Below are 56983 nucleotides of genomic sequence, written 5' to 3' on the forward strand. Positions count from 1 at the left end.
CGACGAGGTCACGCCCGTCGTGACGCAGAGCACGCAGGGATGCCCCGATGCTCGCGATCTCGGCCTCGTAGGCTCCGAAGCGGATCGTGAACGGGGTGCCGGAGCGGAGCGCGGAGATCATGGCTCCATCTTCGCGCACGGCGCCCGATCTCACAGTCCCTGCGCGAGGCGGTAGTACGCCTGGTTCCAGCGGATCTCGCGCTGGAAGCCGCGCACCGTGGTGTCTTCGTCGATGACGAGCAGTTCGGTCTGCGCCATCTCGGCGAAGTCGCGGAACACCTCGATGCCGACCGCCGTCGTCATGACGGTGTGGTGCGCGGCACCCGCCGTCAGCCAGCACGCCGCGCTCGTCGCGAAGTCGGGCGCCGGCTTCCAGATCGCACGCCCGACGGGCAGGTTCGGCAGATCAGGCGCCGCGACGTTCTCTACGACGTTGGCGACAAGCCGGAACCGGTCGCGCATGCCACTCATCGCGACGACGACGGCGGGGCCGGGGTCGGCCGTGAACACGAGCCGCACCGGGTCATCCTTGCCGCCGATGCCGAGCGGGTGGATCTCGAGTCGCGCGCGCTGCGTCGTGAGCGTCGGGGCGACCTCGAGCATGTGCGCGCCGAGGATCTTCTCTTCGCCCGCGACGAGATCGTAGGTGTAGTCCTCCATGAGGGATGCCCCGCCGGGAAGCCCCGCACCCATGACGTTCGCGACGCGCACGAGGATCGCCGTCTTCCAGTCGCCCTCTGCGCCGAATCCGTAGCCCTCGGCCATGAGGCGCTGCACGGCGAGTCCCGGCAGCTGCTTGAGAGCGCCGAGGTCTTCGAAGCTCGTCGTGAAGGCGCCGAAGCCGCCGCCCTCGAGGAACGACCGCAGCCCGAGCTCGATCGCGGCGCCGTCGCGCAGGCTCTCGTGCCGCGCGCCGCCGGGGCGCAGCTCGTCGGCGACGTCGTACTCGGCGACGTAGACCGCAACGAGGGCGTCGATGTCTGCGTCGGATGCCTGAGCCACGGCATCCGCCAACTCATTCACGCCCCACGTGTTGACCTGCACGCCGAAGCGCAGCTCGGCCTCGGTCTTGTCGCCCTCGGTGACCGCGACGTAGCGCATGTTGTCACCGAAGCGCGCGAGCTTGAGCGTGCGGGCTGCCTGCCAGCCGGCCGCGGCGCGCTGCCAGTCCTCGATCTGCTGAGTCACCGCGGGGTTGGTCACGTGACCGACGACGGTCTTGCGCGGCACGCCGAGGCGCGTCTGGATGTAGCCGAACTCGCGGTCGCCGTGCGCGGCCTGGTTGAGGTTCATGAAGTCGAAGTCGATGTCGGCCCAGGGCAGCTCGAGGTTCGCCTGCGTGTGCAGGTGCAGCAGCGGCTTGCGGAGGGCGTCTAGGCCGGCGATCCACATCTTCGCGGGGCTGAACGTGTGCATCCACGCGATGACGCCGATGACCGAGTCGTCGCTGTTCGCGTCGAGCGCGAGGCGGCGGATCGAGTCGGAGTCCTTCAGGACGGGCTTCCACTCGACCGTGACGGGAAGGCCAGCGAGACCCGCGACGACCTGCTGGGACTGCTCGGCGACCTGGCGCAGCGTCTCCTCCCCGTAGAGGTTCTGGCTGCCCGTGACGAACCAGACGGTGTAGCTGGAGAGCGTAGAGGGGGGGGTCATGAGGGGGTCCTTTCAGGGTGGCCTGTGGCCGTCAGCCGAACCATGTCCCACTTTCGGTTGCTTGCGCGCGGCGAAGGCAACCATTTGTGGGACATGGTCTGCCGAAAGTGGGACATGGTGGGGAGAGTCGGGAGGGGCGGGGTGGGGTCAGAGGGCGGCGACGGCGGCGGCTTCGATGGCGAGGCCCGAGCGGTAGCGGTCGAGGTAGGTGCGGAATCCGGCGGCGTCGGCGGGGGCGGGGGCGGTGACGGATGCCGCGGCATCCGCGAACACGACGTCGTCGAGGTAGTCGCCGAGGGCGTCGGCGGCACCGGCGGCGACCGCGCGGCGGAAGGCGGCGAGAACCGCGATGCCCCACGCACCTCCCTCCGAGGCGGTCTCGCCGACGGCGACGGGTGCATCCAGCGCCGCCGCGAGGAACCGCTGCGCGACGCCCGCCGTGCGGAACATTCCGCCGTGGGCATACATCCGATCGAGGGCGACGTCCTCGCCAGCGAGCACCTGCATGCCGAGCGCGAGCGTGCCGAACACGCCGTACAGCTGAGCGCGCATGACGTTCGCGAGGCTCAGGGTCGAGTCGGGCGTGCGCACGAACAGAGGCCGCCCCGCGGTCAGGCCCGCGATGGGCTCTCCGGCGAGGTGGTTGTAGGCGAGCAGTCCGCCGGCGTCGGGTTCGCCGTCGAGGGCCTCGCGGAAGAGCACGTCGAAGACGGCGTCGTCGTCGAGCGGGGTGCCGGATGCCTCGGCGAACCGGCCGAACAGGCCCGCCCAGGCGGCGAGCTCACTCGCGCCGTTGTTGCAGTGCACCATCGCGACGGGGTCGCCCGCGGGCGTCGTCACGAGGTCGAGCTCGTGGTGGCGGCGGGCGAGCGGCTGCTCGAGCACGACCATCGCGAAGATGCTCGTGCCCGCGCTGACGTTGCCGGTGCGCGGCGCGACGGCGTTGGTCGCCACCATGCCGGTTCCGGCATCTCCCTCGGGCGGACACAGTGGGATACCCGGCTGCAGCGCCCCGCTCGGATCGAGGTAGGCCGCCCCGGCCGCGGTCAGCGCACCAGCATCGGCGCCCGCGGGGAGCGCCTCCGGAAACAGCTCGCGCAACCCTGGCCCCCGAGCTTGTCGAGGGGCCGCGCCCTGCGCCTGTCGAAGGGCGTCGAACCGCTGCACGAGCCGCTCGTCATAGTCGCCATCCACGATCGGGAACATGCCCGACGCATCGCCGACACCGAGCACGCGCCGGCCGGTCAGATGCTCGTGCACATACCCCGCGAGGGTCGTCACGTGCGCGAGCCGCTCGAGGTGCGGCTCGCCGTCGAGCATCGCCTGGCGCAGGTGCGCGACCGACCACCGCAACGGGATGTTGACGTCGAACAGGTCGCTGAGCTCGGCCGCGGCATCCGCCGTGTTCGTGTTGCGCCACGTGCGGAACGGCACGAGCAGCTCGCCCGCGGCATCCTGCGCGATGTAGCCGTGCATCATGGCCGAGACGCCGATCGCGCCGAACGTCGTGGGCGCCACGCCGTGGCGGGCCTCGGCGTCGGCGACGAGCGCCGCGTACGCGGCCTGCAACCCCGTGCGCACCTCGTCGAGGTCGTAGGTCCAGAGCCCGTCGACGAGGGAGTTCTCCCACGCGTGCGATCCGACGGCGAGGACGGATGCCGGGTCGGCGGCATCGACGAGGCACGCCTTGATGCGGGTCGAGCCGAGCTCGATGCCGAGCGCCGTCGCGCCGGCACGGATGACACCCCCTGAGCCCTGTCGAAGGGTCATCGCCGCTCATCCCCGCTCTGGCCGTACACGTTCTGGTACCGGTTGTAGAGGGCGTCGATCGCGTCTTGCGGGATCGGGATGAGCTCCCCCGCCTGGCGCGCGAGATGCACGGTGCGGGCGACGTCTTCGCACATGACGGCTGCCTTGACGGCATCCTTCGCCGTGACGCCGATCGTGAACGGCCCGTGGTTCTGCATCAGCACGGCGCGCGAGCGGTGCCCACGCAGCGTCTCGACGATGCCGCGGCCGATCGAGTCGTCGCCGATGATCGCGAACGGGCCGACCGGGATGGGCCCGCCGAACTCGTCGGCCATCGCCGTGATGACGCACGGGATCTCTTCGCCACGCGCGGCCCACGCGACGGCGTAGTCGGAGTGCGTGTGCACGACGCCGCCGACCTCGGGCATATTCCGGTAGACGTACGCGTGTGCGGCCGTGTCGCTCGAGGGGCTGCGGTCGCTGCCGGGCGTGCCGGGGATCACGTTGCCGTCGAGGTCGCAGAGGATCATGTTCGCCGGGGTCAGGTCATCATACGAGACGCCCGACGGCTTGATGACGAACAGGTCCGTGCCGGGCACGCGACCCGAGACGTTGCCGCCCGTCCAGACGACGAGTCCGTACCGCACGAGTTCGCCGTGTAGCGCCGCGACCTCGGATCGGACGGTGTCGATCGCCTGCTGGGTCATGACCCGTCTCCTCCTTGAGAATTCCGGTTCGAGGGCGAGACTCTCTGTGCGACCCCTCGCCACCACGATAGAAATGTTAGCGCTCACAATTTGGAGTCGCAAGCCGTTCGCCGACACATCGCAGAGCGCTAATCTCGTCTCTATGCGGTCCCTGCGGGTCGCACCGCAAACGAAGGAGTGGCGATGGACGAGCAGCCCCAGGGCCGCGCACGCCGCGGTGCGCCCGGGTCAAAGCCCAGCATCTACGACGTCGCGGTCCTCGCCGGCGTCTCACACCAGACGGTGTCGCGCGTCATCAACGGGCGGCCGAACATCAAGGCATCCACGCGCGAAAAGGTCGAGGCGGCGATGTCGGAGATCGGGTACATCCCGTCATCGATCGCGCGCGCTCTCGCGACGAACCGCTCGCGCCGCATCGGCGTCATCGTCGACAGCCCGATGGAGTTCGGCCCCGGCAGCACGATGCGCGGCATCGAGCAGGCCGCCGTAGCGGCCGGATACTCCGTCGCCGCAGCGACCGTCGACGACGGCATGGAAGCCGCGTACGACCACCTCAAGCTGCAGGGCGTCGAGGCGCTGTGCGTGATCGCGCCGCGGTACTCGATGATCCCGATGCTGCGCGAGTTCGGCCGCGACCTGCCGACGATCCTGCTGAAGGCCGAGCCCGAGGATGACCTGCTGACGGCGGCCGTCGACCAGTACGCCGGCGCCGTGCACGCCGTCGACCACCTGCTGGAGCTCGGCCACCGCCGCATCCTGCACCTCGCCGGCCCGACCGACTGGGCGGATGCCCGGGTGCGCGGCCGCGCGTTCTCCGACCGGCTCGGCGCCGAGGGACTGCCGCTGCTGCCCGAGCTCAGCGGCGACTGGAGCAGCGACTCGGGTTACGAAATCGGCCGCACCGCGCCCGAGTTCGACGACGTGACCGCCGTCTTCGTCGGCAACGACCAGATGGCGCTCGGGCTCATCCATGGGCTGCGCACACGAGGCATCCGGGTGCCGGAAGACATCAGCGTCGTCGGCTTCGACGATCTGCCGGATGCCCGACACTTCCTGCCGCCGCTGACGACCGTGCGGCAGGACTTCGCCGAGCTCGGTCGCGTCGCGATCCGCACCCTGCTCGCGCGCCTGGAGGGTGACCCCGACGTCGCGTCGACCATGCTCGAGCCCGAGCTGATCGTGCGCGAGTCGACCGCGCCGGCGCGGTAGCCCCGCGGCGGGGCTCACGGGGCTTGCGCTCCGCGCCGCAATAACTCAGGACCAACGGCCCCGCACGGCGGCCGGCCGCGCGGACTTCCGCGGAACGACGCGGGCCGCCGGCCCCGCCCACGAGATCTCCTGAGTTATTGCGGGTGCGTTCCGGACGGCGGTTACGGCGGGCCGTCACAATCGACGGTCGCTGCGTGACGCATGCGACACTCATCGCAGCACATATCGATGTCGAGGGGTGATCTGCGTGAGTGACTCGTTTGCGTCGTTCAACCAAGGGCTCTACCTGGGCGAAGCCGAACTTCGAGCACGGCAGGAACGGCTGGCTCAGGAACAATCCGACCGACCGGTACAGGCCGAGCACTCAACGCCTCCCCCTCAGCAGAAGCGGCGCTTGTGGCGCCGTCGTGGAGACGGCAACGACGCAACCAATCCGCTCACCTGAGCTCCAGCGCGCTCCGCGCCGCAACAACTCAGGAACAGCACCCCCGCGCGGCGACGGGGCGCGCGAACTTCCGCGGAACGACGCGGGCCGTCGGCGCCGCACCCACGAGATCTCCTGAGATATTGCGGGGGCACCATTGCGGCGGCGTCGTTGCGGCGGTCGCGCGGTCAGGCCTGCGCGCCGGTCGCCATGGGGCGGTCGGCGTGGTTCGACCACTGGCTCCACGAGCCGGGGTACAGCGCCGCATCGAAGCCGGCGACGCGCAGCGCGAGGATCTCCTGCGCGGCGCTGACGCCCGACCCGCAGTACACGCCGACGGTCGCGGCGCCCACACCGAGCGCGGCGAAGCGCTCGCGCAGCAGCGGTGCGTCGAGCAGGCGGCCGTCGGGCCCGAGGTTGCCTGCCGTCGGAGCGCTCAGCGCGCCGGGGATGTGCCCTGCCCGCGGATCGATCGGCTCGCTCTCGCCGCGATAGCGCTCGCCCGCCCGCGCGTCGAGCAGCACGCCGTCACGCGCGAGCGCGGCCGCCTCGTCGATCGTCAGCTGCGGCAGGCGACCGGGGTCGAGCGAGACAGAACCCGCAGCGGGGACGACGGCGTCAGTGTCGAGCGCGAGCCCGGACTGCCGCCACGCCTGAAGCCCGCCGTCGAGCACCCGGGCATCCACCCCGGCATCCGTCAGCATCCACCACCCCCGCGCGGCGCCGTACCCGAGCCAGTCGTCGTAGACCACGACCACATCGCCGTCATCGATGCCCCACCGCCGAGCGGATGCCTGGAACGCGTCCGCGCTCGGCAGCGGATGCCGCCCGTCGGTCGGCTCGCCGTGAGCCGCAAGCTCATCGTCGAGGTCGACGAACACGGCGCCGGGGATGTGGCCGGCCAGGTACGCCGGCAGGCCGTGCGGCCCGCCGAGCTTCCACCGCACGTCGAGCACGACGGGCGGCTTCGCGCCGTGCAGGAGCGAGTCGAGTTCCACGGCGTCGATCAGGGGCGAGGTCATGATCCGACGGTACTCCGGCAGCCCCGTGGATGCCTCCCACCCAGGTTCGGGGTCGCGTGTGGTCGCTTCCGCCGCCCCGAGGCGACCACACGCGACCCCAAACACCCTGCCCACACCCCCGACGCGACCACAAGCGACCCCAAAGTCTCGCTGCGCTCGCTCAACGACCGGCCTCCGCCCGCGCCGGCCGCCCCCGCTTGGGCTTCTCGGTCGACAGCGCGAGCGCCATCGAATGCTCCGGATGCAGCGCGAGCCGCTGCTCGGTGTGGTCGAGCCAGCGCACTTCGGCCTCGGCCGCGAAGATCATCGAGTCGACGACGAGCGACCAGGCGAGCTCCTCCGGCCCATCCGGGTCGCTGCCCGCGCACTTCGCGCGGTTGAGCTCCTGCAGCTGCGCGAGCGAGGCCGCGCGCTGCGTCTGGATGACCTCCGCGACGTCGACGCCGGGCAGGGTCGCGGCGACCGCGAGCTTGATGGCGAGCTCGTCGCGCGTGCCGCTCGAGCGCTCGACGGGCGAGGCGAGCCACGCGCGGACTTCCGCCGACCCGGCATCCGTGATCGCCCAATACACGTGCCCCTGGTCGTCGGTCTCGCCCTTGATGACGAGCCCGTCGCGCTCGAGCCGATCGAGCGTGTTGTAGATCTGGCCGACGTTCAGCGGCCAGGTCGACCCCGTGCGCCGGTCGAACTCGGCGCGCAGCTGATAGCCGTAGCACGGCCCCTGATCGAGAATCGCCAACAGGCTCTGCCGCACCGACATCCGCATCCCCCCTGCATACCGAGTATGTGTTTTCTCAGTATATGCATACTCGGTATTGCGGGCACAAGAGCGACGGATGCCGTGTCGTCAGTCCTTCCGCAGGCGCACCGCCAGGGCTGCGGCCGTGCCGACGACGGCACCGACGATCGTGTCGAGCACGCGCTCGAGAGCGAGCGTGAAGCTGGTCGCATCGGCGGAGGCGGAGCCGATGATGAGCAGCACCAGCGGAGTGATGAACACCAGGGCGAGCGCGTAGTGCCGCACGATGATGAGCTCGATGAGCATCTGGAACGCGCCGAGCAGCAGCCCCAGCGCCCACACCGGGAACGGGATCAGCGCGAGCGCGAGATAGACACCGGCGCCGACGAGTGTGCCGACCATGCGATGGATGCCTCGGGTCGCGGCCGCGCGCCGTCCGAGCGGCGAGCCGATGACGGCGAGGCCCGCGCAGACGATCCAGTACGAGCGGTCGGGGTCGACGACGGCGGCCGCAGCGACGCCGACGACCGCGACGATCACCGCGCGCGTCGTCATCGCGCGGGCGACCGCGCCCCATCGCGGCGGGAAGATCGCGCCGAGCGGGCGCACGGGTTCACGACGGTAGCGCGGCAGCACGAGCGGCGCGGCGACGAGCAGGCAGGCAAAGGCGAGCGCCCCCGCGACGACGGAGAGGTACAGCGCCGGGTCGGCCGCGCGGACGCCGTCTTCGACGGCCGTCACGTGCGCCGACAGTCCGAAGACGAGGACGGCAAACACCGGCCCGGGCGGGCCGAGTGAGATCCACCCGGTGAGCGCGACGGCCCCGATCGTCAGCACGAAGACCCCGGTGAGGACGAAGCCGACACCGCCCGCCGCGGCGAGCACGCCGAGCGCGGCGCACGCGAACAGGCTCGCCGCGACGAGCGGCGCGAAGCGCGCCCGCTCGGCCGGGCGCAGCCAGCCACCGTAGATGACGGTGAAGGCGCCGGTCGCGGCGAACAGCGCGATATCGGAATGGCCGAGCACCGCGAGCAGCACGACTGGCACCGCCATCGCGAGCCCCGCCTGCAGCGCGAGGGGCCAGCGGCGGCCGGCGGACGGTCCGAAGCTCAGCAGGCTCTCGCCGACGAGTCGGGCCTCGGCGCGCACCCGGTCTCGGAAGGAGGGATGCGCGTCGGTCACCCCTCCATTGTCCCCGACCGCAGCCGCCGCCCGCGGGTTCGCGGCATCCATCTGACGCTCACAGCATCCGTGTAGCCGTCCTCACTATGGTCGAGGGCATGGATACCCCTGCGTCATCCCTTGCCGTGCCGACATCCGAGGGGATCGCGACCTTCTCGCCCGGGGAACTGCGGGCGATGCGCGACGAGTTCCAGCGGTTCCTGCTCGAGTACGAGTTCGGGCTGCGCGAGGTGGAGACCAAGCTCGGCATCCTGCGTGATGAGTTTCAGCAGATGCACGACTACAACCCGATCGAGCATGTATCCAGCCGCGTCAAGACCGCCGACAGTCTCGTCGAGAAGGTCACGCGCAAGGGCATCGACCCGAGCTTCGACTCGATCCGCGTCGGGATCACCGACGTCGCGGGCATCCGTGTCACGACGAGCTTCACGAAGGATGCCTATCGCCTCTTCGACCTGCTGACGCAGCAGGACGACATCGTCGTGCGCGAGGTGAAGGACTACATCCTGCGACCCAAGGCGAACGGGTACAAGAGCCTGCACGTCATCGTCGAAGTGCCCGTGTTCCTGTCGACGGGCCGCGTGGACGTCGCCGTCGAGGTGCAGTTCCGCACGATCGCGATGGACTTCTGGGCGAGTCTCGAGCACAAGATCTACTACAAGTACGACGGTGTCGTCCCCGACGGACTGCTGGCAGAGCTGAAGGATGCCGCGGACTCCGCCGCCCTGCTCGACGCCCGCATGGAGCGCCTGCACAGCGAGTTGCACGGCCCGCGGACGGCGACGGTTCGCGCCGTCTAGGTGTACGCGCCGCAGTTTGGGGTCGCGTGGTGTCGCCTCCGCAGTGCTGAGGCGACCACGGGCGACCCCAAACTGCGCTGACGGCGTTCGAGGAGCGCCGGCGCGGGCTCAGCGCGGCGTACGCAGGAGCGCGGCCAGCTTCTCGAGCTGGGTCTCGTCTTCGAGCGCCGAGCCGACGGCGACGACGCGCACGCCCGCGGCGAGAAAGTCGGCGGCGTTCGAGGCATCCATGCCACCGGTCGCGATGAACTGCACCTGCGGGAACGGCCCGCGGATGTGCCGGAACCAGTCGGTGCCGAGCCACTGCGCGGGGAACGCCTTCAGCCACGTGAGCCCGAGGGCGACGGCCCGCTGCACCTCGGACGGCGTCGCGACACCAGCCAGAATCGGGATGCCCGCCGCCTGCGCGGCACGCACGACGTCGGCGTCCAGCCCGGGCGAGACGAGATAGCCGGCACCGGCGTCGATCGCGACCTGCACCTGGTCGGGCGACACGATCGTGCCCGCACCGACGACGGCGCCGCGCTCGCGCCCGAGCCGGGCGACCTCGCGCAGGGCGTCGACGTCGGCATCCGACTGGATCGTCACCTCGACCGAGTCGAGGCCGAGTTCCCACGCCGTGCGTGCGACGCGCACGGCGCGCTCGACGCCCGCCGACCGCAGGATCGCCATCAGCGGTGCGCCCGCGAAGGTCTGCTCGAAGAAGGGGGCGGTGTCGAGGGTCATGCGCGTTCGCTTTCGCTGGAGCTGGGAGGGGAATCGGGGTAGTCGGCGGTCGTTGTGAGCGTCAGCGCCGCGCGGTCGTGGCCACGCTGCAGTCGGGCGGCGAGGTCTGCGCCCGCGAGGCGCGCGGCGAGATAGCCGCCGGCGAAGGCATCCCCCGCCCCGACCGCTTCGACGAGATCGACCCGGTGCGCGGGCACGAACGCCGACGCGGTGCCGGCGAAGGCCGTCGCGCCGACGTCGCCGTCCTTGACGACGAGCTCGGCGACGCCGGGCAGCAGCTCGCGGATCGCCGCCGGCGTGGCGGCGCCCCACAGCGTCTCGGCCTCGTCGCGGCCGACGAAGACGAGGTCGGCGCGGCGCGCGAGGTCGAGTAGCACGGAGGCCGCATCCGCCGCTGACCACAGCGCGGCGCGGTGGTTCACGTCGAAGCTCACCGGCACACCGGCCTCGTGCGCCCGCGCGATGAGGCGCTCAAGGAACTCCGGCGCGGTTCCGCCGAGCGCCGCCGAGATCCCGGAGACATGGACGATGCCGACGCCCCGGAGATCCACGGCATCCGCGTCGGTGGCCGCCAGGTGCGACGCGGCCGAGTCGTCGCGGTAGTAGTGCACGCCGCGGCCGGGGTCTTTGACGTAGAGGCCCGTGCGGTGCCCGCCATCGACGATCACGGCCGACACGTCGACGCCGCGCGCGCCGATGCGCGCGAGCACACGGCGCCCGAGCGGGTCAGCGCCGACGCGCGAGAACCAGCGCGCCGGCACACCGAGCGCGGCGGCGTGGGCCGCGACGTTCGACTCGGCGCCGCCGGCGTCGATGCGGAACAGCTCCGCGTCGTCGACCGGCTCGGCGGCGACCGGCGCGACCATCGCCATGGTCTCGCCGGCCGTCAGCAGGATCGTCACTTCAGGTCGACGACCGGAGCTGCGTCCATGTCGTCGAAGGCCTGGTTCTCGCCCGCCATCGCCCATACGAACGAGTATGCGGCCGTTCCGACGCCCGAGTGCAGCGACCACGACGGCGAGATGACGGCCTGCCGGTCGCCGATCACGAGGTGGCGCGTCTCTTCGCGCTCGCCCATGAGGTGGATGACACGGGCATCCTCGGGCAGGTCGAAGTAGAGGTAGCACTCGGTGCGGCGGTCGTGCGTGTGGGCCGGCATCGTGTTCCACATCGAGCCGGGGTGCAGCTGGGTGACGCCCATCACGATCTGGCACGAGCGGATGCCGTTCTCGTGGATGTACTGGTTGAGCGTGCGGCGGTTGCTGGTGAGCTGGTCGCCGAGCTCGCGCACGGTGCCTTCACCCGGACGCACGAGCTGGGTCGGGTAAGTCGTGTGCGCGGGCGCGGAGAACAGGTAGAACTGCGCACCGGTCGACTCCTGGGCACTTGCGCTGAGCGACGAAGGAGTCGAGGCATCCGCGAACAAGACCTGCTCGATGCCGCGGCCGAGGTACAGGCACGCACCCTTGACGAGTTCGTACGTCTCGCCGTCGGCGGTCACCACACCCGTGTCGCCGACGTTGATGACACCGAGCTCGCGGTGCTCGAGGAAGTACTCGCTGCGGATCTCGGGGTATCCGCCCAGTGCGAGGATCTCACCGGCGGGCACGGCGCCGCCGAGCACGATGCGGTCGTGGTGCGTGTACGTGAGGCGGATCTCGCCCGGCACGAACACGTCGTCGATCAGGTACGTGTCGCGCAGCTGCGCCGTCGTCATGCCGGGGATCTGCGCCGGGTTGGTCGCGTAGCGCTGCGGGATGTGGTTCTCGGTCATCGGATTCTCCTTCTTGAGGGGTCTGCGGATGCGCGCGGTCAGCGGACGAGCCAGCCGCCGTCGACGGGGATGATCGCGCCGGTGACGTAGGCGGCGGCGTCGGATGCCAGGAACACGAACGCGCCCTGCAGGTCGCCGGGGGTACCCCAGCGCCCCGCCGGGATGCGCGTGAGGATCGACGCCGAGCGGTCTTCGTCGGCGCGCAGCGGTGCCGTGTTGTCGGTGGCCATGTAGCCCGGGGCGATCGCGTTGACGGTGACGCCGGAGGCGGCCCACTCGTTCGCGAGCGCCTTCGTGAGCCCGGCGACGGCGTGCTTGGACGCCGTGTAGCCGGGAACGAGGATGCCACCCTGGAACGACAGCATCGAGGCGACGTTGACGATGCGGCCGTGTCCGCGCGCGATCATGCCGCGCCCGACCGTCTGCGACAGGTGGAACACCGAGTCGAGGTTGACGGCGAGCACGTCGTCCCAGTCGCTCGTGGGGTGCTCGGCCGCGGGTGCGCGGCGGATCGTGCCGGCGTTGTTGACGAGGATGTCGACGGGCGCGAGGGCACTCTCGATCTCGGCGACGGCCGCCGCGTAGTCGTCAGCGGAAGCGCTCGCGAAGTCGAGCGTCACGCGGTGGGTGCGCCGACCGAGGGCCTCGATGCGGGCGGCGGGCTCGCTCGCGTCGCCGCGGTCGAGCAGCGCGACGTCGGCCCCGGCTTCGGCGAGCGCGATGGCGGCGCCCTGCCCGAGGCCGCGGCTGGAGCCGGTGACGAGCGCGACGCGCCCGTCGAGGCGGAAGGTGTCGAGGATCATGCGTTCTCCTGTTCTAGCTTGTCGTGGTCCCCGAGCTTGTCGAGGGGCGTTTCGTCTCGCCGCTGCGCGGCTCGCTCAACGACCGGTGGGGGCGTTTCGTCTCGCCGCTACGCGGCTCGCTCAACGACCGGGTGGGGCCGGGGCGACAAACCGGGTGGTGAGCTCACCGATGCCCGAGATGCGGACGGTGACCGCATCGCCGGGGGCGAGAGGGCGATGGGATGCCTGTGCCTCGGGCAGCTTCTGCGGCGTGCCGGTGGAGATGACGTCCCCCGGCTCGAGGGTCATCACCTGGCTGAGGTGGTGCACGACGAAGGCCACCGAGAAGATCGTCGTCGACGTCGACTGCGAGACCGTGACGACACCGTCGCGCACGACCTCGACGAGCACGTCCTGCGGGTCGGGCGCCTCGTCGGTCGTGACGATCCACGGCCCGAGCGGCGCGAACCCGTCGGAGCACTTGCCGAGCGCCCACTGGCTCTGCCGCCGCTGCCACGCGCGGTCGGAGACGTCGTTGAGGATCGTGTAGCCGCCGACGTGGTCGAGCGCGTCGTCGAGCGACACCTCGTGCGCGCGCCGCGCGATGACGATCGCGAGTTCGCCCTCGTAGTCGGCATCCACGGCCCCGGCCGGAATCACGACGTCGTCGCTCGCGCCGGCAAGCGTGTTCGGCGTCTTGACGAACACGTCGGGGAACTCCGGGTCGTCGGCGGTCGGGTCGACGCCGTCGGGCACATGACCGCGGTAGTTGTAGCCGAGGCAGAGGATCTTGCTCGGCGTCACGGGAGCAGCCAGCGTCAGCTCGGCGAGCGCCGGAGAAGAGGCGTCGGCGGATGCCGCGGCTTCCTCCGCGCGCTGCCGCGCCGCGCCGCCGCCGGCAGCGCCCAGAACCTCCCGCACGCTGTCTTCGAGAAGAGCGACCCGGTCGGTGCCTTCGACCTCGACGACGACGCCGGCACGCGCGCCCGCGTCGGTGCGGACCGTGACGAGCCTCACCAGTACGTCACCCACTCCGGGCGCACGAGCCGCGTCAGCGCCTCGAGGTAGAAGTAGTCGCCCCACAGCGTGCCCTCGTCGACGCCGTTGTCCTTCGGCAGGTCGTAGACGCTGTGCAGCAGGAGCCCGTCGGCATCGCCGGGCTGCGCGGGCGTGTAGCCGGCGATCAGGTCGGCGACGAGTGTCTCGGCGAGCGCGTGGGCACGGGCGGCGCGCTCGGCGTCGGGGTCGACGCGGGCCAGCTCGAGGAATCCGCACGCCGCGATCGCGGCCGCCGAACTATCGCGCGGTGCCGGGTTCTCGTCGGTGTAGACGAGGTCCCAGTAGGGCACGCCGTCGGCGGGCAGGTGCGACAGGAAGTACTCGGCGCACCGCCAGGCGGATTCGAGCAGGCGCTCGTCTCCGGTCGCGCGGTAGTTGATCGCGAAGCCGTAGACGCCCCACGCCTGACCGCGCGCCCAGCACGAGTCGTCGAAGGCGCCCTGTTCGGTCGCGCCGCGCAACGGCTCGCCCGTGACGGTGTCCCAGTAGAAGGTGTGGAACGTCGAGTTGTCGGGGCGCAGGATGTGCTCGCGCAGCTGGGCGGTGTGGCGACGCACGGCATCCGCGAATCGCTCGTCACCGGTCTGCTCGTGCGCCCACGTCAGCAGCGGCATGTTCATGAGGCTGTCGATGATGGTGCGGCCGGACTGCTGCGGGTCGGAGAGATCTCCCCAGGCCTGGATGATGCCGGCCGGCTCGAGGAACCGGCGCATGAGGTGCTCGGCGGCATCGAGGCCCGCGTCACGGGCATCCGCACGCTCTGCCTCGGACTCTGCCAGCCGCGCGGCGGTGAGCGACCCGAGGCTGTAGAGGAAGCCGAGGTCGTGCGTGTCGAGGTCGTGCTCGGCGCGCACGCGCTGCGCGAAGTCGACGGCGTGGCGCTGCGCGGCGGCGCGGTACTGCTCGTCGCCGGTCAGCTCCCAGGCGAGCCACTGCTGGCCGACCCAGAAGCTTGTCGTCCAGCCGCGGTTCGCGCCGACGGGGAACCCGGGGATCGCGGGGCGGATCTGGTAGCGGTCGCCGCGCGTCGTGTCGTCGGGGTAGGCGTCGCCGTGCAGCGTGATGTTGCGCTGCACGGTCTGCAGCGCCGCGTCGAGGGCGGCCGAGACAGTGGCCGCATCGAGCGCACGCGCGCCGTCGGTACGGGGGGTGGAAGCCATGGGGAGATCTTTCTGGAGTCAGGCGCGCACGTCGGCGGACACGGGCTCGGGGTGCAGCGTGTGGCGGCTGTTCGTCCATGCGAGGTAGAACACGGGCGAGGCGAGCGCCGACAGCGCGAGCAGGGGGACATTGACGAACACGACCGCGAACACGACGAGCGCGACGAGGCTGAACAGCGTCAGGTACCAGCGGTGCACGCCGAACCAGGCGGCACGGCGCACGGCATCACGCACACGGATGCCCGGTTCGTCGGCGATCGCGACGAGGGCGAGGAGGCCTGTGCCGGCGACGAGGGCGCCCGTCACCGCCAGCACGACCATCGCGGCCTGCGCGTACGGGCCGTCGGCGAAGAAGCGGACGTCGACCAGCAGCACGACCGCGATCGCGACGACGGCGAGCGCCAGCAGGCTCGCGCGGCGCCACGTGGCGCGGTAGCCGCGGCCGAACGCGCGGAAGGTGTTCTCGTCGGCGTGGGCGAACGCCGTGAAGGCGGCGGTCAGACCGGGCGCCGCGATGACGGCGGCGAGCGCGACCAGCGGCCACGTCGCGAACGCGTCGGTGAACATCAGCAGCACGATCAGCGGCGCGGCCGTGAGGGCGAGCATGACGTTGACGGCGACGGCAGTGCCCAGGGCATCCATCGCCCCCTGGATCTTCTCGAAGCGCATGATCAGCCCTTCAGTCCCGAGGTCGCGATGCCTTCGACGAAGAACCGCTGGCCGAGCAGGAAGATGATCGCGATCGGGATGACCGAGACGGTCAGACCGGTGAAGAGCATCGCGTAGTCGGCGTCGAGGTTGTTCGCGACGAAGTTCTTCAGCCCCAGCTGGACCGTCCAGTTCTCCTTGCTGCGCAGGTACAGCAGCGGACCGAGGTAGTCGTTCCACGTGTTGACGAAGGTCAGCAGCGCGAGGGAGGCGAGCGCTGGTGCCGACAGGGGCAGCATGATGCGCGCCCAGATCGAATACTCGTTGAGGCCGTCGATGCGAGCCGCTTCGCTGAGCTCTTCGGGGATCGACTCGAAGTACTGCTTCATGAGGAACACGCCGAAGGCGCCGAACGCCTGCAGGACGATGATCGCGAGCAGCGTGTTCGTCAGGTGCGCCTGGGCCAGCATGATGTACTGCGGGATCATGTACGACTGCCACGGCACGGCGATCGTGGCGAGGTAGACGAGGAACAGCACGTCGCGCCCGGGGAAACGGACCTTCGCGAAGCCGTAGGCGGCGAACGATCCGGTCAGCACCTGCAGGAAGGTGACGACTGTCGACAGCACGATCGTGTTGCGCAGCCAGGTCGCCATGTCGGTCTTGGTCCACAGATCGACGTAGTGCTCCCAGTGCCAGGTGTCGGGCAGCCAGCGCACCGGCACCGAGAAGACCTCGTTCGAGTCCTTGAACGAGCTGAGCACCATCCACGCGAACGGGATGAGCAGGGCCAGGGCGAACGCGACGAGCAGGATGCTGCCGACGACGCGCACGATCGTGCTGCGGACGGCGCCCTTCTCGCGCTGGGGCTCGGGGAAAGTCGCCGGCGCCGACACCGGCGGCGCTTCGGTCAGTTCGGGGGCGGACATCAGGCACTCCGCTTCTTGTTGATGAAGAACTGGATGACCGTCGCACCCAGGCAGATCGCGAACAGGACGACAGCGGCGGCCGACGCGTAGCCGAACTTCGACTCGATGAAGCCCTTCTGGTAGATGAACTGCGACAGCACGACGGTCGCCTGGTTCGGGGCGGAGGTGCCGCCCGGCGAGAGCACGATGATGAGGTCGAAGATCTTGAACGAGGCGATCGTCAGCAGCACGGTGACGAGGAACATCGTCGGGCGGATGCCCGGGAGAGTCACGTTCCAGAACCGCTGCAGGGCGTTCGTGCCGTCCATGCGGGCGGCTTCGTAGAGCTCGCGGGGCACGGTCTGCAGGCCTGCGAGGAACAGGATCATGTAGTAGCCCATGTCACGCCACGTGCTGATGATGACGATGGCGGGCATCGCCCATTCCTGCGAGGTCAGCCACCCGGGAGGGTTGGCGATGCCGATGAAGCGCAGGAACTCGTTGATCGGACCGTAGTCGGGGCTGAACAGCAGGTTCCACACGAGCGCGATCGCGACGATCGAGGTGATGTAGGGGAAGAACGCCGCAGTGCGGAAGAAGGCGACACCACGCAGCTTCGTGTTCAGCAGCAGCGCGAGGCCGAGCGAGACCGCGATCGTCAGCGGCACGTGCATGACGGCGTAGTAGAAGGTGTTGACGACCGAGCGGCCGAACAGCGGGTCGGAGACGAGCTTCTCGAAGTTGCCGAAGCCGATGAAGTCACCCTTGCCGAAGATGTTGTAGTCCGTCAGCGACACGTAGAACAGCGTGATGACGGGGATCAGGGTGATGATCGCGAAGCCGATGAAGTTCGGCAGGATGAAGCTCCAGCCGATCATGGTGTTGCGCAGCGTCAGCTTGGAACGGCGGTTCTTCAGTGGGGTGGGCGGTGAGCCGATCGCATCGGCGGTGGCGCTCGTCATGGCGACTTCCCGGTGTTTCCTACGTGATGAAAAGTGGGTGGGGGCCGGTGCCGGGCGCTGGGCGCCCGGCACCGGATGCGCTACGCGGGTAGCGCGCCTCAGAGAGCCTTGAACGCCGCTTCGGCGTCGGCGATGGCCTGGTCGATGGACTTGGCCTTCGTCAGGATCTCGGTGTGCAGCGTGCCGAGGATCGTCTGGACCGCGGCGGTGTCGTTCGACGTCGGGTTCTCGGGACGGGTGTCGTGCGTCGACCAGGCGAACTTCGACACGTCGTCGGTGGGAACGCCGTCGACGGCGAAGTAGGCATCCACGACCGCGTCGGACGTGTTGGCCGGCGTGATGCCGATCGCGGCGAGCTTGGCGGCCGCCTCATCGCTGAACGCGTACTCGAGGAACTGCTTGGCCACGTCGACCTTCTCGGGCGCGATCGCGGCGTTGATGCCGAAACCGGTCGGGTCACCGAAGGTCACCGGGTTGTCGATGGTCGACGAGTCGACCTGCGGGATCGGCGCGAAGCCCCAGTTGAACGTGTCGGCTTCACCGGATGCCTGCTGCGAGAGCAGCGTCGCAACGTACCACGTGCCCATGGGCAGCATCGCGGCGTGCTGCTTGCCGAACTCACCCTGGTAGGTGGGGCTGTTCGCGCTCGAGGTCGCGAAGTCGATCTGGTAGCCGGCGTCTTCGCGGGCGAGGCGCCGCTCGTACAGGTCGGTCATGTACGAGTAGTCACCCGAGAAGATGTCGCCGTCGAACTGCGCGTTCGCGAAGCCCTGCGTCGTGGACTGCCAGCGGTGCTCGTACGTGCCGTAGTGGTCGGCCGTGGTCAGCGCCGCGGCGGCCGCGTCGTAGTCATCCCACGTCCACGAGCCGTCGGGGTAGTCCACGCCTGCCGCGTCGAAGATGTCCTTGTTGTAGAACAGGACCCACGAGTCCTGGCGGTACGGCGTGCCGTACTGCACACCGTCGACCGAGTACGAGTCGGCACCGCTGACCGAAGCCGGGATGTCGATGTCGGAGACGTCGAGCAGCTGGCCACCGTCGACGAGCGTCGGGACGTACTTGACCTCCTTCTGCGTGATGATGTCGGGTGCCGCGCCGGCGCCGAGGTCGGCGGTCAGCAGCGTGTTGTACTCGGCGGGGTCATACTCGACGACCTCGACTTTGTTGCCGGTTGCCTCTTCGAACCCGTCAGCGAGGAGCTGGAACTCGGGCGTCGTGTCGATGCTCCAGCCCGACAGGGTCAGGGTGACCGGGCCGTCGGCCGTGGTCTCCGTGTCGGAGGTGGTGCCGCTGCATGCGGCGAGCGACAGCGCCGTGACGACGGCCAGGCCGCCGGCGATTGCGAACTTGCGGTTCATGTGTCTTGCTGCTCCTTTGCGATTGCTGTGGTCCCTGCTCTGGGCCCTCGGGTCACCGTTCCGCCACAGCGGATCGGGGGTCTGTGATGGCGTGGACGGTGCGGGCACCGTCCGGCCACAGGATGGATGCCTCGTCGCCGGACAGGCTCACGACGGGAGCATCCGAGTCGGTTCCGGCGAGTGCGATCGCCGTGACGGTCCACTCCCCCGGCACGGCCGGGTACTCGATGACCGGAACGGTCGCGAACGCGCCCAGGGGGCTCGCGGTGCGACGCTGCTCGAGACGCGCCGTGCCGCCGGCGCTGCCGACGACCGTGCTGACGAGTGCGCCGCGGCGGGCGGATGCCGTGGTATCCATCGCCTCTGCCGTCACGGCAGCGGCGTCGTCGGCGGCGAGCGCCCAGCCGCCGACGCGCAGGCGCACGGCGGTGCCGTCGATGCCGGGCTCGAGGTCGTCGATGCGAGCGCAGCGCACTTCCCACGCGCCGCGGACGAGCGAGACGGTCGTCAGGTGACCGGCGAAGGTGACCTCGCCCGTGATGCCCGAGCCGTGCCGGATCTGCACAGCGGCCGGGTCGATCCAGTGCGCGTGGGTCGTGGATGCCGCGACGCCCACGCCGCCCGCCGAGTCGTCGCCACCCGTGCCGCCGTCGATGCGCAGCGCCGCCAGCTCCATCGCGGCGCGGTGCGTCGCGCGACCGCGGTCGTCGACGAGGGCGACCGACTGCTCGAGCGGCTCGGCCCACGCGTCGCCGTTCAGCAGCGGCGACGTCGCGGTGGAATACCCGATGCGCGCGTACAGCGGCGAGTCGCCGACGACGTCGCCGGGGTGCGCGTGGTCGGTGCCGTGGTTGATGGCGCGCACGATGCCGTCTGCCGCGGTCGCCGAGACGATCCATCCGGCGGGGGCGACGAGGCGCAACTGGTCTGCCTCCTGCGCGGGCAGTTCCTCGGCCGGCGCTGACCACACCGGGTGGTCGGCCGGCAGCGCGATGCCGAGCATGCCCTTGGTCGCCCAGTACGGCGACGCCGGGCCGGAGTAGTTCTGCGCGAGGCGACGCCACGGCCCGTGCCAACCCATCGTGAGCAGGTCGCCGTCATCCGGCGCGCCGTGCTCGGCGAAGTGCGCGACGATCGAGGATGCCGCGACCCGCAACCGACCGAGCGACACCGAGGGCACTTCGGCGAAGGCGCCGACCCAGAAGGGGGCGGCCGCCGCGAACCGGTAGATGAGGCTGCGGCCCTGGAGGAGGGGGGATCCGTCGCCGCCGACGAGGGTCACGGCATCTTGCAGGAACCGGTCAAGCGCGGCGATGTCGCCAGCGGTGCGCCCGCCCGTGAGTTCGCCGGCACCCTGCATGCGCGACCACAGCACGGGGTAGAGGTGCAGCGCCCAGCCGACGTAGTGGTCGTACGAGCGCTCGTCGCCATCAGAGAGCCAGCCGTCGCCGCGCACGAACGAGTCGTGCCGGGCGAGGTCGGCGGCGATGTCCTGCGCCGACCACGGGCCACCGACCGAGCGCAGGAAGGTCTCGACGACGATGCGGAACCACACCCAGTTGGTCTGCGGGTAGGTCTCGTCGCCGACGACGGGCGCGAGATAGGCGATGACGCGCTGCTGCGTGAGCGCGTCGAGGCCGTCCCAGATCCACGCGCGGGTCATGTCGAGGATGAGCGCGATCGAGGCCGCCTCGACCTTGGCCTGCGCGTGCTCGTCCATCCGCACCCAGCGGTTGGGGTTCTCGGGGTCGACACCGGCGGCGATGCCGCGCGAGTAGTCGGCGATGAGCTGGTCCACTCCTTCGCCGCGCGCGCCCGCGATGCGGAAGCCCGCGAGCAGGAACGTGCGCGCGAAGCCTTCGAGCCCATCGACGGCTCGGCCGTAGCCGCCCTCGTCGCCCGGCGGCGTGATGCGGGCGAAGTCGTCGGATGCCCAGGCGCGGGCACCGGCGAGAAGCCGATCGGCGTGGGCGAGCCACTGCTCGCGAGACCAGTCGCGCACGAGCGGTGCGCTCGGCGCCGCTGCGGTGGTCTGGTCGCTCACGGCTTCTCCCTTGAAGTACTCAGTGTCGGGAACAACCCCGAACACTTTGGGAGATTAGCAATCCAAACCGATCACCACAAGTCCTTGTTTGAATCGTAATGATCGTTTATGATCGATTCATAGGCTCAGTTCAGGTTCCTGAACAGAGATCCCGTGCAGATATCTCAGCGCAGAGAGGCTTCAGATGGAGAGCGAGACAGAGATGGCGCCGACACGCTTCGCGGGTCCGTTGGCCGTCGAGCTCGACGCCCTGTCACTGACCAGTCTGCCCCTGGTCGCGCCCGACGACGCGCTGCCGCTGCCCCCGGCATCTGATCGTGAGGTGTGGGATGCCGTCGATGCCGCCACGCTCGCCGAGCTTGGCACCGTGGCCGAGTCCGAGCGCGGAACGCCCTGGCCGCAGCCGCTCGCGAGCCAGGCCGTGCGCGTGCACCGCGACGGCGATCGCGAGGTGTGGGAGCGCCCGGCCTTCGAACGCCAGCGCCGGCTCAGCCGCGCCGCCGTCATGGCGGCGACGACGGGCGACGACGTGTGGCTCGACGAGGTGGCCGACGGCGTCGTGCTGCTGTGCGAGCAGTCGTCGTGGTGCTGGCCCGCGCACGACGACACGCTCGAACGCCACGGCGCCGTGCTCGCGACGACGACCGATCCGTTCCTCGATCTCGGCGCGGGTGAGGCCGTCGCGCAGCTCGCCTGGATCGACCAGCTGCTCGGCGCACAGCTCGACGAGCGGTACCCCGGCCTGCGGGCACGCATCCGCGACGAGGCCCGCCGGCGCGTCATCGACCCCTTCGTCACCCGCCGCGACTGGCACTGGATCGGGCTGGACGGCGACGTGCACAACTGGAACCCGTGGATCCACGGCAACGTCCTCGTCGCCGCTCTGCGACTGCTGGATGCCCCGGACGAGAGCGCGCTGCGCGCCGAGGTCGTGCGCCTTTCCGTCGAAGGACTCGACCGCTACGTCGCGGCACTGCCCGCCGACGGCGCGATCGACGAGGGGTACGAGTACTGGTGGAACGGCGCCTGCCGTGCCCTCGAGGCACTCGACGTGCTCGCGCACGCGACCGGCTCGGTCGTCGAACTCGGCGCGCGCGTGCCGGCGCTGCGCGCGACGGTCGCGTTCCCGCACCGCATGCACCTCGGCGGGCCGTGGTACCTCAATCTCGCCGACGGTCAGGCGCGGCCGGTCGAGCCCAAGCCGTGGCACGCGCTCTACCGCGCGGCGCTGCGCGCGGGCGACGCCGCCTCGGCGGCGCACGCGCGCGCCCAGCTGATGGCGGGAGCGCCCGTCGCCGATGCGGCGTCGGGCGCGGGGCGACTGCTGCGCGCTCTCGCCGATGCGGAGTGGCGCGATGCGACATCCGCCGCTGCTGTGGCCGCTGGCGCCTCTGGCGCGGGCGGCGCGCCGACGGGCGAGTGGCTCGCCGAGAGCCTGTGGCTGCCCGACGTCGAAGTGCTGCTCGCGCGCGAGCGAGCCGGCACGGCGGCCGGGCTCACCCTCGCGATCAAGGGTGGCCACAACGGCGAGCACCACAACCACAACGACGTCGGCTCGTTCGTCGTCGCCCGCGACGGCGTGCCCGTGCTCGTCGATGCGGGGCGCCCGACGTACACGAAGCAGACGTTCGGGCCCGACCGCTACGACATCTGGACGATGCAGAGCCAGTGGCACAGCCTGCCCGTCGTCGCGGGAGGCGGGCAGCCACCGGGTGCGCGGTTCCGCGCCCGGTCCGTTGCGGCCGCGCCGGCGGATGCCACGATGAGCCTCGACCTGGCATCCGCCTATGACGTCCCCGGCCTCACCTCGCTTGTGCGCACGGCACACCTCGATCGCGCCACCGGGCAGGTCTCGATCCATGACCGGTGGGAGGCCGACGGTGAGGTCGACGGCGAGCTCGACGTCGTCGAGCACCTGATCGTTGCGGGCGAGGTCGAACTCATCCCCGGCGGCGCGCGGGTGCATCCCGTCGGCGGTGGCGGCACGGTGCTGTTGCGCTGGGATGGGGGCCTCGACGCGCAGCTCGACGTGCGCGAGCTCGACGACCCGATGCTCACGGCGGTGTGGGGCACGCACCTCACTCGCGTGCGGATCGATGTCGCTACGCGCGGCACGTTCCACCTGACGGTAGAAAGAGACGACATGATCGCCAAGGATCACCGATGACCGAGCAGAACCCCACCGCGCCGCAGGCGGCCCTCCTCGGTGCTGAGCGGCGCGCGTATGTCCTCACCGCCCTCGCCCGCGACGGCGTCGTGCGCATGGCGCAGCTGACGGAAGAGCTGGACGTCGCGCCCGTCACCCTCCGCCGCGACTTCGCGCAGATGGAGAAGGAGGGACTGCTCGTCCGGGTGCACGGCGGCGCGGTCGCGCCCAGCGGCGGCGTGACCCTGCCCGAGCAGGCGGTCAAGCCCACCACCGGCACGATCGCGGTGCTCGTGCCGTCGCTGAACTACTACTGGCCGGGCGTCATCCGCGGCATCGAAGCCGAGGCGCGCCGCCGCGGTCTCACGCCGATCCTGCGCGGCGCGTCGTACGAGCTGCAGGACGAGCGTCCCGTGCTCGAGCGCCTCGTCGCCGAGCAGGATGTGCGCGGATTCATCGTCGCCCCCAACACCGACACGCCGCACGCGCAAGACGTCGTGCAGTGGCTCAAGGCATCCGGCCTGCCGAGCGTCTTCGTCGAGCGCGACGCCGTGCTGCTGCCGAGCGGCGAGCCCGTCGAGAACGTCGTGACCGACCACGCGCTGGGCGCCGTGTTCGCGGCACGCCACCTTGCTTCGCTCGGCCACCGCAAGGTGGGGCTCATCCTGTCGCGCGACTCTCCCACCAGCCGCAAGATCGCCCGCGGCTGGGACACCGCGTGCGCCGAGCTCGAGCTGCAGCCCTCCGACCACTTCGAGCAGTACTTCCCCGATCGCGCGCGCGCGAACTTCTCGGTCGCCGTCGACGACGCGATCGACACCGCGCTGCGCACCGGCGTGACGGGACTGCTCATCCACTCCGACCCCGAGGCGATGGCGTTCATCGACATCGCACTCAACCGCGGACTCGCCGTGCCGCGCGACCTCTCGGTCGTCGCGTACGACGACGAAGTCGCCCAGCTGTTCACCCCCGGTTTGACGGCCGTGAGCCCGCCACGCGCGGCCGTGGGAGCTGCAGCGGTCGACCTGCTCGCGCGGCGCTTGGAAGACCCGACGCGACCCGTGCACCGCGTGACGCTGAACCCGTCGCTGAACGTCCGGCAGTCCACCGCCGCCGTCCGCGCATGACGGTCGACCCGTTCCAGCACTCGCCGTGGTCGTTCTGGGACGAGGCCGATCCCGCCGCGCAACGCGCGCAGCTGGCCGCGCAGGCTTCACTGCTTGACGCTCACCCGGCGTGGCGGTTCGGGGCGCGGTGCTTCGTGTCGGATCTTGCCTCGGTCGACGCCGAAGAGCTGACGCTCGGCGACGGCACCTACCTCGCCGCCGGCAGCTACGTGACCGGCACGGTGCGCCTCGGTCGTGACGTGAGCGTCAACCCGTACACGGTCGTGCGGGGCGACGTTGAGATCGGCGACGCGACCCGCATCGGCGCACACACGTCGATCCTCGGGTTCAACCACACGATGGACGATCCCGACGTCGAGATCCGCCTGCAGCCGCTGGCCTCTCGTGGCATCCGCATCGGCGACGACGTCTGGATCGGATCGCACGTGGTCGTGCTCGACGGCGTGACCGTCGGATCGCGCGCCGTACTCGCCGCGGGCGCCGTCGTCACCAAGGACGTGCCCGCCGGAGCGGTCGTCGGCGGCAATCCGGCGCGGCTGCTGAAGTGGCGGGTGGAGCCTGTGGCTGCTGGGGCGGGTGTTGAGGCTCTTGCTGGTGAGGGCGTCGCCGCTGGTGCTGGTGCGGGTGTTGAGCCTCTTGCTGATGCGGCTGCCGACTCACTGGTCGCGCGGCTGGGTGCGTTCGCGGATGCCGCGCGGGCGGATGCCGCGGATGTGCTCGCGCGATCGTGGGACGAGGCATCCCGTGCCTTCGTCGACGGGCCCGGCGAGCCGATATCGCTGCGGGCGCACTGCGACGCCGTCGAGATCTCCGACCTGCTGCTGGGCACTGTGCCGCCGCAGCTGTCGCGCGAGCGGGTGCGTGATCGGATCGACGGGTGGCCGCTCGACGACGGCACCGACCCGGCATATCGCGTGCTGTGCGCGGGCTACGCGCTCGACCTGCTCGGCAGCAGGTTCACCGCGCTGCCCGAACTCGACTCGGCGGCGGCGCTCGTCGCGCGGCTGGATGCCCTGCCGTGGCAGAGCGACCCGTGGCACGCGGGGCACTGGGTCGACTCGTTCGGGACGGCGCTGCGGTGGCGGCGCGGCGCGGGGGCTGCGGTGCCTGCCGGCTACGCCGAGGCGCTGTTCGGCTGGCTCGTGACGCACGCCGACCCCGAGACCGGTGTGTGGGGGCGCGGCTCGCAGCGAGACGGGATGCTCCTGCCCGTGAACGGGTTCTACCGGGCATCCCGCGGCACGTTCGCGCAGTTCGGCGTGCCGGTGCCGTTTCCCGAGCGGGTCATCGACACGGTGCTCGCGCACGCGCGCGACGAGCGCTACTTCGCGCGCGAGCGGCAGAACGCCTGCAACGTGCTCGATGTCGCGCACCCCCTCTGGCTCACCCGCGGGTCGGGTCATCGCACCGACGAGGTGACGGCGCTCGCGCGCAGGCTGCTTGAGGATGCGCTGGGCCGGTGGCATCCCGGCGCCGGCATGTCGTTCGGTCCTTCGGGCGATGGGGGTGCGCTGTCTCTTTCGGGCGGGCCTGGGCTGGGGGCTGGGCCCGGGCCCGGGCTGCAGGGCACCGAGATGTGGCTCGCGATCGTCTGGTACCTCGCGGATCTCGTCGGCCTGTCGGATGCCCTGGGCTATCGCCCCCGCGGCGTGCACCGGCCGGAGGCCGCCTTCTAGGGCGTTGGGGCGCAGTTTGGGGTCGCGTGTTGTCGCTTCCGCCGGGCTGAGACGACCACGGGCGACCCCAAACCCCGCTGACGGCGTTCGAGGAGCGCAAAAACCTCGCGCAGAGGGGGTTTCTCACGGGGTCAGAGGGTGACGACGACCTTCCCGCGCACGTGGCCGCCGCGCTGCAACGCGATCGCCTCGTCGATCCGCTCGACGGGGAAGGATGCCTCGATGGGCAACGTCACCGCGCCGTCCGCGATCAGCTGCGCGATGCGCGCTGGCGCATCGGGGGCGGATGCCGCTCCACCCGTCGCGATCGCACCGTACGGCGGAGTCGGTCCACCCGCGATCGTCGCGATGCGCTCCCCCGGAACGCCGAGCGCGGCCGCCGCGACGGCCGTGTCCGTGCCGTGCAGGTCGATGGCCGCGGTCACGCCGTCGCCGGCGACGGCGCGGACGGCCTCGACGAGTCCGTCGCCGTACGCCACTGGGATCGCCCCGAGGCCCTTCAAGAACTCGTGATTGGCCGGCGAGGCCGTTGCGATGACGGTCGCGCCCGCGGCGACGGCCAACTGCACCGTGATGACTCCGACGCCGCCCGCGGCACCGCCGATCAGCACCGTGTCGCCCGCGGTGACGCCGACCGCGCTCAGCGCGGCATCCGCCGTACGTGTCGCGATCCACAGCGTCGCGGCGGTTTCGTCGTCGAGCCCCTCGGGGGTGTGGGCGAGGTTGCTGACGTCAGGCGTGAGCACGATGTGGTCGGCGACGGCGCGGCCGCGCGCACTGCCGAAGACGCGGTCGCCGACGGCGAAGCCGGTCACGCCGTCGCCGACCTCGTCGACGACGCCGGCGAAGTCGTTGCCGAACCCGGCCGGAGCGGTCACACCGAACGCGGCCGCGGCCTGCGGGTGCGTCGCGATCTTCCAGTCGACGGGGTTCAGACCGGCCGCGTGCACGCGCACGCGCACCTCGCCCGCGCCGGCGACGGGGTCGGGCCGGTCGATGATCTCCAGGACGATGGGATCGGCGATCTCCTGCTGCTGTACGAATCTGCTCATGAGGGTTTCGACGCTGGGCAGCCCGGGATCATTCCCGCCGGCGCTCGTCTTCGCTGCGCGCGTGGCAGTTTGGGGTCGCGTGGCTGTTGGGGGTCGCGTGGTGTCGCCACCGCCGTGCTGAGACGACCACGAGCGACCCCAAACCGCACGTGCGCCAAGTTTGGGGTCGCGCGGTGTCGCCTCCACCGCCCCGAGGCGACCACAGGCGACCCCAAACCGCCGCGCGGCTACCCGTACGTGATCGCCACGCTCGTCTCGATGACCTCGCCGGGCGAGACGCGCACCGCGCGGGTCTGCTCCGACTCCCGCTCGGGCTCGAACAGCGGCGCATTCGCCGGCTCGATGCCCAGCGCCCACCCGCCACGCGTGGGCAGCACCCACTGGTAGCACCGCGGCAGAGTGCCCGCCGACCATGCCACTTCGGTGCGGCGCCCGTCGGGCGTCGTGACGATCGCGCGAGCCGTGCCATCGTCCGCGCGCACCCCGATATGTGCGAACACCGTCTCTTCTGTGTGCTGGATGGGATCGGGCAGCACCGTGGCATCCGGCACGCTCTGCGTGTGCTCGCGGGCGATCGTGCGCTCCGCTTCGATCGAGACACGGGCACCCGGCGCGATCGCCGGGGCCCCGAGGTTGACGTGGTACAGCAGCGCGACGGGCGCGGGCTCCAGACCGAGGTTCTCGACGCGGTCGTGCACACGCAGTGCCTCGTCGACCGTGCTGGTGGTGATGGCCCGGCGGATGCGGACGTGCCGGCCGAACATGTGCACGTCGTCGATCGTGCCCGTGATCTCGACGCTGACGCCCGCCGGAGACAGGGTACGGCGCCACGCGACATCGTGCGCCGGCGTTGCGCTGTGTCTGCCGTGCAGGGCCCCGTCGCGCGCGACCCCGATCTGGTCGGGGCCGCAAGTCACGAGCAGTCCCCCGAGAAAGCGATCTCCCCAGCCACGCCCGGGGCCCGGATCGGTCTCGATCGGCGAGCGCCAGGCGACGGGTGTTCCCCGCCACCAGGCCCCGCCGATGTCGAGCCCGCGATCGGGCAGGACGTCGAACGACCAGCCGTCTGCGACTCGCACGGTGATCCGACGGATGCCCCGTTCATCGCGTCCCTCGACGACGTCCACAGCGGCCGTCGGGCGCAACAGCCCCGCCCGCAGCAGGTCGGCGACGGTCACGGTGCCGGCGGTCGCGCGACGAGCACTTCACCGTCGCCACGCACGGTCAGCGCTCCGTCGGCCGCCGCGACGAGCAACGTCGTGCCTCGAGGCGCGGGCTCGCCATCGATCTCGAGATCGCCCGCAGTCACGACGACGATCGCGAAGCCGGCGGCGATCTGCGCCGTTCCCGACACGGGCATCCGCTCGAGCCGGAAGTACACGTCGGCATCGACGGGGAACACCGAGCCGGATGCCGGTGCCGCATGCACCAACTGTGCGACCTGAGCCGCGGAGCGCCCGGTACGCGAAATCGCCTGCAGCGCGACGTCGAACCCGAGGCCGAGGTGACCGTCGGCCGCACCGTCGAGGGCGAACCCGTCCCATTCGAGCAGGATCGACAGGTCTTCGGGCTGCTGCAGTTCCAGCAGCAGAACGCCGGCACCGATCGCGTGGAGCTCGCCCGGCGGCACCCACACGACATCACCGGGAGCGACGTCGATCTGGTGCAGCAGGCCAAGCAACGCCATGACGTCCTGTGAGTCGACGAGCGCACGCAGCGCACCGGCATCGATGTCGTCACGGAGCCCCACGTGCACGGTTCCTCCGCTGAGGATGTACCAGGCCTCCGCCTTGCCGTGCGCACGGCCGAGGTGCGTCGCGGCGAAGTCGTCGTGCGGATGCCCGTGCACGGGTAGCCGCTGCCCCGCATCGAGAAGCTTGACCAACAGCCGCGCGTCGGCGCCCCAGCGGGCGGCGTGTGCCGCGCCCAGCCAGGTCTGAGGATCGGCGGCGATCGCGTCACGCAACAGCGTTCCGTCGGGCAGTCGCGTCAGCCCGACTTCCGCTTCGCCGGCGACGGTCGTCGTCGAGCCGACCCAGTCCTCCGGCTCACGCTCGCCCGCGACGGGCTCGCCGCGGAAGGCGGTGATCTGCGCGCCGCCGCGGTAGAAGCGCTCCGCGGGTCGGTTCGAGCTCAGGCGGATGGGCATGCAGATCTCCTAGTGAGAGGTCAGGGGCAGCGCCGCGCGCGGCGCGAGGAACCCGCCGACGAAACTGTCGCCGAGTCCGATGGTCGTGGGGTGCGCGACGTCAGCGACCACGGCGGTGACGCCGGCGCTCGCCGGTGCGGCGGCTTCGACACCCGCGACGACGCGAGCGCCACCGGCGTGGCGCGGCAGCCGCGCGGTCTGCTCGAGGTCATCCGGTCCGAAGACGTCGCCCAGCCGGTAACGGGTGGCCGACACGCGCACCGCACTCTCCAGCGCAACGCGGTGGTGCGCGGCATCCGGGCCGACCGCGATCGCCCAGTAGCGGGTGTGCACGACAAGGGCCGGGGCCGGGATGAGACGGTGCGCTTCGGCGAGCGCCGCGGTCACATCGGCCGCGTCGAGCAGGTTCACCGCACGGCCGACATACTCCTGCAGCTCGTCTTCGTTCATGCCATACACGTCGATGCGCGGCAGCAGTCGGTCGCGCGCGATGCCGGCGAACTCGCGCCGGTAGAACCCGGCATCCTCGTAGTACACGAGAGCGTCTGCGGAAAGACTCCGCATCGCGGTCTCGAGATCATCGAGGCGACGGCCCAGCAACGCGGCATCCTGCATCGTGTTGAACCCCGAGACGAGGAACGCATCCGCATCGGCGAGGGTCTCTGCGAGTTCGGGGGCAAGCGCCATCTCGCGGTTCGGCCGGTCGTTCGCGAAGATCAGCCGATTGGCCGACGACGAGATCACGTCGCCGTCGATCAGTCGGATCAGCGCACCGACCGGGTACTGGACGATCAGGTGCGGGTCGAGGGTGTCCTCGGTGGCCGAGCAGATCCACGAGATCGACGGCGGCATGAGCCGGCGCACGTTGTCGTCGATGCTCACGAGGTGCTGCACGCTGGGAATGCCGAGGCGATCCAGCGCCAGTCCCGCGCGCACTCCCGTGCCGCCGAGGGTGATCTGCGTGTCGAAGCGCGCGGCGAACGACTCCAGCGTCGCCGAGGCGTCGACGAACCGCTCGCCGCCCGATCCTGAGGCGAGAAACCCCAGGATCGTGACGACGAGCGCGCGTTCATCGGTGATCGGCGCCGTCGTGGTCAGCTCGCCCCGCCGCACGCCGTGCGTGCGGGCGAGCTGTTCGACGACATCGGCATCCCAACGGATCTCGTAGTCGACGGTGCCGCCGAGTCCGAGTACCAGTCGACCGCTCATGGCGCCGATCTCCTTCTGTCGCAGGTGTGACGATTCAGTACAGCGCGGCCTTGCCAGCGGCTCCGAACAGGTCGATCTTCTCAGCGGCCGTCACCTTCAGCGCCGCGATCGGCTCGGGCTGGATCGCGTTGGGCTCACGCAGACGCTCGTCCGTGCCGAGGATCTCCCGCATACGGTTGTGGTAGCTGACCTTGATGTCGCTCGAGATGTTGATCTTGTTGATGCCGAGCGAGACGGCACGCGCAAGCTCCGCGTCGGGGTTGCTGGATCCGCCGTGGAGCACCAGCGGAATGCCGACGGCCGCCTTGATCTGCTCAAGCAGGTCGTGGCGCAGCTCGGGGTTCTTGTCGGCGGGGTACAGCCCGTGCGAGGTACCGATCGCGATGGCGAGCGAGTCGACACCGGTCTCCTGCACGAAGCGCACAGCGTCGTCGACGTTTGTGTAGATGATCTCAGCGGCGCCGGACTCGCCGTAGCTGTCGTTCGCGCCGATCGTGCCGAGTTCGCCCTCGACCTGGATGCCCACGGCGTGCGCGGCATCCACAACCTTCTTCGTCAGCGCGACGTTCTCTTCGAACGGCAGCAGTGACGCGTCGATCATGACCGAGGTGAAGCCCGACTGGATCGCGGTGATCATCTGCTCGTACGAGCCGCCGTGATCCCAGTGGATCGCGACGGGCACCGGGGAGCGGTGCGCACGGGCGTGCATCGCGGCGATGAGGTCAGTCGTGATGTGCGAGACCTCGTCGGGGTGGATTGCGATGATGACGGGCGCGTTCTTGGCCTCGCTGATGTCCATGACGCCGAGGAACATGGCCCAATCGCTGATGTTGAACGCCGGGATGGCGAAGTTGTTCTGGTTGGCGATGTCGAGGATGGACTTGCCGGTGTACAGCACCACGGTGGATTCTCCTGTCGGTGGGGTGGGGTTCAGTGGAAAAGGGGTGGTTGGTGGACGGTCAGCTCTTCACCGAGCCGGCCGTGAGGCCGCTGATGAAGTAGCGCTGGAAGAAGAGGAAGAGGATCAGCACGGGGATCGAACCGAGCACACTCATGGCCATGATCTGGTTCCACTCGTAGGAGTGCTGACCCATGAGCAGCTGGATGCCGATGGGCACGGTCCGCATGTCGATCGTGCGCGTGAGGGTCAGCGCGAAGAGGTACTCATTCCACGCGATCATGAACGTGTAGATACCGACCGAGACGATGCCGGGCACCGAAATCGGCACAAGCACTCGCCACAGCGCGGTCATCGATCCGGCGCCGTCAACACGCACGGCTTCGTCGAGCTCTTTCGGAAGCGTGTTGAAGTAGCCGGTCATCATGATGATCGCGTAGGGCAGCGTGAACACCATGTAGGTGAGGATCAGCGCGGCGTAGGTGTTGTACAGGCCGAGACCCACCATGAGCCCGAAGTACGGGATCAGCAGGGTGATCGGCGGCACCGCCTGGACGCTGACGATGATCACGTTGAGGACGCGCTTGCCGCGGAAGTCGAAGCGGCTGAGCGCGTACGCCGCCTGGATCGCCACCAGCAGGGTCAGCGCCGTCACCGCGAACGCGACGACGTAGCTGTTGATGAAGAAGCGCACCGTCTCGGGATCCGTGAAGATCGCGATGTAGGCGTCGAGCGAGAAGCTCTCGGTGATCAGTCGCGGCGGCAGCTCGAAGATCTCGGTGTTCGACTTGAACGAGTTCGAGAGCATCCACAGCACGGGACCGGCGGCGAAGACCGCACCGATGAGCAGTCCGATGACGAGCCCGACGCGGGCCGCACGGGTGCGTGTCTGGATGGACATGGCCATGATCAGTCCCTCGCCTTCTGGTGGCGGACGTAGAAGACGGCGAGCACCATCGACATGAGCAGAACCAGGACAGCCGAGGTCGCCGCCTGCGAGAAGTCGTACTTGGCGAATGCGAGCTTGTAGGTGAAGGTGCTGAGCACCTCGGTGACGTTGATCGGACCGCCGCCCGTGGTCATCCAGATGAGCGCGAACTGCTGCGAGGTCCAGATGAGGTCGAGGAGCACGAGGCTCACGATGATGGGGCGCAGCTGCGGAACGGTGACGTTCCAGAACCGCTGCACGGGCCCGGCACCATCGATGCTGGCAGCTTCATACAGGTCGCTCGGGATGCCTTGAAGCCCCGCGAGCAGGCTCACCATGAAGAACGGGTAGCCGGCCCAGATGTTGATGAATGTCACGGTGCCGAGCGCGAGTTGCGGCGAGGCGAGCCATTCGATGTTCGTGTTGAGCAAGAAGTTGATGACGCCGTTGGGGGCGAGCAGCATGCGCCAGAGCACCGCGATGACGGCGACGGTGAACAGCCAGGGAAGGACGTAGAGTCCGCGGAAGATCGCGCGTGGCACGGCGCCGATCAGCGTGCTGTTGAGCATCATCGCGAACCCGAGCCCGATGATGAGGTGGGCCACGACACTGGTCACCGTGAAGATGACGGTGTTGCTGGTGGCGTTCCAGAAGCTCGGGTTGGTGAGCACTGCCATGTAGTTGTCGAGGCCGACGAACTCGTGGTCCTTGCCGATGATCGCGCCGTCCTGCAGCGAGTAGCCGATCACCATGACGATCGGGATGATCATCAGGACGAACAGCAGGATCATCGTCGGGCTCAGGAAGGCGTACGACTCGGCCGTGCGCCGCAGCTGTCGCCGCCGCTTGGATTGCGGGACACCGGTGACGATCACCTCGGTGTCCAGCACAGGGGTCTTCAGGGACATCAACCCACTCGCTCCTTCGTGGTCGGGTACCGCGCCGCGCACCTTCGCGGCGCGGTACCCGGATCTTTGTCAGGTCAGTCGGTTCAGAACTCGGCGACCCAGGCGTCCTGCGCCTTCTGCAACGCCTCATCGACCGACTGCTGGCCGTCCAGCGCCGCCTGCAGCTGCTCGCCGAACAGACGCATGAGCTCTTCGGCGACGGGCAGGCCCGTGAACTCGTTGGCGGGGTAGCTGGCCTGGTAGATGTCGAACGCCGTCTTGAACAGCTCGTCGTCGTTGACGAAGTCCGGCACCGACTGGGTGTTGCCCGGGAAGGCGTTGGCCATCGTGGACAGCTCGGAGTTGACGTCCTCGCTCATCAGGAAGGAGACGAGCTTGAACGCGGCATCCTTGTGCTCGGAGTTCTCGGCGACGCCGATGCCCCATGACGCATAGGGGATACCCCGTTCGCCGTCGTAGCCGTCCTCAGCGGGGATCGCCGAGATCGAGAAGTTCAGGTCGGGGTTGGTCTCGCGGATCAGGTTGATGTGCGCGAGCGAGTCGATCATCATGCCGACGCGGCCGTTGGTGAACTCCTCGACCTTGTCCTGCTCCTTCATCGTGAACGAGCCGGCGGCGATGACACCGTCGTCCCACAGACCCTGGATGTAGTCCACGGCCGAGGTGACGTCGGCGTTGGTCAGGTCGGGCTGTCCATCGTTGAGCATCGAACCGCCCGACGCCCATACCCACGACATGACGTCGTTCTGCACACCGTTCGGCGCTTCCAGCGACAGCGGCAGCACCCAGCCCGAGACGTCTCCGCCAAGGGCTGTGACCTTCTGCGCGGCATCCGCGAACTCGGTCCGGTTGGTCGGCGGAGTCGTGACGCCGGCCTCGGCGAGGAGGTCGTCGTTCGTGAACATGGGGTAGACGAAGTTGACGACCGGGATCATGTAGGTGCCGCCGTCGACCTGGATCTGGCTGGCCAGCTGACTGTCGTCGTAGCCTGCATCGGCCATGAGGTCGGTGAGATTGGCGATGACGCCCTGCGAGGCGAAGTCGTTGACCCACGCACCGTCGAGACCGACGACGTCGGGCATGGTGCCGGATGCCGCACCGGCGAACAGCTGCTCCTTGGTGGAGGCGTAGGGGCCGCTGACGAGTTCGACGGTGATGCCGGGGTTCTCGGCTTCGAACTTGTCGATCAGCGCGCGGAACTCGCCGTCAGGCAGCTCCGGCTCCCACCACTGGGCGAACTCGATCGTGACATCGCCGCCCGCGTCGCCCGTCGCGCCATCCGACGAGCCTCCCGAGCAACCAGTTACCAACATCAACGATCCGGCCGCGATCGCGGCTCCAGCGATCTTGAGGGCCTTGCTGTGCCCCTGACCCGCTCTGGTCATCATCTCTCCTCTTTGAGTGCGTGGCCGCAGACATCGGGTGCTGATTCGTGCGGCTTTGAGCATAATTATGCCGATATCTGCGGGGAAGTCAAGGGTTCGTTTCGGCTTCGCGCTTTCCGATGCTTTTTTCTGCATGTTTCATGCGAGAAAAGCGGCAGGATGGTGCTAGAACTGTGGCATGGCTTCTTCAGAGACTGCGCGCGGGCGACGGCTGCCCGCCGGACGAAAGGCCGATCTGGCCGCGTACGTGACCGAAGTCGGCCAGGTCACGGTCGGTGACCTGGCCGAGCACTTCGGCGTGTCAATCGACACCGTGCGGCGAGATCTCGACCAGCTCCATCGCGCGGGTGCTCTCGTGCGCACGCACGGCGGCGCGGTCAGCGCACTCGATGGCCCCGTGCGCGACCGCGGCCTCGACGTGCGTCTGCGCATGCAGGTGGAGGAGAAGGAGAAGATCGCCCACCTCGCCGCCGAACTCGTCGACGACGGCGCCGTCATCATGCTCAACGCCGGCACGACGACGCTCGCGGTGGCGCGCGCACTGCGCAACCACCGCGAACTGACCATCGCGACGAACAATCTGCGCATCCCCGCTGAGATCGCGCCGTCGGCGTTCCGCGACCTCTACGTGTTCGGTGGCGCCGTGCGGACCATCACGCAAGCGACGACGGGCCCGGTGACCTTCACCCTGACCGCGGGCGGGCCCGAGGTCGACATCCGCTGCGACCTCGCCCTCATCGCGGTCGGCGCAGTGGATGCCTCGGGGTACTCGACCACGAACCTCGGTGACGGCGCGATGATGTCAGAGATGATCGAACGCGCCGAGCGCACCGCGATCCTCGCCGACTCGACGAAGCTCGACCGCCGACTATTCGCCCAGGTCGCTCCGCTCGCGGGTGCCGACTACCTCGTCACCGATGCGCAGCCGAGCGCAGAACTGGCCGCTGCGCTGGATCAGGCGGGGGTCGCCGTCCTCACTCCGTGACGAGCGAGCGCGTCAGTCCAGCGCGGCGCGCCACTCGGCGAGCAGCCGCGCCGTCGCGAGGGTCTCGAACCACGGCATCTCGGGCGCCTGCGTCCGGCCTTCGCGCAGCGCGCTGATCGTCGCGTCGGCTTCGGCCGCCATCGGGCTGATGGTGGATGCCACGACGCGCTCCTCGGTGCCGTCGGCGCGACGCAGCACGGCATCCGCCGTCGACTCGACGCGGCTGCCCCAGACATTCGGGATCTCCAGCTCACCCGCGGTGCCGCGGATCACCGCCGCGCGCGGCAGTTCGCGGGTGATCGAGGTGGCGACGTGTGCGCGGATGCCGCCGAGGTCGATCTCGGCCGTGGCATCCTCATCGACGCCGGTCACGCCGACCGTGCCGTCCGCGCTCGCGATCGACACGGCGCCCAACCGCCCCGCCCACGCGGCGACGCCGACGGCGAACGAGACGGGGTAACACCCGGCATCCAGCATCGCGCCGCCGGCGAGCTTGGGGTCGAACAGGCGCTGGATGCCACGATCTGCGGCGAACCCGATCGAGGTCTCGACCTCGGTGATCTCGCCCAGCTCGCCGCCCGCGACCAGCTCGCGGACGCGCTCGGGCAGCGGGCCGAACCGGTACTTGAACGCCTCGACGAGCGGGAGTCCGGCCGCTTCGGCGGCGGCGATCATCTCCTCGGTCTCGGCGACGCTGATGCCGAGCGGCTTCTCGCACAGCACGGCCTTGCCCGCCGCGAGCGCGGCGAGGGTGAGCTCGCGGTGCGAGGTGTGCACCGTGCCGATGTAGACGGCGTCGACGTCGTCGCGGGCCAGGATCTCGTCGTACGTGCCCGAGATCGCGCCGCCGAACTCATCGGCGAACTCGCGAGCCCGCTCGGCATCGCGTGCGCCGACCGCGTGCAGGGCTCCGAGCCGGGCCTGGGGCAATGCCCGCAGGAAGTCCCCGCTGATGACGCCCGCGCCGAGTACCGCCCACCGTGCTGTTTCGCTCATGCCTCCACGCTAACCCGGGCCCGGTGCCGGCTGGGTGTCGCGTGGCGTGTCTGGCCGGCGTGCGCGGCGCACGCGCGCCCGAGAAACCACATTCTGCGCGAGAAACCAGTGCTGCCGTGGTTTCTCGCGCAGATGTGGTTTCTCACGAGACAGGGCGGGCGCGCCGCGGCGGGACGCCCCGCGGCTTGTATGGCCGACGGGCGCGGGACCGCCACCGCAATAACTCAGGAACCGCGCCGGGTCCGCGGAGCGGCCGCCGCGGAATTCCGGGGCGGCCGCGCCGCGGCGGCCCCGGCGATCCTGAGTTATTGCGGTCGGAGCGCGAGCACCGGCGCCGCGCACTCGCTCCCGCGCTGCCCGCCGCGCGGGAGCGGCCAGTGGTCGCCAGCCTTGCATCGAGACATCGGTACGGAGTTCGGGGTCGCGTGGTGTCGCCTCCCCCGCCCCGAGGCGACCGCGGGCGACCCAAAACCGAGGTGGCGCGGACGCGGGATGCCGGGGCGAGACGCCGGCGGCGGATGCCCGGATGCCCCGGGCGGATGCCCGGACGCGCGCGCACTACGCTTACAGGCATCCCGGTCTCTGCGTTTCGCGGGCGCCGGCCCGCACACTTCTGCTCATCACTCGCACGCACACAAGGACCGCAGCATGGCACTGGCATTGGCGATCGATCTCGGCGGCACGAAGGTCGAAGCGGCGCTCGTCGACGAGCGCGGCGGCATCGTGGAGGGGTCGCGCCACCGTGCGGCGACCGGCGCGGCCGCGGCATCCGACGTGTCGGTGCTCGCTCGCGCGATCGACGAGGTGATCGCGCAGTGCCGTCAGCATGATCGCTGGGGCGAGGTGGTGGCCGGCGGCATCGGTGCGGCGGGCCCGATTGACATCGCGGCGGGCGTCATCACGCCGATCAACCTTCCCGCGGCCCACGGATTCGGGCTCGTCGACGCGGTCCGGCGCGCAAGCGGACTGCACCAGGTGACGCTGCGCCTCGACGGCACGTGCATCGCCCTCGCCGAGGCCTGGCTCGGCGCCGCGCGGGACGTGCGCAACGCGATCGTCTTCGTCGTGTCGACGGGCGTCGGCGGCGGTATCGTCTCGGACGGGCGCCTGGTCGCCGGCGGCACCGGCAACGCCGGGCACATCGGGCAGATCCTCGTCGCCGACATCGACGGAGACCCGGTGGATGCCACGCTCGAGAACCGCGCGGCGGGTCCGCACACCGTCGCGTGGGCGCGCGCGCACGGATGGCCGGGCTCGACGGGTGAGGAACTCGCCGCCGCCTACCGCGACGGGGACGAGATCGCCCGCGCCGCCGTCGCGCGTTCAGCGCACGCGGTCGGGGTAGGTCTGGTCAGCGCCGCGACGCTGCTCGACCTCGAGCTCGCCGTCATCGGCGGAGGCTTCTCGTTCGTCGCGGATGACTTCCCCGAGCAGGTCGAGGCCGTCGTGCGCTCCAACGCGTTCAACGCGTACGCCGCACGCCTGCACGTGACCCGCGCAGCGCTCGGCGGGGAATCCCCCCTGATCGGCGCCGCCGCCCTGGTCCACCGCCCCGACCTGCTGTAACCCCGCCGCCTCGCGAGCTTGCCCTAGCGAACGCGAGCTTGCCCTCGCGAACGCGAGCTTGCCCTGTCGGCTGAGGGCAAGCTCGGCGCCAGATGGGCAAGCTCGGCGCAAAAAGGGCAAGCTCGCGTAACAAAGGGAAAGCTCGGCGCGGCAGCGCCCGAGCGCGAGCCCGGCGGCGCGGGTCAGAAGGTCGCGTCGAGGGCGGCGAGCAGGTCGGCGCGCAGGTCGGCGACGTCTTCGAGGCCGACCGAGAAACGCAAGTGCCCGAGCCGGCGGAACGGCTCGGGGTAGTGCCGCACGCGCGGGCCCTCGGTGCCGACGTGCACGATGAGCGACTCGTCGTGGCCGAGCGAGACCGCCGAGGTGATCAGCCGCAGGTTCGACACGAACCGGTTGTGCAGGTCGGAGTCTCCGTCGAGCGCGAACGCCATCATCGCGCCGAACCCGCGCCCGTCGAACTGGCGCGCGGCGAGCGCATGCTGCGGGTGACTCTCGAGCCCGGGATACGCCACGAACGCGACGCGCGGATCGTCCTCGAGCGTCTGTGCGAGCACGGGTGCGGATGCCAGATGCTGCCGCAATCGCAGCGGCAGGGTGACCGATCCGCGCACGATCTGCCAGGCGTTGAACGGCGAGATCACGCCGCCGACGTCGACCATCGCCTCATCCTTGATGGGCTGCACCAGTTCGCGCCGCCCGATGACGGCGCCACCCATCGCATCGCCGTGCCCATTGATGTACTTCGTGAGCGAATGCACGACCAGGTCGGCTCCCTCACGCAGCGGTCGGAACAGCGGCGGCGGCGTGAAGGTCGAATCGACGACGAGCAGGATGCCGGCCGCGTGCGCGATCTCGGCGAGCGCCGCGATGTCGGCGACCTTCGTGGTCGGGTTCGCGACGACCTCGGTGATGATCATTCGCGTCCGCGGGCGCAGGGACGCGCGCACGGCATCCAGGTCGGAGATGTCGACGAACGTCGCCTCGATCCCGTACTTGGCAGGCAGCAGATCGGTGAACAGCTTGAAGGTCGCCTCGTACGTGGCATCCGCCACGATCACATGGTCACCGCTGCGCATGTGCGTGAAGAACACGGCGTGAAGCGCCGCGACGCCGGATGCCAGGGCCACGGCATCCTCGCCGCCCTCGAGCGCCGCGAGCTTGTGCTGCAGCGCGAGCTGGTTGACCCCCGTGTTGCGGGTGTAGAGCCCGCCGTCGGTCGAGGACCAGCTGATCTGCGACGGGTCGTCGTCGAGCGCGTACGAGTTGGCCATCACGAGCGGCGTCCGCAGCGCGCGCGAGCCCGGATCGACGGTGTTGCCGGCGTGGACGGCGAGCGTGAGATCGGACAGACCATCGAGGTTGTGCTTGTCGGGGCGCGTCATGCCTCGACGCTACTCGCGTGGCCGCGCGGCGCTCACTGTGTGACGCAACACAGGCGGCGAGGCGTGCCGGTCGCGCGGATCAGGCCGCAGGCACGACCAGCCGCGCAGATCCCGCCGCGCAGCTCAGGCGGTGCGGCGGCGCGAGCGACGGCTGTCCGCCGGGGCCTTCTCAGCGGGGGCGGCGGCCGCGCTGGCGACGGCGTCGGACTGCAGGTGCAGCTGTGCGACGGCGTCGCGGGCGACACCCATCGGAACCTCGAGGTCGGCGTACTCGTAGGTGAACCCGTTCTCGTCGACCAGGGTCACCTTGACGAGCGCCTTGCCGCGCCCGGGCAGGCGGGTGCTGGTGCGCGGGAGGAAGCTGCGGGCCATGACTCCAGCGTAGGGGTGACGGCGGACACTCCCCCGCGCGGGACACGCCCACGGCATGACCGACTGTTCGGTGGGATTGTGTTCTCCGAGCTTCGCTATGGTGTCGAAGGAATCGCACGGATGCCTCGCGGCACCCCGCGGGCATCCCACCCCGCACACGACTGCGACACCCGAACCCCACGACAACCCCGACGACAGGAGCCCCGATGTCGCAGGCCGCGCAGGCGACGGCACCGGCGCGCGGCAGCGTGTGGGAGGTCTTCCGGGTCTTCCTGAAGCTCGGGTCGACCTCGTTCGGCGGCCCGATCGCGCACCTGGGCTACTTCCGCACCGAGTTCGTCGAGCGGCGGCGCTGGATGAGCGACCGCGAGTACGCCGACCTCGTCGCGCTGAGCCAGTTCCTGCCCGGCCCGGCCTCGAGCCAGGTGGGCTTCGGCGTCGGGCTGCTGCGCGCAGGCGGATGGGGCGCGATCGCGGCGTTCGTGGCGTTCACGCTGCCGTCGGCCGTGCTGATGATCGCGTTCGCGGCGGGCGCGTCGCTGTTCGACAGCGCGGTCGGCGCGGGCCTGCTCACGGGGCTGAAGGTCGTCGCCGTCGCGATCGTCGCGCAGGCCGTGTGGGGTATGGCGCGCACGCTGACGCCTGACCGCACGCGTGCCGGCATCGCCGTGGTCGCGCTCGTCGTCGCACTCGTGTTCGCCGGCACGATCGGCCAGGTCGCGGCGATTGTCGTGGGTGCTGTCGCGGGGCTCTGGCTGTGCCGCGCCTCCGGCGCCACCGCGCCAGAGGACGCGCCGGACATGCTGCGGTTCCCCGTCCGCCCCGCCGTCGGCGTCGCGTGCCTGGCTCTGCTCGGCATCCTGCTGGTGGGTACCCCGATCGCCGTCGCCGTGACCGGATCGGGAGCGGTCGCGCTGTTCGACGCGTTCTTCCGTGCGGGTGCGCTCGTGTTCGGCGGCGGGCACATCGTGCTGCCGTTGCTGCAGGCGGGCGTCGTCGATCCGGGGTGGGTGAGCGACGCGCAGTTCCTCGCCGGGTATGGCGCGGCGCAGGCCGTTCCCGGGCCGCTGTTCACATTCGCGGGGTATCTCGGCGCGATCGCCGACGTCGGCCCCGGGGGCATCCCGGGCGCGCTCATCGCGCTCGTCGCGGTGTTCCTGCCCGGATTCCTGCTGCTGGTCGGCGTGCTGCCGTTCTGGAACGCGTTCCGCCGTCGCGCGTGGGCGCAGGCCGTGATGCGCGGCGCGAATGCCGCCGTCGTGGGCATCCTCGCGGCCGCCCTCTACTCCCCCGTGTTCACAACGGCGATCGTCGACGTCGGCACGTTCTGCCTCGCGGTCGTGTGCTTCGTGCTGCTCGTCTCGTTCAAGCTACCGCCGTGGATCGCCGTGCTCGTCGGCGCCGCCGGCGGGGTCGTGCTCGCGGTCGTGTGATGGGGCCGGATGCCTCGCACCACCGGTGTCGGCGGCACCGCCTAGGCTTCAGGCCGTGGCCACCCTCGATGACATCCGCGCGATCGCGGCGGGACTGCCCGGCAGCGAAGAGCGGGCGATGACGGGCGGCGCGGCGTGGTTCGTGCGCGGCAAGATCTACGCGTGGGAATGCCACCCGTGGCCGAGCATCTCCGCCGACATGCGCGAGATCATCACGGCCGAACTGGTTGCCGGCGTGAAGGTCGCCGACCGATTCGATGCGCTGGCGCTCGTCGAGATGACCCCCGCGGTCTTCCTCCGCGAGACGACCCGCTGGGGCGAGCCGAAGGTCGCGTTCCGCATGGCCGGCATCGACGGCGAGCACCTGGTTGAGCTCGTGACGGATGCCTGGCGCACACAGGCCCCGAAGTATCTGCGACGCGAATTCGACGAGCGCGAGGCGTCGGCCCCGGCGTAGACAGAGCGGAGGTACAAGCGTAGGCATCCGCCGTCTCCGTCACCCCACGGCGACGCGCACGGGCACCTCGTCGATCGAGGAGTAGACCGGCAGTCCGCGCTCGCGCGCGATCTCGACGTCCTTGTCCGCACCCGTCGAGTCGCCCGGCAGGCGCAGCACGGCGTCGCAGTGTTGCAGCAGTCGATGCGCGGTCTCGTACATGACATCGCCGTCGGCGTCGCCCTCGTCGATGCCGCGCAGGATCGGCAGCGCGACCCACTCGCCGATCATCGGCACGTGGCCACGCCGATAGATCGGGGCGGCGGCTTCTTCGAGGCGGGCGAGGTTGCGCGCGATCAGCGCGGGGTCGCCATTCGTGCCCGAGCGATACGGGCCGGCGATGAGGATCAGAAGTGGTGTGTCCATGGCCGATACTGTAACCTCAAACGTGCAGAAACGTGAAAGACTACGAAGGAACGAGATGCTCGGCGCACAACGCAAGGCCTTTCTCCTCAAGATCCTCGACCGCGACGGGCGCGTCGTCGCCAAGAGCGTCGCCGCTGAACTCGGCATCTCCGAGGATTCGATCCGGCGTGATCTGCGCGAGCTCGCCGAGGCGGGCGCGCTCATCCGCGTGTACGGCGGCGCTCTGCCCGTGCCGCCCGCAGATCGCCCCATGCAGGAGCGGCACGCACTGGCATCCGACAGCAAGAACCGCGTCGCGGCCGCGGCGATCGAGAAGATCCACCCCGGCATGACGATCGGGCTGGATGCCGGCACGACAGCGCTCGCGCTGGCGCGGATGCTCCCCCGCGACCCGACACTCACGGTCGTCACGCCCAGTCCCCACGTCGCGATCGCGGTCGCCGAGCACTCCGACGCTCGCGTCATCATGATCGGCGGCGAGCTCGCCCGGTTCTCGATGGTCGCGAGCGGCGCACTCGCGATGGAGGCCGTGCGACACCTGCGTCTCGACGCGTTCTTCCTGGGCGTCACCGGCATCGACCCCGTGAGCGGGCTGACGACGGGCCACCTGGACGACGCGATCACCAAGCGCGCGATCGCCGAGCGCAGCGACGAGACCTTCGTCCTCGGCAGCGAAGAGAAGGTCGGTGCCGTCTCGCGCTACCCCGTGATCGGCCTCGACGAGGCGACCGACGTGATCCTCGATCCACTGGACGATCGCGCCCTGGTCGAGGAGATCCGGGTGGCACTCACCGGCAGCTCGACGCAGTAGCGCTACGCGACCGCGGGGCGCGGTGCACCCCGGCGCATGCCCACCACGAGTCCGACCATCATGACCGCGAAGACCAGCGACACCCAGCCTGACCCGATGCCCACGCCACCCTCGCTGACGGGCTTGCCGAGCCAGTCGGCGACCGAGGCGCCGAGCGGCCGGGTCAGGACGTAGGCGCACCAGAACGAGAACACCGGCCCGAAGCGCGCCCAGCGGTATCCCGCGGCCGGCACGACGATCAGCACAGCGAACAGCGCAATGGAGGGCAGGTAGCCGAGCCCGAGACCAACGGCGGCGAGGTCGCCGACGGCCGTGCCGAGCGCGAACGTTCCGACCACGGCCGCCCAGTAGAACAGCTCGCGCCGCGTCGAGGTGACGGCGTGCACCGAGAGGTTCCGCTCCGTTCGCCACCAGGCGATGAACACCGCGGCGAGCAGCATCGCGTACGCCGCCGCGGACGCCGCATAGGGCAGCCCCAGCACGACGTGGACGACGTCGGCCGCCATGGTTCCGAACACGCCGACGGATGCCACGGCCAGCCAGTAGACCGCGGGGATGTAGCGCCGTCGCGTCAGCTGCAGGCCGAGCGCGAGGGCGAAGAGAACGAAGCCCAAGATCACGGCGAGCTCGGGCGGCATGACGCGGATCGAGAAGTCGGAGACCGCTTCGCCAAGCGCCGTCGACACCGCTTTGGTCACCCAGAAGATCGAGGTCGGGTTCGGCACCCGTTGCTGTCCGGTCGACGTGCTGGGCGTTCGCCGTCTATCGCGTTGTGTCGTCACCACACCTGCCATCGTTCGCGGCGCGGGCTAAGAAGCCGCTAAGGAAGGTTCATGCGCGTTCCCCCACTGGTCACCGTCGATTGCTAGGGTGCGGCACGTAAGGCTCTACGACGAGGGGACGTCCCATGGCCCGCACGATGACCGCCGCCGCGCTCACCGATTCGCTCGACCGCCACTTCGCGGGCGTGACCACCCGTCGGGCCCGAAAGGGCCTGCCCGCGCCGCAGGTGCTCGTGCGCGCTCCGGGGTTCGAGTACACGAGTGGGGCTCGCGCCTTGCCGTTCCACGCGGCATCCGTCGGCAAACTGGCGACGGCGGCCCTCGTGATGCAAGAGGTCGAAGCCGGGCGGCTCGCGCTGACGTCGGCGGTCGACACCCTGCTGCCGGAGGCGGAGGTCCGCGGGCTCTTCGCGGCCCCGGGAACGACGCTCGAGCAGCTCCTCGCTCACACGTCGGGCACGCCGGACTACTTCGAAGGCAGGGTCTCGACCGGCCCGAAGTTCATCGACCTCGTCACACGCGAGCCCGACCGCCGCTGGGAACCGGCAGACCTCCTCGGCTTCAGCCGCGACCGACAGAAGCCGGTCGCTGAGCCCGGCCGGAAGTTCGCCTACTCCGACACCGGGTTCGTGTTGCTCGGACGGATCCTCGAGGAGCACACCGGACGCAGCTTCACCGACCTCCTGCACGAGCGCGTGTTCGCACCGGCAGGCATGGGTGACAGCGTGCTCTGGCTGCGCGAGCCCGGCCCGGCCGAGATCGCCCCCGCCTGGCTCGACCGCACCGAGATCAGCCGCTTCGCGTCGATCACCTGCGACTGGGCGGGCGGCGGCATCGTCACGACGCTCGATGACCTCGCGGCGCTCGTCACCGCGCTGAGCGACGACACGCTGCTCAGAACGGATACCTGGGCGTCGATGACCCGCGCACGGAACCGGTTCCGTCCCGGCATCCGCTACGGGCTCGGTGCCATGGAGCTGCGATTCGAGGGGTTCATGCCGCTGTTGCGCGGGCTGCCGCGCCCCGTCGGCCACATCGGCGTCCTCGGCGTGCACGCCTTCGTAGACCCTGCCAACGGGGCGACGGTGATTCTGAACTTCCACAGCACGCGGGAGATGGTCGCGAGCTTCCAAAGCCACATCCGGATCCAGCAGGGCCTCGCGCGGCTGGCGTGACGGCGGGTCGGCGCGACCGCGCTGAGTTCCGTCACGCGACGAGAGCCGCCTGGGGGAACTCGACCTGCGCGAGGAACGGGCTCCGTTCCGCCTGCGCACGGTACGACGCGGCGTCACGGACGCATTCGGGGCACCAGTGTCCCCCGGTCAGGACGAGACGCGGGCTGGCAGCGAACACGTGACCGAATGCGCAGCGCCACACGAGTGGCGTGGCGATGTCGCCGGTGACCGCGTCGCCGCTCAGGAGCTCGCCGCCGCGGAAGGACGCGGCATCCCGGTACATTGACGTCGACCACTCCCTGACCGGGAGCGATTCGTCGTAGCCATGGTCGAGGAAGCTCGGCGTGCGGCTCGGTTCCGGCACCTGGAACTGAGACCAGTCGCCGATCCGAGCCCAGCGGTCCGACGAGCCGAAGTGCGCACCGACCTCCTCGTTGTCGCGGCAGCGCACGGCGTGCATCGTGCCGCGAGGCTTGTGCGCGAGCGGCTTCATCACGAAGTTCTTGACGATCCAGGCCGGCACTTTGCCAGCGTTGCGCACGGAGGCCGGCGCGGCCGCGAGGGCGCGCGACATCGCGCCACCCCACGTGTCATGGCGGAACGGGACCAGCTCATCGAGGCGGTCGCTGTCGGTGTACCACTGCCCGTGAAAGTTCGTCAGCGCGAACCACTCGCGGTCGTACCACTTGCGGATGTCGGCGACGCCCATCGCACGGCCGATCGCGTTCTGCAGCTCCCAGTTCGTGAGCCGCCAGCCTTCGCCGCCGCCGATGTTGTAGATCCCCTGCCAGAACGCCTCCGGCGCACCCTCCGCGATTGCGGCGAGCAATCGCGCCGAATCGACATCCGAGACCCACTCGAGCACACCGGCGAACGGCGAGTGAGTCATGATCGGGTCGCGGATCTCGAGCATGCCGGGGCGGAAGATCCCGGTCTGGCGCAGCCACGCCCAGCGCGGAAGACCCGAGTCGACGAGTAGCTTCTCGGCGATCACCTTCGTCTGCCCATACTCGTCGAACTGCGAGACCCGGATGGGATCGCCGACACGACCCCAGTGCACGGGTGCCTGTCGATCGCCCGTTTCTGCCACGGAGCCGATGCCGACGACTTCGACGGATGCCGGGTCGGGCAGCGCCTTCACCGCACGGATGATGTTCTGCATCGAGCCGACGTTCACGCGGCGTGCAAGCCGCGGGTACGCATCCGCGAGCGGGGAGACGACGGCGCCGACGTGCAGGATCGTGTCGACTCCCGCGATAGCCCGCGCGACATCCTCGTAGCGCGTGAGGTCACCCCAGAAGATCTCGAGGCGCCCCCTGCCCGCGAACTCGGCGAGGACCCGCCGATCACCCTCGGTCGGCATCGCGAACGCGACGACGTCAACCTTGTCGCGAGAGAGCAACTCGCGCAGCGTCGCGCGGCCCCAGTTTCCCGTTGCTCCAGTGAGCAGAACGCGGCGGCGTGCAGTCTTCATGGGCGGTTCCTTCCGTGGTCATCGCACGCACTAGCGCGCTCTAGTGGATTGTATGCGAGGGTGATCCAAGCCAACCTGACAATGCGCTCAGGCGAGGGCGGCGGCCAGCCGATCGATACCGATCTCGAACGCGCCGTCGGCGAGGCGGTCGAGAAAGCCGTGCCGGGTCTCCGGCACCACGACGTGCTCTGTGGCGACGCCGGCAGCAGCGAGCTCGCGGGCAAAGCTCTGGCCCGACGCGCGCAGGCTGTCGCGATCAACCGCGGAGACGGGCAGGTCACGGTCGGCGAGGGCGCGCGCCACGGCATCCGACTCGTTCATGTCGAGTCCGCCGTGCGAGAAGGCGCCGCCATGCAACCACACGAGTCGCGGCGCACCGTGTCCGTACCGGCGCACGGGGATCTCCCCGTGACGCCCGATGATCGCGTCGTCGACGATCCGCATCACGCGGCCGCCCCTGCTGCCACGGCTGCAGCGGTGACGGTGCAGGTGAACTCGTGCGCGCCGCTGCGTACGTCGCACACCGTTCCGTCCGGCAGTTCGACGCGGCACGAGGTCGACACCGGCACCTCGACGCGCAGCGTGAAGGTGTCGTCGACGATCGTCCAGGAGGATGCCGCGGTGCCGTACGGCGTGCGGACGATGCCCTCGGCCGAGGTCAATCCGCCGCCGAGGACCGGCGCGACGCGGAACCGACGGTAGCCGCCCTCGACGGGTTCGATGCCCGCGATGCGCCGGTACAACCAGTCCCCCACCGCTCCGGCGGCATAGTGGTTGAACGAGACCATGCCGCCGCCCGAATCTTCGTCCGAACCGCCGCCGAGGTCTGCGATGTTGACCGTGCCGTCAGGACGCAGGGCATCCCAGCGCTCCCAGATCGTCGTGCCGCCCGACTCGACCATGTACAGCCACGACGGGCATGAGGTCTGCAGCAGCAGCCGATACGCCTCGGCGACGCGACCGTTGTCGGAGAGCGCGAACAGCAGCTGTGGGGTACCGGGGAATCCGGTCGCGAGGTGCCCGTCGTTCTCGTCGATCTGCCGCACGAGGTTGTCGACCATCGTCGCGGTCTCAACCCCGCCGGTCATGCCGAACGCGAGGGGAAGCACGTAGCCGGTCTGGAACTCCTTCTTGAGCGTGCCCTCACCGTCGGTGAACACCGCCCGGTATGCCTGAACGACCTCCGCCCGCAGAGCACGGTAACGGCGTGCGTCGTCGGGATGGCCGAGAAGGTCGGCGATCTCGGCAACGATTCGGTAGGAGTTCGCGAGATAGGCGGTTGCGACCCAGCGCCCGCGGCGCAGCCACTCTCTGACGTCGCCGTCGGGCGCCGTCCAGTCGCCGAAGTGGAACGGGAACCGCCAGATGCGCCGGTGGTTCCGGCCGACCGACAGCACACGCGACCACCAGGCCGCGGCCTTCAGGAACCGCGTCATCACGGGGTACTGACTGCGCAACAGGCTCAGATCGCCGCGGGCGAGGTACTCGGCCCACGGCGCGAGGATGCACACGTCACCCCATGTCGCGGTGGCCATGACGGGGAACGGGTTGCCGGCGCGTGGCACGACCATGGGGATGCCACCGCCGCGGCTCTGCTCGGCGGCGACGTCGCGCAGCCACTTGCCGAGGAAGCGACTCATGTCGAAGTTGTACGACGCCGTGGGGGCGAAGACGGCGTAGTCTCCCGTCCACCCCTCGCGCTCGTCTCGCTGCGGACAGTCGGTGGGGATGTCGACGAAGTTCGATCGCCCGCCCCACTGGATCGCTGACTGCAGCCGGTTGATGAGGTCGTTCGAGCAGGTGAACGATCCGTTCTCCGGCACCTCCGAGTGCAGCGCGAGGGCTTCGAGCTCGATGTCTTCAGCCCGCACACCCGAGACGCCGACGTACCGGAATCCCATGTAGGTCAGGCGAGGCGAGTACTCCTGATCGCCGTCGACGCACGTGTAGCTCGCGGTGGCTTTTGCGGTGCGCAGCGACTTCACGAACAGCTCATCGTCCACGAGCACTTCGGCGTGGCGGAAGACCACGGTCTGCCCCTCGGTGCCGCGCAAACGCACTCGGATGACGCCGGCGAAGTTCTGCCCGAAGTCGTAGATCAGCTCACCGCTGGGTGCCACGGTCCGCGCGATCGGCGTCATGATCTGCTGCACGCGCACGGGTGTCCCGTACTGCGCACGCACCACAGGGGTGCCCCCGGGAGCGGTGATGTCGGCGGGCTTCCATGTCTGGTCGGCGGCCGTCACGCGCGCGTCGAACGCCTCGCCGTCGTACCACTCGGCCGCACGGTAGGGCCCATCGGTCGAGACCTGCCAGTCGGGTCCGGTCGGGATGATCTCGGTGGCGCCGTCGTCATATGCCAGGTGGATCTCGGCCAGCAGCGCCTGACGGTCGGCGTAGATGCGGTTCTTGCGCTTGTACGTGTACGAGCCGACTGCCCATCCCCCGGCAACCGTCGCGACGACGGTGTTCTCACCTGGCGTGGGCGTCAGGTCGTAGGTCTGGTACTGGATCTGGTGTGCGTACGACGTGAAGCCGGGTGCGAAGTAGTCCTCACCCACCTTGCGTCCGTTGAGGTCGAGCTCGTAGACCCCGAGGGCCGTGATCTCGACCCAGGCGCGCTGCAGTCCGGGGCGCACCGTGAAAGTCCGACGGAACACCATCGGTGTGGGCGACAGCTTGTCGGGCGTCTCATATGCGGCATCCGTGATCCACTGTGCGACCCAGGGGGTGTCGAGTCGTCCGGTGCGGAAGCTCGTGTCGGCGTCCGCGATCGCGCCCGAGGTTCCGGTGGCGACGACGCGCACGGGGTAGTCGGTGCGCGGGCGCAGCGCGCCGGAGTAGATCGTGCCGATCTGATCCTGCGTCTGCACCTCCCAGTCACCGACCGTGATGCGGGCCGACGCGAGCGCCTCCCCCGGGTTGCTGGATTCCAGGGCGAAGGCGATCCGCGGCGGGTCGTCGGTGACGCAGCCGGCCGCGAGCGAGTCGACGGTGAGTGCGGAGATTCTCATGTGCGTCCCTTGCCGAGGATGGTGCGGATGCCACGGAGCGGGCGCCAGGCAGCGATGTCGGCGATACCCCGCGCGACGTGATCGGGGAGCGCACCGCTGGAGGACATGACCATGCTGCGCAGCGATTGGAACGGCATCATGCGCAGGACGAAGTGCGCGTTCTTCACTCGTGCGTCACGCTCGGTGCTGTCGGGCATCGCGAGCGCGGCGGTGTAGTCCTTGCGCACACGCCCCGACACGAGCCGGAGCATGACGGCGCCCATCACCGATCGGCGGGCGTCGATGAGGCGCGTCTCCATCGTGAGGCGGCGAGAGGTCGGCTGCGGCGGGATCTCTCGCCCGAGCAGAGCCGGGAACGCCGCGGGAATCGCGGTGGGCGGTGTCGCGTACGCGGCATCCACCTCGGGCGAATACGGCGATCGCGATTCTCGGCCGCAGCTCACGATGAGCGGCGCGGCGAGGCGCACGTCGGCGGCGGATGCGGCCAGCAGGATCTCGTAGGCGCCGTTCTCCAGCACCCAGTCGTGTGTCGCGACATCCCAGTACGCGAGGTCGTCGAGTTCGAACCGCATCTCGATGGGAACGGTCGCACCGGCGGGGACCTCGACGCGCGTGAAGGCGCGCAGTTCCTTGTCGGCCTTGAAGACGCGGCCACGGTTGTTGCGCACGTACAGTTGCACGATTTCGGCGCCATCGCGTGTGCCGTCATTGGTGACCCGTGCGCGCACGGTCACGGTACCCGCGTTCACCGACACGTCGAGGCCGCTGTAGGAGTACGTCGTGTAGCTGAGGCCGTGGCCGAAGGGGTAGCGCACGCGCCGCCCCGTCAGATCATGGTGGCGGTAGCCGACGTAGATCGACTCGTAGTACAGCGCCTGCGGGCCGCGGTCGTAGTCGGCGGCAGAGCCGGCGTCTTCGGCGGTCAGCGTCCATGTCTCGGCGAGTTTGCCGGATGGAATGGCCTCGCCGAAGAGCAGCCGCGCGGCGGCCTCGCCGCCATGCATGCCGGGAAGGTGCAGGTCGAGGATGGCCGCGAGGCCGTCCTCGAAGGGGAGCTCGACGGGCGCGCCGGCGAACATCACGAACACGACGCGTGCACCCGTGTCGATCAGTCGCTGCAGCAGTGCCGTCTGGTTCTCGCCCATGCGCATCGAGGTGCGGTCGAAGCCCTCGCTCTCTTCCAGGTCGCTGAGCCCGCCGAAGAAGAGCACGGTGGCCCCCGGTCGCACGGTGGCAACAGCTTCGTCTTCGAGCACCCGGTCACGTTCCGCGCTGAGTGAGCGGTAGCCGCGGGCGTAGCGGTACCGGATGCCGCGATCGTCGAACGCGTCGCGAGGCGTCACGACGCTCGTGGGGTTGATCAGCGAGGAGCCCGCACCCTGGAACCGCATGCGTTCGAACAACTCGCCCACGACGACGACCTCCGCTGAGGGGTCGAGCGGCAGCGCACCGTCGTTGCTCAGCAGCACCGCGCCCGCCGTCGCGATCTCGCTCGACAGCGACGCGTGTGCGGCAGGATCATGCGCGACGGGCGGATGCGGGGCATGCTGACGTCGCAGAATCAGGGTGAGCATCCGGCGCACGGCCTCGTCGAGAACGGACTGCGCAAGCCGGCCGCTGCGGACCGCGTCGATGATCGCGCGGCGGTTGTGCACAGTGTCACCGGGCATGTCGAGGTCGCAGCCGGCGGCGAGTGCGGCGACGCGGTCATGCGTCGCACCCCAGTCGGTCATCACGACGCCGTCGAAGCCCCACTCATCGCGCAGGATGCCGGTGAGCAGTTCGCGGTTGTCGGAGCTGAAGACGCCGTTGATCGCGTTGTAGGCGCACATCACGGTGGACGGTCTCGCATCGCGGACGATGCGCTCGAACTGGCGCAGATAGATCTCGCGCAGCGCCCGTTCATCGACGATGCTGTCGCCGACGAACCGGTAGTCCTCGTTCGAGTTCGCGGCGAAGTGCTTGACCGACGTGGCGACGCCGTGCGCCTCGACGGCGGAGACGAACGCCGCACCGAAGGCGCTCGAAACGAGAGGGTCCTCGGAGAAGTACTCGAAGTTGCGGCCGCACAGCGGGTTGCGCTTGATGTTCACGCCGGGCGCGAGGACCACGTCAACCTCGAGATCGATCGCCTCGCACGCGATCGCCTCGCCCATGCGGGTGGCATAGGCGGGCTCCCACGTGCTCGCGAGCGTGACTGCCGGGGGGAAGGCCGTCGACGGCACGTTGTCGGAGACGCCGAAAGCGCCACCGGTGGAGCGCACCTTGCGGACGCCGTGCGGACCATCGGTGAGATAGAGCGAGGGGATGCCGAGTCGCTCGACTGCCGCGGTGTTCCACGACTTCGAGCCTTCGAGCAGGCGCGCCTTCTCTTCGTTCGTCAGCAGGGCGAGCAGCTCATCGATCTGAAGAGCGACCGTGGGCTGCGCTGTCATCGGACGCTCCGGATGAACATCGTGAGGCCACCGGCCACGAGCGAGCCCGCCGCCCCGGCAAGGAACAGCGCGGTGTAGTTCGTGCTGGTGGTCGAGGCGATGGCGAGGAGCCCGGCGCCGACGAGCGGGGCGACCGCCCCCGCGAGCGTCGCGGCCATGTTGTACGTGGTCATCCACTTGCCCGCCTGAGCGCGTTCGGGGACGAGGTCGCTCGCGAGGGCGACATCGACGGAGCCGAACATGCCGGCACCACCGAGAATCAACAGCACTGCGGCGAAGAACAGGCCGAACCCATCGGTGAAGGCCATGACCGTCAGTCCCGCCGCGCCCAGAATCGAGGAGATCAGGACGAAGATCCGGCGCCGCTTGAGCTTGTCGGAGAGGATGCCGGACACGACAGCGAACGTCATCGTGACGAGGATGCCGATGCCGCCGACGAGAGCAAGCCGGGTGCCTGCTTCGGTCGCGGTGAACCCAAGTCGGTCGAGCAGGAAGTACAACTGATAGGTCGACAGGAATGCGAGCGCGATCTGCATGAGCAGCTTGCCCACCCACAGGATCGAGAAGTCGGGGTGCTTGCGGGGGTTGAACAGCAGCTGCGCGAACGTCTCGCGGATCGACTGTCGGGGTAGCTCGATCGTCGGCTCCGGCAGCAGGAACATGAACAGGCCGCCGAGCACGGCCAGCGCGATCACGGGAACCATGAAGATCAGCAGCACGCTGAAGGTGAGCGACCCGCCGATCGTGTAGCCGAGCACGCCCGCGAGCTGCGTGGCGACGCCGACGATCGCACTCGCCGTGCCGCGCTGCGACTCCGGGACGCGCTCCGCCACGATCGGGGTGATCGCCGCACCGTTCGCCGCGCCGCCCAGAGACACCACGACCCAGCCGACGATCATCAGCGGGATCGAATCCGCGAGCGCGACGATCACGGAGCCGAGCGCGACGATCAGCACGCCGGCGATGAACCATGGCCGGCGCCGACCGATCGGCGTGCGCGTCCGGTCAGACAGCACTCCGGCGATCGGGCCGGCGATGAGCCCCGCTACGGCGCCGATCGTCGCGACGAGTCCGAGAACGGCGACCTTCTCGTCGGGCGCCAGGAGGCCGACCTTGTAGGGGAGGCTGAAGAGCGCGGGCATCATCACGGTCAGATACAGACCGAAGTTCGCGAGTCCGAACAGGGTCAGAAACCCCGCGCCCACCTTCTTCTGCGGCTCCGGCGCCTCGATCTCGCGGACGACGCCACCCATCGAGGCTTCCAGCGGTGTGGCCAGCGGGTTGGCCAGCGGGTTGTCGGACATGCGGACTCCATTGTCGGGATCGAGAGCGAGGTTACTAGCGCGCGCTACTAGTTGCTGAATGGTAACGCGAATCTCGCCACAAAGGCAAGATTGAACCGTTTCAGGTGGTTTCGCGGGCGACGACGTGCGCGCCGAACTCGGGGCCCGTCGCCGGGGCGGGAGCCGCACCGACACGGCTCAGTGCGAGCTCGGCCAGGAACCTGCCGAGGCCCGCGGCATCCACGCGCACCGTCGACAGCGCGGGGACGAACAGCGCCGCGAGTGGCGTGCCATCGTGACCGATGACAGCGAGCCGCTGCGGTACCGGGATCTGTGCGCGCAATGCCGCACCGACGACGAGCGCTGCGACGTCGTCGTTGTAGGCGATCACACCATCCACGCCCTGGCGAACCCACTCCGTCACGACCGCACTCACCGATGCGGCGTCGATGTCGACGCGGGCGAACAGTGGGCTGCCTGCGAGTTCCTCGACGCTCCGCGAGGCGAGCGATGCGCGCTGATCGACGAGGTCGCGCAGTCGAGGGTCCGTGGAACCCGCGAAGACGATGCGGCGGCGACCGGTGCTGACGAGGTGTGCCGCCTGCACACGCGGACCCTCGCTGAATCCGAGGTCACCTTCGAGCCCGTGGTCGTCGCGTCCGGGAACCAGGGTCACAGCACCGGTCGCCTGGATCGCCGCGTACTGGGCGTCGGAGAGAGGCGCGAGTGACATGACGACGTCGGGAGCGAGGCTCTCCCACAGTGGCACCGCCTGACCGCCGGGATGGGGGGTCATCGTCACGAGCGAGTACCCGGCTCGGTCGAGCACGAGGGATGCCTCATCGAGGTGCGAGCGCACGGCGTGATCCACCGGCCAGTCCGGCAGCAGCAAGAGCACGATGTGGCTCTGACCGCTCGCCAGCGCTCGCGCCGCCGTGTGGGGTCGGTATCCCAAGCGCCGCGCCTCCGCGATCACCCGCTCGCGCGTCGCCTCTGAGATCGACTGTCCCGGAGTGTCGTTGAGGACGAAGCCGACGGTCGCTCGCGACAGACCCAGCGACCGCGCGACATCGGCGGCAGTGACACGTTTACCCACAATCACGCACCCTACGCGGCGCGGGCGCATCCAGCGAACGGGGCGGCGCCGCGTCGCTCTGGAATCAAAGAGGCTAGTGACCCGGAGCGGGCAGGCATCCGCCGTCCATGATGAATCCGCCGGCCTCGACCCGCACACCCTCGGGGATCACGGCGCCGAACAGGCATCCACCGCCGGTGACAGCCACGCCGAACGGAACGTCACCGTTGCGCTCGTAGCTCTGGATCTGACGGTGGCCCACACGGCGCCGAGGCTTCGAGATGATGCCAGCGCCTGATCATCGGGACCGGTGCTCATGCGAGCATCCTAGGCGGGCAGAGAGCCTATATACTCCTCTATATAAATCGGAGGAGGAGTCATGGCCGTCACGTCAATCGATATCGACCCGGACGAGCTGCGTCGAGCGAAGGAGCTCGCCGGCACGACCTCCAATCGCGAAACGGTGGATCTCGCCCTGCGCACTCTCATTGCCGTCCGTCGTCAACCGGCGGCCGTCGAGCGGATCATCGCGCGCACGTTCGAGCCCGACCAGATCGGCGCGCCGACGATCCCGCCGGCAACCGCGATTGCCGGCCAGTGACGACCTACCTCGTCGACAACAGCATCTGGCAGAAGGCCGCAACGAGCGACGCGATTGCAGCGAGGCTTCGCGAGCTCTCACCTTCGCACCTGATCATCACCTGCCCGCCGCAAGTTCTCGAGTACTGCCATTCGGCGCGGAACCCGCAGGAGTACCAAGAACTCCGGGCAGACATGGAGCAGCTCCTACCCGCATGGGAACACCCCGACGAGCAGCAAGCCCTCGGCATCCAGCAGGCACTGTGGGACACCGGGCTCCTGCGCGCGGCGGCGGCGTTCGATTGCCTCATTGCGGCATACGCGGTCGTCAACGACGCTGTCATCCTGAACTCCGACCACGACTTCGAGTTCATAGAGATCGCCACGCGGGGCGCTGTCCGGCAAGAGTACGTGAGCGCCTGACAGACACGTCGGGAGCAACCTGGGGGCAACCTGGAGCCCAAAAACGGGCCCCGGAGCGGACTCTCGCTCTTCTGACGCCAACGAGAAAACCCCCGGCTGACCGGGGTTTTTTCTGCGGAGACGGAGGGATTTGAAATCGCGCCGACGACAACCGAGACGGGCCGAAACCGCATGATTCCGCGGGTTCTGACGTCGCGGACTTGCTCCTCGATCAGGTGAGCCGGGTTCGATCCGTGGCAGAAACATGGCGGGTGATCGGCGCGAAATCAGGTGGCTGCACCCGCTCTTCAGTCATGCGAACTGGAGGCTACGCGGACGCAGCTTCGACCATCATCTCGACGGCTTCGATCATGCCGTATCGGTCGCGCAACGTGTCCAGGATCTCCTCGACGGTGAGCGCTGCACCGTAGCGGCCGGAACGACTCGCGATCTCCTGCAGCGCGGCGAGCGCATGCCTGGGGTTGAGCGCGACAGTGTTCTTCGCGAACTCCCTGGCGCTGAGCACCTGGATGCCCGGCGGAATCTTGGCTGCAGGGAAGTCCTTCAGGTTCTCCGTGACGATCGCTCCGGCTCCCGCGATGACGGCCGCAGCGACCACATGCTCGTCATCCGGATCGGGAAGCCCCAACGTACCTTCCAGCGGCTCCCAGCCTTCGACCTCAGCGTCGGCGAACTCTCGCCGTATCGCGGCGATGAGGGTTGCTGCGCGGCTGGCAGCCTCCGCTACGGGTATCCCCCGCTTCACGAGCTTGACTTCCTCGTGAAACTCGAGCTCTTCGAGGATCGCCGAACTCCAGGTCGGTCGATACGCGCCCTCCACCGCGAGCGAAAGGAGGAAGTCGCGTTGCAGGCTCGGCCACAGCACGCTGGTGTCGAGGGTCGCCGTGAACACGACCCCATCCTGTCAGCCTGCGAGGTCAGAGCCGGGCAGCCCGCCTCGCTGCGACCGCCTTCCTCGCCGCTCTGAGGTCCTCGAGCGTCTGCTCGACGTTGTCTTCGTCGACAGCGTCACGCGTGGCGGCGAGCATGTCGTACTGACGCTCACGCCGGCGCTCGCGGTACTCGAGCAGATCCGCGAGGAGAACGCGTCGGTGCGTTCCCACCTTCTCGAACGGGATCTCACCCTCGTCGAGGAGCTTCACAATGGTCGGGCGGCTCACGTTCAGGAGATCCGCTGCCTGCTGGGTGGTGAGCCGTGTTGTCTGGGGTACAACTGACACGGCAAGCCCGCTCTGCATCGCGTCCACGATCTTGCGGAGAGCGAGGTAGACCTCTTCCGGAAGCTCGACCTGGTCGCCTGGACGCGCCCCCGCAAGGAAGTACCTTGGCTCGGGAAGAGCCCGACCGGCGGCCTCATGGGCGGTGAGGAAGTCCAGCACAGGGGCAAGCTCGACTCCCCTGCTGGGAAGGTACGTCTCTTCAACGACGGCAGCGCGAGACAAGGAAATCACCTCAATACACGTAAACGCAGGAGGTTGCGTTTGTTGCGATCACGGTACCACGCTTCACCGACAGGTCATAGGAGCGTGCTGGGGCAACGATCAGATGCGTCGTCAACACACCCCGAGCCGCGCGAGCGCATAGCTCCACGGCACGCGCTCCTGCTCGAGGCGTACGTTGCCCTCCGCGCTCAGCGACCGGAGAGTCGCGCGCTCATCAGACGTGAGCACCTCGAACACGCCGACGTTCGGATCCGGATCGATCCCCCACAGATCACGGTGATCGAACAGAGTATCCATATCCATCAATGCCGACGTTGCGTTCACTCCCCTGGCTCGAAGTCGGTTGAGAATGGCGAATCCGTGCGAATCGAGATCGCCCCAGTAGGTGACCGTCTGCGCCCACGGGAGGCGGGCGACGAGATCGACGCGGTGACCACCACCGTGCACTGCTACAGCTCGGGGCACATCCGGCATCGCGAGCAGAGTGGCGAGGTTCTCGAACACGAACAC

At 69.5% G+C, this 56983-nt stretch carries 54 protein-coding genes (2 of these 54 cut by a window edge); 13 read left to right on the top strand and 41 right to left on the bottom strand.

Translation table 11 applies throughout. The annotated features are described in order from the left end of the window. From BGO46_RS12695 to BGO46_RS12710, 4 genes are all read right to left on the bottom strand, one after another. Positions 1-121 carry the 5' portion of an aldose 1-epimerase family protein gene (locus tag BGO46_RS12695; RefSeq protein ID WP_292676611.1) on the bottom strand. Its footprint begins 830 nt before the window's first position, so the window shows 121 of its 951 coding nt (coding positions 1-121); it begins with the start codon at positions 119-121; its stop codon lies beyond the left edge, outside the window. Positions 122-150: 29 nt separating this feature from the next. Further along, complete coding sequence (araA, locus tag BGO46_RS12700; protein ID WP_292676609.1) at positions 151-1653, bottom strand: L-arabinose isomerase; 1503 nt, start codon at positions 1651-1653, stop codon at positions 151-153. Between the two features lie 147 nt (positions 1654-1800). Next, positions 1801-3423 carry an FGGY-family carbohydrate kinase gene (locus BGO46_RS12705; protein WP_292676607.1) on the bottom strand — a complete coding sequence of 541 codons (1623 nt, stop codon included), beginning with the start codon at positions 3421-3423 and terminating at the stop codon, positions 1801-1803. Beyond that, complete coding sequence (locus BGO46_RS12710; protein WP_292676606.1) at positions 3420-4109, bottom strand: L-ribulose-5-phosphate 4-epimerase; 690 nt, start codon at positions 4107-4109, stop codon at positions 3420-3422. Before BGO46_RS12710 ends, BGO46_RS12705 begins: the two co-directional genes overlap by 4 nt. Before the next feature lie 183 nt (positions 4110-4292). Here BGO46_RS12710 and BGO46_RS12715 point away from each other — a divergent pair, with 183 nt between their 5' ends. Further along, entirely contained in the window at positions 4293-5318 is a 1026-nt protein-coding gene (locus BGO46_RS12715) for a LacI family DNA-binding transcriptional regulator (protein ID WP_292676603.1), read from the top strand. 612 nt (positions 5319-5930) lie between these two features. Here the strand turns inward: BGO46_RS12715 and BGO46_RS12720 are convergent. The 3 genes from BGO46_RS12720 to BGO46_RS12730 all read right to left on the bottom strand — a co-directional run bounded on the left by BGO46_RS12720 (position 5931) and on the right by BGO46_RS12730 (position 8685). Further along, positions 5931-6764 carry a sulfurtransferase gene (locus BGO46_RS12720; protein ID WP_292676602.1) on the bottom strand — a complete coding sequence of 278 codons (834 nt, stop codon included), beginning with the start codon at positions 6762-6764 and terminating at the stop codon, positions 5931-5933. 160 nt (positions 6765-6924) lie between these two features. Further along, positions 6925-7524 carry a PadR family transcriptional regulator gene (locus BGO46_RS12725; protein ID WP_292676921.1) on the bottom strand — a complete coding sequence of 200 codons (600 nt, stop codon included), beginning with the start codon at positions 7522-7524 and terminating at the stop codon, positions 6925-6927. Positions 7525-7611: 87 nt separating this feature from the next. Further along, positions 7612-8685: an FUSC family protein gene (locus tag BGO46_RS12730; RefSeq protein ID WP_292676600.1), complete on the bottom strand. Its 1074-nt coding sequence runs from the start codon at positions 8683-8685 to the stop codon at positions 7612-7614. Between the two features lie 176 nt (positions 8686-8861). On the opposite strand from BGO46_RS12730, the gene BGO46_RS12735 reads away from it, so the two are divergent. Beyond that, complete coding sequence (locus BGO46_RS12735; RefSeq protein WP_292676919.1) at positions 8862-9485, top strand: GTP pyrophosphokinase family protein; 624 nt, start codon at positions 8862-8864, stop codon at positions 9483-9485. A 108-nt stretch (positions 9486-9593) separates the two neighbouring features. Here BGO46_RS12735 and BGO46_RS12740 read toward each other — a convergent pair whose 3' ends face one another. The 11 genes from BGO46_RS12740 to BGO46_RS12790 all read right to left on the bottom strand — a co-directional run bounded on the left by BGO46_RS12740 (position 9594) and on the right by BGO46_RS12790 (position 20906). Next, a complete protein-coding gene (locus BGO46_RS12740; RefSeq protein ID WP_292676598.1) occupies positions 9594-10211 on the bottom strand; it encodes a bifunctional 4-hydroxy-2-oxoglutarate aldolase/2-dehydro-3-deoxy-phosphogluconate aldolase in 618 nt (205 codons plus the stop codon). Further along, positions 10208-11113, bottom strand: a complete 906-nt coding sequence (locus BGO46_RS12745; RefSeq protein ID WP_292676596.1) for a sugar kinase — start codon at positions 11111-11113, stop codon at positions 10208-10210. The genes BGO46_RS12740 and BGO46_RS12745 overlap by 4 nt, the downstream gene beginning before the upstream one ends. Further along, positions 11110-11985: a 5-dehydro-4-deoxy-D-glucuronate isomerase gene (kduI, locus tag BGO46_RS12750; protein ID WP_292676594.1), complete on the bottom strand. Its 876-nt coding sequence runs from the start codon at positions 11983-11985 to the stop codon at positions 11110-11112. The genes BGO46_RS12745 and kduI overlap by 4 nt, the downstream gene beginning before the upstream one ends. A gap of 38 nt (positions 11986-12023) precedes the next feature. Next, positions 12024-12788: a 2-dehydro-3-deoxy-D-gluconate 5-dehydrogenase KduD gene (gene kduD, locus BGO46_RS12755; RefSeq protein WP_292676592.1), complete on the bottom strand. Its 765-nt coding sequence runs from the start codon at positions 12786-12788 to the stop codon at positions 12024-12026. 120 nt (positions 12789-12908) lie between these two features. Next, the gene (locus BGO46_RS12760) at positions 12909-13784 is read right to left on the bottom strand and encodes a fumarylacetoacetate hydrolase family protein (RefSeq protein ID WP_292676590.1); all 876 of its coding nucleotides are present in this window, start codon (positions 13782-13784) and stop codon (positions 12909-12911) included. Beyond that, entirely contained in the window at positions 13781-14986 is a 1206-nt protein-coding gene (locus tag BGO46_RS12765; protein WP_292676588.1) for a glycoside hydrolase family 88 protein, read from the bottom strand. The genes BGO46_RS12760 and BGO46_RS12765 overlap by 4 nt, the downstream gene beginning before the upstream one ends. 18 nt (positions 14987-15004) lie before the next feature. Continuing rightward, complete coding sequence (locus tag BGO46_RS12770) at positions 15005-15655, bottom strand: ferredoxin-NADPH reductase (RefSeq protein ID WP_292676586.1); 651 nt, start codon at positions 15653-15655, stop codon at positions 15005-15007. 2 nt (positions 15656-15657) lie between these two features. Beyond that, positions 15658-16563, bottom strand: a complete 906-nt coding sequence (locus tag BGO46_RS12775) for a carbohydrate ABC transporter permease (RefSeq protein WP_292676583.1) — start codon at positions 16561-16563, stop codon at positions 15658-15660. Then, positions 16563-17504, bottom strand: a complete 942-nt coding sequence (locus tag BGO46_RS12780) for a sugar ABC transporter permease (protein WP_292676581.1) — start codon at positions 17502-17504, stop codon at positions 16563-16565. The genes BGO46_RS12775 and BGO46_RS12780 overlap by 1 nt, the downstream gene beginning before the upstream one ends. Before the next feature lie 98 nt (positions 17505-17602). Next, a complete protein-coding gene (locus BGO46_RS12785) occupies positions 17603-18862 on the bottom strand; it encodes an extracellular solute-binding protein (RefSeq protein ID WP_292676579.1) in 1260 nt (419 codons plus the stop codon). A 52-nt stretch (positions 18863-18914) separates the two neighbouring features. Next, positions 18915-20906 (bottom strand): DUF2264 domain-containing protein, encoded by a 1992-nt coding sequence (locus BGO46_RS12790; protein ID WP_292676577.1) that lies wholly within the window; start codon positions 20904-20906, stop codon positions 18915-18917. Positions 20907-21090: 184 nt separating this feature from the next. Here BGO46_RS12790 and BGO46_RS12795 point away from each other — a divergent pair, with 184 nt between their 5' ends. From BGO46_RS12795 to BGO46_RS12805, 3 genes are read left to right on the top strand one after another with little or no spacing between them, the layout of a single operon-like run. After that, positions 21091-23073, top strand: a complete 1983-nt coding sequence (locus BGO46_RS12795; protein WP_292676576.1) for a heparinase II/III family protein — start codon at positions 21091-21093, stop codon at positions 23071-23073. Then, positions 23070-24179 carry a substrate-binding domain-containing protein gene (locus BGO46_RS12800; RefSeq protein ID WP_292676574.1) on the top strand — a complete coding sequence of 370 codons (1110 nt, stop codon included), beginning with the start codon at positions 23070-23072 and terminating at the stop codon, positions 24177-24179. Before BGO46_RS12795 ends, BGO46_RS12800 begins: the two co-directional genes overlap by 4 nt. Next, positions 24176-25855: an acyltransferase gene (locus tag BGO46_RS12805; RefSeq protein WP_292676572.1), complete on the top strand. Its 1680-nt coding sequence runs from the start codon at positions 24176-24178 to the stop codon at positions 25853-25855. Before BGO46_RS12800 ends, BGO46_RS12805 begins: the two co-directional genes overlap by 4 nt. Before the next feature lie 131 nt (positions 25856-25986). Here BGO46_RS12805 and BGO46_RS12810 read toward each other — a convergent pair whose 3' ends face one another. The 8 genes from BGO46_RS12810 to BGO46_RS12845 form a co-directional block, all read right to left on the bottom strand. Next, positions 25987-26907 (bottom strand): NADP-dependent oxidoreductase, encoded by a 921-nt coding sequence (locus BGO46_RS12810; RefSeq protein ID WP_292676570.1) that lies wholly within the window; start codon positions 26905-26907, stop codon positions 25987-25989. 227 nt (positions 26908-27134) lie between these two features. Beyond that, positions 27135-28085 carry a DUF4432 family protein gene (locus BGO46_RS12815; RefSeq protein ID WP_292676568.1) on the bottom strand — a complete coding sequence of 317 codons (951 nt, stop codon included), beginning with the start codon at positions 28083-28085 and terminating at the stop codon, positions 27135-27137. Further along, complete coding sequence (locus BGO46_RS12820; protein ID WP_292676566.1) at positions 28082-29056, bottom strand: carbohydrate kinase; 975 nt, start codon at positions 29054-29056, stop codon at positions 28082-28084. Before BGO46_RS12820 ends, BGO46_RS12815 begins: the two co-directional genes overlap by 4 nt. A gap of 9 nt (positions 29057-29065) precedes the next feature. Next, positions 29066-30265, bottom strand: coding sequence for an ADP-dependent glucokinase/phosphofructokinase (locus tag BGO46_RS12825; protein ID WP_292676564.1), 1200 nt, complete (start codon positions 30263-30265; stop codon positions 29066-29068). A gap of 34 nt (positions 30266-30299) precedes the next feature. Beyond that, entirely contained in the window at positions 30300-31166 is an 867-nt protein-coding gene (locus BGO46_RS12830; protein WP_292676563.1) for a ketose-bisphosphate aldolase, read from the bottom strand. 58 nt (positions 31167-31224) lie between these two features. Beyond that, complete coding sequence (locus BGO46_RS12835) at positions 31225-32070, bottom strand: carbohydrate ABC transporter permease (protein ID WP_292676561.1); 846 nt, start codon at positions 32068-32070, stop codon at positions 31225-31227. Positions 32071-32072: 2 nt separating this feature from the next. Next, positions 32073-32999, bottom strand: a complete 927-nt coding sequence (locus BGO46_RS12840; protein WP_292676559.1) for a sugar ABC transporter permease — start codon at positions 32997-32999, stop codon at positions 32073-32075. Between the two features lie 83 nt (positions 33000-33082). Further along, positions 33083-34387: a sugar ABC transporter substrate-binding protein gene (locus BGO46_RS12845; RefSeq protein ID WP_292676556.1), complete on the bottom strand. Its 1305-nt coding sequence runs from the start codon at positions 34385-34387 to the stop codon at positions 33083-33085. 175 nt (positions 34388-34562) lie between these two features. On the opposite strand from BGO46_RS12845, the gene BGO46_RS12850 reads away from it, so the two are divergent. Continuing rightward, positions 34563-35369, top strand: coding sequence for a DeoR/GlpR family DNA-binding transcription regulator (locus BGO46_RS12850; protein WP_292676554.1), 807 nt, complete (start codon positions 34563-34565; stop codon positions 35367-35369). A gap of 12 nt (positions 35370-35381) precedes the next feature. Here BGO46_RS12850 and BGO46_RS12855 read toward each other — a convergent pair whose 3' ends face one another. Continuing rightward, the gene (locus tag BGO46_RS12855) at positions 35382-36365 is read right to left on the bottom strand and encodes a Gfo/Idh/MocA family oxidoreductase (protein WP_292676552.1); all 984 of its coding nucleotides are present in this window, start codon (positions 36363-36365) and stop codon (positions 35382-35384) included. 648 nt (positions 36366-37013) lie between these two features. Here BGO46_RS12855 and BGO46_RS12860 point away from each other — a divergent pair. Further along, positions 37014-37931, top strand: a complete 918-nt coding sequence (locus tag BGO46_RS12860) for an ROK family protein (protein ID WP_292676549.1) — start codon at positions 37014-37016, stop codon at positions 37929-37931. Between the two features lie 182 nt (positions 37932-38113). On the opposite strand, the gene BGO46_RS12865 is transcribed toward BGO46_RS12860, so the two are convergent. Together BGO46_RS12865 and BGO46_RS12870 are read right to left on the bottom strand one after the other, a co-directional pair. After that, complete coding sequence (locus BGO46_RS12865; RefSeq protein WP_292676547.1) at positions 38114-39313, bottom strand: aminotransferase class I/II-fold pyridoxal phosphate-dependent enzyme; 1200 nt, start codon at positions 39311-39313, stop codon at positions 38114-38116. 123 nt (positions 39314-39436) lie between these two features. Continuing rightward, positions 39437-39685, bottom strand: coding sequence for a hypothetical protein (locus tag BGO46_RS12870; RefSeq protein ID WP_292676545.1), 249 nt, complete (start codon positions 39683-39685; stop codon positions 39437-39439). 206 nt (positions 39686-39891) lie between these two features. Between BGO46_RS12870 and chrA the strand changes: the two genes are divergently transcribed. Further along, a complete protein-coding gene (gene chrA, locus BGO46_RS12875) occupies positions 39892-41118 on the top strand; it encodes a chromate efflux transporter (protein ID WP_292676543.1) in 1227 nt (408 codons plus the stop codon). Positions 41119-41173: 55 nt separating this feature from the next. Continuing rightward, the gene (locus BGO46_RS12880) at positions 41174-41575 is read left to right on the top strand and encodes a hypothetical protein (RefSeq protein ID WP_292676541.1); all 402 of its coding nucleotides are present in this window, start codon (positions 41174-41176) and stop codon (positions 41573-41575) included. Between the two features lie 39 nt (positions 41576-41614). On the opposite strand, the gene BGO46_RS12885 is transcribed toward BGO46_RS12880, so the two are convergent. After that, positions 41615-41980, bottom strand: coding sequence for a DUF4406 domain-containing protein (locus BGO46_RS12885; protein WP_292676539.1), 366 nt, complete (start codon positions 41978-41980; stop codon positions 41615-41617). Positions 41981-42035: 55 nt separating this feature from the next. Here BGO46_RS12885 and BGO46_RS12890 point away from each other — a divergent pair, with 55 nt between their 5' ends. Then, the gene (locus BGO46_RS12890) at positions 42036-42791 is read left to right on the top strand and encodes a DeoR/GlpR family DNA-binding transcription regulator (protein ID WP_292676537.1); all 756 of its coding nucleotides are present in this window, start codon (positions 42036-42038) and stop codon (positions 42789-42791) included. 2 nt (positions 42792-42793) lie between these two features. Here the strand turns inward: BGO46_RS12890 and BGO46_RS12895 are convergent, their stop codons facing one another. Continuing rightward, on the bottom strand, positions 42794-43516 hold the full coding sequence (locus BGO46_RS12895) for a hypothetical protein (RefSeq protein WP_292676535.1): 723 nt from the start codon (positions 43514-43516) through the stop codon (positions 42794-42796). A 182-nt stretch (positions 43517-43698) separates the two neighbouring features. Here BGO46_RS12895 and BGO46_RS12900 point away from each other — a divergent pair, with 182 nt between their 5' ends. Further along, complete coding sequence (locus tag BGO46_RS12900; RefSeq protein WP_292676533.1) at positions 43699-44748, top strand: serine hydrolase domain-containing protein; 1050 nt, start codon at positions 43699-43701, stop codon at positions 44746-44748. 31 nt (positions 44749-44779) lie between these two features. On the opposite strand, the gene BGO46_RS12905 is transcribed toward BGO46_RS12900, so the two are convergent. From BGO46_RS12905 to BGO46_RS12935, 7 genes are all read right to left on the bottom strand, one after another. Then, entirely contained in the window at positions 44780-46222 is a 1443-nt protein-coding gene (locus BGO46_RS12905; RefSeq protein ID WP_292676532.1) for an NAD-dependent epimerase/dehydratase family protein, read from the bottom strand. 87 nt (positions 46223-46309) lie between these two features. Then, on the bottom strand, positions 46310-46669 hold the full coding sequence (locus tag BGO46_RS12910; RefSeq protein ID WP_292676530.1) for a hypothetical protein: 360 nt from the start codon (positions 46667-46669) through the stop codon (positions 46310-46312). Further along, a complete protein-coding gene (locus BGO46_RS12915; protein WP_292676528.1) occupies positions 46666-49236 on the bottom strand; it encodes a family 78 glycoside hydrolase catalytic domain in 2571 nt (856 codons plus the stop codon). Before BGO46_RS12915 ends, BGO46_RS12910 begins: the two co-directional genes overlap by 4 nt. Beyond that, complete coding sequence (locus BGO46_RS12920; RefSeq protein WP_292676527.1) at positions 49233-51671, bottom strand: glycoside hydrolase family 3 N-terminal domain-containing protein; 2439 nt, start codon at positions 51669-51671, stop codon at positions 49233-49235. The genes BGO46_RS12915 and BGO46_RS12920 overlap by 4 nt, the downstream gene beginning before the upstream one ends. Beyond that, the gene (locus BGO46_RS12925) at positions 51668-52975 is read right to left on the bottom strand and encodes an MFS transporter (protein WP_292676525.1); all 1308 of its coding nucleotides are present in this window, start codon (positions 52973-52975) and stop codon (positions 51668-51670) included. The genes BGO46_RS12920 and BGO46_RS12925 overlap by 4 nt, the downstream gene beginning before the upstream one ends. A 100-nt stretch (positions 52976-53075) precedes the next feature. After that, a complete protein-coding gene (locus tag BGO46_RS12930) occupies positions 53076-54050 on the bottom strand; it encodes a LacI family DNA-binding transcriptional regulator (protein ID WP_292676523.1) in 975 nt (324 codons plus the stop codon). Positions 54051-54123: 73 nt separating this feature from the next. Then, the gene (locus BGO46_RS12935) at positions 54124-54291 is read right to left on the bottom strand and encodes a hypothetical protein (protein ID WP_292676521.1); all 168 of its coding nucleotides are present in this window, start codon (positions 54289-54291) and stop codon (positions 54124-54126) included. A 117-nt stretch (positions 54292-54408) separates the two neighbouring features. Here BGO46_RS12935 and BGO46_RS12940 point away from each other — a divergent pair, with 117 nt between their 5' ends. Continuing rightward, entirely contained in the window at positions 54409-54630 is a 222-nt protein-coding gene (locus BGO46_RS12940) for a type II toxin-antitoxin system VapB family antitoxin (protein WP_292676519.1), read from the top strand. Further along, positions 54627-55031 carry a PIN domain-containing protein gene (locus BGO46_RS12945; RefSeq protein WP_292676517.1) on the top strand — a complete coding sequence of 135 codons (405 nt, stop codon included), beginning with the start codon at positions 54627-54629 and terminating at the stop codon, positions 55029-55031. Before BGO46_RS12940 ends, BGO46_RS12945 begins: the two co-directional genes overlap by 4 nt. A gap of 307 nt (positions 55032-55338) precedes the next feature. Here the strand turns inward: BGO46_RS12945 and BGO46_RS12950 are convergent, their stop codons facing one another. The 3 genes from BGO46_RS12950 to BGO46_RS12960 all read right to left on the bottom strand — a co-directional run. Continuing rightward, a complete protein-coding gene (locus BGO46_RS12950; protein WP_292897786.1) occupies positions 55339-55923 on the bottom strand; it encodes a PIN domain-containing protein in 585 nt (194 codons plus the stop codon). Between the two features lie 25 nt (positions 55924-55948). Further along, complete coding sequence (locus tag BGO46_RS12955) at positions 55949-56410, bottom strand: helix-turn-helix domain-containing protein (RefSeq protein ID WP_197053023.1); 462 nt, start codon at positions 56408-56410, stop codon at positions 55949-55951. Between the two features lie 174 nt (positions 56411-56584). Then, positions 56585-56983, bottom strand: partial view of a DUF3322 domain-containing protein gene (locus BGO46_RS12960; protein ID WP_292897790.1) — the final stretch only. It continues 723 nt past the right edge of the window; the window shows 399 of its 1122 coding nt (coding positions 724-1122); its start codon lies off the right edge, out of view — the gene reads right to left on this strand; the stop codon is at positions 56585-56587.

This window comes from Microbacterium sp. 70-16 (assembly GCF_001898315.1).
GTDB lineage: Bacteria > Actinomycetota > Actinomycetes > Actinomycetales > Microbacteriaceae > Microbacterium.

Coding starts and splice junctions, on each gene's coding strand:
- BGO46_RS12900 (WP_292676533.1), top strand. CDS start 43,699: ATGGCCCGCACGATGACCGCCGCCGCGCTCACCGATTCGCTCGACCGC.
- BGO46_RS12720 (WP_292676602.1), bottom strand. CDS start 6,764: ATGACCTCGCCCCTGATCGACGCCGTGGAACTCGACTCGCTCCTGCAC.
- BGO46_RS12780 (WP_292676581.1), bottom strand. CDS start 17,504: ATGACGAGCGCCACCGCCGATGCGATCGGCTCACCGCCCACCCCACTG.
- kduD (WP_292676592.1), bottom strand. CDS start 12,788: ATGATCCTCGACACCTTCCGCCTCGACGGGCGCGTCGCGCTCGTCACC.
- BGO46_RS12820 (WP_292676566.1), bottom strand. CDS start 29,056: ATGCCCATCCGCCTGAGCTCGAACCGACCCGCGGAGCGCTTCTACCGC.
- BGO46_RS12870 (WP_292676545.1), bottom strand. CDS start 39,685: ATGGCCCGCAGCTTCCTCCCGCGCACCAGCACCCGCCTGCCCGGGCGC.
- BGO46_RS12715 (WP_292676603.1), top strand. CDS start 4,293: ATGGACGAGCAGCCCCAGGGCCGCGCACGCCGCGGTGCGCCCGGGTCA.
- BGO46_RS12835 (WP_292676561.1), bottom strand. CDS start 32,070: ATGGCCATGTCCATCCAGACACGCACCCGTGCGGCCCGCGTCGGGCTC.
- BGO46_RS12850 (WP_292676554.1), top strand. CDS start 34,563: ATGGCTTCTTCAGAGACTGCGCGCGGGCGACGGCTGCCCGCCGGACGA.
- BGO46_RS12905 (WP_292676532.1), bottom strand. CDS start 46,222: ATGAAGACTGCACGCCGCCGCGTTCTGCTCACTGGAGCAACGGGAAAC.
- BGO46_RS12810 (WP_292676570.1), bottom strand. CDS start 26,907: ATGAGCAGATTCGTACAGCAGCAGGAGATCGCCGATCCCATCGTCCTG.
- BGO46_RS12800 (WP_292676574.1), top strand. CDS start 23,070: ATGACCGAGCAGAACCCCACCGCGCCGCAGGCGGCCCTCCTCGGTGCT.
- BGO46_RS12725 (WP_292676921.1), bottom strand. CDS start 7,524: ATGTCGGTGCGGCAGAGCCTGTTGGCGATTCTCGATCAGGGGCCGTGC.
- araA (WP_292676609.1), bottom strand. CDS start 1,653: ATGACCCCCCCCTCTACGCTCTCCAGCTACACCGTCTGGTTCGTCACG.
- BGO46_RS12920 (WP_292676527.1), bottom strand. CDS start 51,671: ATGACAGCGCAGCCCACGGTCGCTCTTCAGATCGATGAGCTGCTCGCC.
- BGO46_RS12855 (WP_292676552.1), bottom strand. CDS start 36,365: ATGAGCGAAACAGCACGGTGGGCGGTACTCGGCGCGGGCGTCATCAGC.
- chrA (WP_292676543.1), top strand. CDS start 39,892: ATGTCGCAGGCCGCGCAGGCGACGGCACCGGCGCGCGGCAGCGTGTGG.
- kduI (WP_292676594.1), bottom strand. CDS start 11,985: ATGACCGAGAACCACATCCCGCAGCGCTACGCGACCAACCCGGCGCAG.
- BGO46_RS12865 (WP_292676547.1), bottom strand. CDS start 39,313: ATGACGCGCCCCGACAAGCACAACCTCGATGGTCTGTCCGATCTCACG.
- BGO46_RS12890 (WP_292676537.1), top strand. CDS start 42,036: ATGCTCGGCGCACAACGCAAGGCCTTTCTCCTCAAGATCCTCGACCGC.
- BGO46_RS12735 (WP_292676919.1), top strand. CDS start 8,862: ATGCGCGACGAGTTCCAGCGGTTCCTGCTCGAGTACGAGTTCGGGCTG.
- BGO46_RS12740 (WP_292676598.1), bottom strand. CDS start 10,211: ATGACCCTCGACACCGCCCCCTTCTTCGAGCAGACCTTCGCGGGCGCA.
- BGO46_RS12915 (WP_292676528.1), bottom strand. CDS start 49,236: ATGAGAATCTCCGCACTCACCGTCGACTCGCTCGCGGCCGGCTGCGTC.
- BGO46_RS12805 (WP_292676572.1), top strand. CDS start 24,176: ATGACGGTCGACCCGTTCCAGCACTCGCCGTGGTCGTTCTGGGACGAG.
- BGO46_RS12845 (WP_292676556.1), bottom strand. CDS start 34,387: ATGATGACCAGAGCGGGTCAGGGGCACAGCAAGGCCCTCAAGATCGCT.
- BGO46_RS12770 (WP_292676586.1), bottom strand. CDS start 15,655: ATGCGCTTCGAGAAGATCCAGGGGGCGATGGATGCCCTGGGCACTGCC.
- BGO46_RS12705 (WP_292676607.1), bottom strand. CDS start 3,423: ATGACCCTTCGACAGGGCTCAGGGGGTGTCATCCGTGCCGGCGCGACG.
- BGO46_RS12710 (WP_292676606.1), bottom strand. CDS start 4,109: ATGACCCAGCAGGCGATCGACACCGTCCGATCCGAGGTCGCGGCGCTA.
- BGO46_RS12940 (WP_292676519.1), top strand. CDS start 54,409: ATGGCCGTCACGTCAATCGATATCGACCCGGACGAGCTGCGTCGAGCG.
- BGO46_RS12925 (WP_292676525.1), bottom strand. CDS start 52,975: ATGTCCGACAACCCGCTGGCCAACCCGCTGGCCACACCGCTGGAAGCC.
- BGO46_RS12840 (WP_292676559.1), bottom strand. CDS start 32,999: ATGTCCCTGAAGACCCCTGTGCTGGACACCGAGGTGATCGTCACCGGT.
- BGO46_RS12775 (WP_292676583.1), bottom strand. CDS start 16,563: ATGTCCGCCCCCGAACTGACCGAAGCGCCGCCGGTGTCGGCGCCGGCG.
- BGO46_RS12825 (WP_292676564.1), bottom strand. CDS start 30,265: ATGAGCGGTCGACTGGTACTCGGACTCGGCGGCACCGTCGACTACGAG.
- BGO46_RS12765 (WP_292676588.1), bottom strand. CDS start 14,986: ATGGCTTCCACCCCCCGTACCGACGGCGCGCGTGCGCTCGATGCGGCC.
- BGO46_RS12785 (WP_292676579.1), bottom strand. CDS start 18,862: ATGAACCGCAAGTTCGCAATCGCCGGCGGCCTGGCCGTCGTCACGGCG.
- BGO46_RS12885 (WP_292676539.1), bottom strand. CDS start 41,980: ATGGACACACCACTTCTGATCCTCATCGCCGGCCCGTATCGCTCGGGC.
- BGO46_RS12860 (WP_292676549.1), top strand. CDS start 37,014: ATGGCACTGGCATTGGCGATCGATCTCGGCGGCACGAAGGTCGAAGCG.
- BGO46_RS12795 (WP_292676576.1), top strand. CDS start 21,091: ATGGAGAGCGAGACAGAGATGGCGCCGACACGCTTCGCGGGTCCGTTG.